General features: G+C 37.8%; 58 protein-coding genes (2 of these 58 only partly in view). 27 read left to right on the forward strand and 31 right to left on the reverse strand.

Annotation, left to right across the window (positions count from 1 at the left end):
• Positions 1-1,154: the 3' portion of a translational GTPase TypA gene (gene typA / locus MTT29_RS07285; RefSeq protein ID WP_004317297.1), read on the forward strand. Its footprint begins 649 nt before the window's first position; the window shows 1,154 of its 1,803 coding nt (coding positions 650-1,803); its start codon lies beyond the left edge, outside the window; its stop codon occupies positions 1,152-1,154.
• 895 nt (positions 1,155-2,049) lie between these two features.
• Here typA and MTT29_RS07290 read toward each other — a convergent pair.
• The 6 genes from MTT29_RS07290 to MTT29_RS07315 are packed head-to-tail and all read right to left on the reverse strand — an operon-like array spanning position 2,050 to position 6,479.
• On the reverse strand, positions 2,050-2,472 hold the full coding sequence (locus MTT29_RS07290) for a Sua5 YciO YrdC YwlC family protein (protein ID WP_103636940.1): 423 nt from the start codon (positions 2,470-2,472) through the stop codon (positions 2,050-2,052).
• Positions 2,450-3,352, reverse strand: coding sequence for a DMT family transporter (locus tag MTT29_RS07295; RefSeq protein WP_012001041.1), 903 nt, complete (start codon positions 3,350-3,352; stop codon positions 2,450-2,452). The genes MTT29_RS07290 and MTT29_RS07295 overlap by 23 nt, the downstream gene beginning before the upstream one ends.
• A gap of 5 nt (positions 3,353-3,357) precedes the next feature.
• Positions 3,358-4,035, reverse strand: coding sequence for a DUF799 domain-containing protein (locus MTT29_RS07300; RefSeq protein WP_012001042.1), 678 nt, complete (start codon positions 4,033-4,035; stop codon positions 3,358-3,360).
• A complete protein-coding gene (locus MTT29_RS07305) occupies positions 4,025-4,429 on the reverse strand; it encodes a DUF4810 domain-containing protein (protein WP_429800200.1) in 405 nt (134 codons plus the stop codon). Before MTT29_RS07305 ends, MTT29_RS07300 begins: the two co-directional genes overlap by 11 nt.
• Positions 4,414-5,082, reverse strand: a complete 669-nt coding sequence (locus MTT29_RS07310; protein ID WP_103574801.1) for a CsgG/HfaB family protein — start codon at positions 5,080-5,082, stop codon at positions 4,414-4,416. Before MTT29_RS07310 ends, MTT29_RS07305 begins: the two co-directional genes overlap by 16 nt.
• Before the next feature lie 44 nt (positions 5,083-5,126).
• Entirely contained in the window at positions 5,127-6,479 is a 1,353-nt protein-coding gene (locus MTT29_RS07315) for an MATE family efflux transporter (protein WP_429800201.1), read from the reverse strand.
• A gap of 151 nt (positions 6,480-6,630) precedes the next feature.
• Between MTT29_RS07315 and MTT29_RS07320 the strand changes: the two genes are divergently transcribed.
• Both MTT29_RS07320 and MTT29_RS07325 read left to right on the forward strand, forming a co-directional pair.
• Entirely contained in the window at positions 6,631-7,410 is a 780-nt protein-coding gene (locus tag MTT29_RS07320) for an acyl-CoA dehydratase activase (protein WP_429800202.1), read from the forward strand.
• Positions 7,397-8,554, forward strand: a complete 1,158-nt coding sequence (locus MTT29_RS07325) for a double-cubane-cluster-containing anaerobic reductase (protein ID WP_429800203.1) — start codon at positions 7,397-7,399, stop codon at positions 8,552-8,554. The genes MTT29_RS07320 and MTT29_RS07325 overlap by 14 nt, the downstream gene beginning before the upstream one ends.
• Positions 8,555-8,919: 365 nt before the next feature.
• Here the strand turns inward: MTT29_RS07325 and MTT29_RS07330 are convergent, their stop codons facing one another.
• The 23 genes from MTT29_RS07330 to mqnP all read right to left on the reverse strand — a co-directional run bounded on the left by MTT29_RS07330 (position 8,920) and on the right by mqnP (position 26,022).
• On the reverse strand, positions 8,920-9,582 hold the full coding sequence (locus MTT29_RS07330; RefSeq protein WP_429800204.1) for a hypothetical protein: 663 nt from the start codon (positions 9,580-9,582) through the stop codon (positions 8,920-8,922).
• Positions 9,579-10,916, reverse strand: coding sequence for an amidophosphoribosyltransferase (purF, locus tag MTT29_RS07335; protein WP_149708118.1), 1,338 nt, complete (start codon positions 10,914-10,916; stop codon positions 9,579-9,581). Before purF ends, MTT29_RS07330 begins: the two co-directional genes overlap by 4 nt.
• Before the next feature lie 274 nt (positions 10,917-11,190).
• The gene (gene dapB / locus MTT29_RS07340; protein ID WP_429800205.1) at positions 11,191-11,961 is read right to left on the reverse strand and encodes a 4-hydroxy-tetrahydrodipicolinate reductase; all 771 of its coding nucleotides are present in this window, start codon (positions 11,959-11,961) and stop codon (positions 11,191-11,193) included.
• Between the two features lie 276 nt (positions 11,962-12,237).
• Positions 12,238-13,176, reverse strand: a complete 939-nt coding sequence (locus MTT29_RS07345; RefSeq protein ID WP_429800206.1) for an NAD(P)/FAD-dependent oxidoreductase — start codon at positions 13,174-13,176, stop codon at positions 12,238-12,240.
• A 9-nt stretch (positions 13,177-13,185) separates the two neighbouring features.
• Positions 13,186-13,632, reverse strand: a complete 447-nt coding sequence (locus MTT29_RS07350) for a hypothetical protein (protein WP_004318021.1) — start codon at positions 13,630-13,632, stop codon at positions 13,186-13,188.
• Positions 13,632-13,946, reverse strand: coding sequence for a thioredoxin (gene trxA, locus MTT29_RS07355; RefSeq protein ID WP_021092602.1), 315 nt, complete (start codon positions 13,944-13,946; stop codon positions 13,632-13,634). The genes MTT29_RS07350 and trxA overlap by 1 nt, the downstream gene beginning before the upstream one ends.
• 73 nt (positions 13,947-14,019) lie before the next feature.
• Complete coding sequence (locus MTT29_RS07360; RefSeq protein WP_004317970.1) at positions 14,020-14,361, reverse strand: YraN family protein; 342 nt, start codon at positions 14,359-14,361, stop codon at positions 14,020-14,022.
• A 1-nt stretch (position 14,362) separates the two neighbouring features.
• Entirely contained in the window at positions 14,363-15,625 is a 1,263-nt protein-coding gene (locus MTT29_RS07365; protein ID WP_429800207.1) for a homoserine dehydrogenase, read from the reverse strand.
• Positions 15,622-16,830 carry an LL-diaminopimelate aminotransferase gene (locus MTT29_RS07370; protein WP_103583400.1) on the reverse strand — a complete coding sequence of 403 codons (1,209 nt, stop codon included), beginning with the start codon at positions 16,828-16,830 and terminating at the stop codon, positions 15,622-15,624. Before MTT29_RS07370 ends, MTT29_RS07365 begins: the two co-directional genes overlap by 4 nt.
• 9 nt (positions 16,831-16,839) lie before the next feature.
• Positions 16,840-17,622, reverse strand: a complete 783-nt coding sequence (locus tag MTT29_RS07375; protein ID WP_429800208.1) for a hypothetical protein — start codon at positions 17,620-17,622, stop codon at positions 16,840-16,842.
• Entirely contained in the window at positions 17,616-18,557 is a 942-nt protein-coding gene (locus tag MTT29_RS07380; RefSeq protein ID WP_429800209.1) for a phosphatidylglycerophosphate synthase, read from the reverse strand. Before MTT29_RS07380 ends, MTT29_RS07375 begins: the two co-directional genes overlap by 7 nt.
• On the reverse strand, positions 18,550-19,230 hold the full coding sequence (gene rlmB / locus MTT29_RS07385) for a 23S rRNA (guanosine(2251)-2'-O)-methyltransferase RlmB (protein ID WP_429800210.1): 681 nt from the start codon (positions 19,228-19,230) through the stop codon (positions 18,550-18,552). Before rlmB ends, MTT29_RS07380 begins: the two co-directional genes overlap by 8 nt.
• 100 nt (positions 19,231-19,330) lie before the next feature.
• A complete protein-coding gene (gene rsmI / locus MTT29_RS07390) occupies positions 19,331-20,146 on the reverse strand; it encodes a 16S rRNA (cytidine(1402)-2'-O)-methyltransferase (RefSeq protein ID WP_429800211.1) in 816 nt (271 codons plus the stop codon).
• 3 nt (positions 20,147-20,149) lie between these two features.
• The gene (gene rpmE / locus MTT29_RS07395; protein WP_009295018.1) at positions 20,150-20,350 is read right to left on the reverse strand and encodes a 50S ribosomal protein L31; all 201 of its coding nucleotides are present in this window, start codon (positions 20,348-20,350) and stop codon (positions 20,150-20,152) included.
• Positions 20,351-20,431: 81 nt separating this feature from the next.
• Positions 20,432-21,088 carry a 16S rRNA (uracil(1498)-N(3))-methyltransferase gene (locus MTT29_RS07400; protein WP_429800212.1) on the reverse strand — a complete coding sequence of 219 codons (657 nt, stop codon included), beginning with the start codon at positions 21,086-21,088 and terminating at the stop codon, positions 20,432-20,434.
• The gene (locus MTT29_RS07405; RefSeq protein WP_429800213.1) at positions 21,089-21,490 is read right to left on the reverse strand and encodes a hypothetical protein; all 402 of its coding nucleotides are present in this window, start codon (positions 21,488-21,490) and stop codon (positions 21,089-21,091) included.
• A complete protein-coding gene (locus MTT29_RS07410) occupies positions 21,487-21,690 on the reverse strand; it encodes a hypothetical protein (RefSeq protein ID WP_009295012.1) in 204 nt (67 codons plus the stop codon). Before MTT29_RS07410 ends, MTT29_RS07405 begins: the two co-directional genes overlap by 4 nt.
• Positions 21,690-22,271, reverse strand: a complete 582-nt coding sequence (locus tag MTT29_RS07415) for a 6-pyruvoyl trahydropterin synthase family protein (protein WP_429800468.1) — start codon at positions 22,269-22,271, stop codon at positions 21,690-21,692. The genes MTT29_RS07410 and MTT29_RS07415 overlap by 1 nt, the downstream gene beginning before the upstream one ends.
• Complete coding sequence (locus tag MTT29_RS07420) at positions 22,271-23,026, reverse strand: 7-carboxy-7-deazaguanine synthase QueE (protein ID WP_429800214.1); 756 nt, start codon at positions 23,024-23,026, stop codon at positions 22,271-22,273. The genes MTT29_RS07415 and MTT29_RS07420 overlap by 1 nt, the downstream gene beginning before the upstream one ends.
• Positions 23,026-23,994, reverse strand: a complete 969-nt coding sequence (moaA, locus tag MTT29_RS07425; protein WP_103590343.1) for a GTP 3',8-cyclase MoaA — start codon at positions 23,992-23,994, stop codon at positions 23,026-23,028. The genes MTT29_RS07420 and moaA overlap by 1 nt, the downstream gene beginning before the upstream one ends.
• Positions 23,995-24,127: 133 nt before the next feature.
• On the reverse strand, positions 24,128-24,634 hold the full coding sequence (locus MTT29_RS07430; RefSeq protein ID WP_103590342.1) for a DUF6115 domain-containing protein: 507 nt from the start codon (positions 24,632-24,634) through the stop codon (positions 24,128-24,130).
• Between the two features lie 9 nt (positions 24,635-24,643).
• Positions 24,644-25,165: a hypothetical protein gene (locus MTT29_RS07435; RefSeq protein ID WP_103590341.1), complete on the reverse strand. Its 522-nt coding sequence runs from the start codon at positions 25,163-25,165 to the stop codon at positions 24,644-24,646.
• Positions 25,162-26,022: a menaquinone biosynthesis prenyltransferase MqnP gene (gene mqnP, locus MTT29_RS07440; RefSeq protein WP_429800215.1), complete on the reverse strand. Its 861-nt coding sequence runs from the start codon at positions 26,020-26,022 to the stop codon at positions 25,162-25,164. The genes MTT29_RS07435 and mqnP overlap by 4 nt, the downstream gene beginning before the upstream one ends.
• 103 nt (positions 26,023-26,125) lie before the next feature.
• Here mqnP and MTT29_RS07445 point away from each other — a divergent pair, with 103 nt between their 5' ends.
• Together MTT29_RS07445 and miaA are read left to right on the forward strand one after the other, a co-directional pair.
• Positions 26,126-27,340: an NAD(P)/FAD-dependent oxidoreductase gene (locus tag MTT29_RS07445; protein ID WP_429800216.1), complete on the forward strand. Its 1,215-nt coding sequence runs from the start codon at positions 26,126-26,128 to the stop codon at positions 27,338-27,340.
• A gap of 2 nt (positions 27,341-27,342) precedes the next feature.
• Complete coding sequence (miaA, locus tag MTT29_RS07450) at positions 27,343-28,218, forward strand: tRNA (adenosine(37)-N6)-dimethylallyltransferase MiaA (protein ID WP_429800217.1); 876 nt, start codon at positions 27,343-27,345, stop codon at positions 28,216-28,218.
• 75 nt (positions 28,219-28,293) lie between these two features.
• Here miaA and MTT29_RS07455 read toward each other — a convergent pair whose 3' ends face one another.
• Together MTT29_RS07455 and MTT29_RS07460 are read right to left on the reverse strand one after the other, a co-directional pair.
• The gene (locus tag MTT29_RS07455; protein ID WP_004318029.1) at positions 28,294-29,286 is read right to left on the reverse strand and encodes an iron-sulfur cluster assembly scaffold protein NifU; all 993 of its coding nucleotides are present in this window, start codon (positions 29,284-29,286) and stop codon (positions 28,294-28,296) included.
• A gap of 16 nt (positions 29,287-29,302) precedes the next feature.
• Positions 29,303-30,493: a NifS family cysteine desulfurase gene (locus MTT29_RS07460; RefSeq protein WP_429800218.1), complete on the reverse strand. Its 1,191-nt coding sequence runs from the start codon at positions 30,491-30,493 to the stop codon at positions 29,303-29,305.
• Positions 30,494-30,810: 317 nt separating this feature from the next.
• Between MTT29_RS07460 and MTT29_RS07465 the strand changes: the two genes are divergently transcribed.
• The 22 genes from MTT29_RS07465 to tssM form a co-directional block, all read left to right on the forward strand.
• Positions 30,811-31,446: a tRNA 2-selenouridine synthase gene (locus MTT29_RS07465; protein WP_429800219.1), complete on the forward strand. Its 636-nt coding sequence runs from the start codon at positions 30,811-30,813 to the stop codon at positions 31,444-31,446.
• A gap of 14 nt (positions 31,447-31,460) precedes the next feature.
• Entirely contained in the window at positions 31,461-31,616 is a 156-nt protein-coding gene (locus tag MTT29_RS07470) for a hypothetical protein (protein WP_429800220.1), read from the forward strand.
• Entirely contained in the window at positions 31,613-32,215 is a 603-nt protein-coding gene (locus MTT29_RS07475) for a tRNA 2-selenouridine synthase (protein ID WP_429800221.1), read from the forward strand. The genes MTT29_RS07470 and MTT29_RS07475 overlap by 4 nt, the downstream gene beginning before the upstream one ends.
• Complete coding sequence (locus MTT29_RS07480) at positions 32,215-33,651, forward strand: hypothetical protein (RefSeq protein ID WP_429800222.1); 1,437 nt, start codon at positions 32,215-32,217, stop codon at positions 33,649-33,651. The genes MTT29_RS07475 and MTT29_RS07480 overlap by 1 nt, the downstream gene beginning before the upstream one ends.
• 99 nt (positions 33,652-33,750) lie before the next feature.
• Positions 33,751-34,365, forward strand: coding sequence for a tRNA 2-selenouridine synthase (locus tag MTT29_RS07485; protein WP_429800223.1), 615 nt, complete (start codon positions 33,751-33,753; stop codon positions 34,363-34,365).
• The gene (locus MTT29_RS07490) at positions 34,365-34,517 is read left to right on the forward strand and encodes a hypothetical protein (protein WP_429800224.1); all 153 of its coding nucleotides are present in this window, start codon (positions 34,365-34,367) and stop codon (positions 34,515-34,517) included. Before MTT29_RS07485 ends, MTT29_RS07490 begins: the two co-directional genes overlap by 1 nt.
• 101 nt (positions 34,518-34,618) lie before the next feature.
• Positions 34,619-35,254, forward strand: a complete 636-nt coding sequence (locus tag MTT29_RS07495; protein WP_429800225.1) for a tRNA 2-selenouridine synthase — start codon at positions 34,619-34,621, stop codon at positions 35,252-35,254.
• Positions 35,254-38,838, forward strand: coding sequence for a hypothetical protein (locus MTT29_RS07500; protein WP_429800226.1), 3,585 nt, complete (start codon positions 35,254-35,256; stop codon positions 38,836-38,838). Before MTT29_RS07495 ends, MTT29_RS07500 begins: the two co-directional genes overlap by 1 nt.
• 24 nt (positions 38,839-38,862) lie before the next feature.
• Entirely contained in the window at positions 38,863-42,576 is a 3,714-nt protein-coding gene (locus MTT29_RS07505; protein WP_429800227.1) for a hypothetical protein, read from the forward strand.
• A gap of 3 nt (positions 42,577-42,579) precedes the next feature.
• Complete coding sequence (locus tag MTT29_RS07510; RefSeq protein ID WP_429800228.1) at positions 42,580-43,938, forward strand: thioredoxin reductase; 1,359 nt, start codon at positions 42,580-42,582, stop codon at positions 43,936-43,938.
• Between the two features lie 18 nt (positions 43,939-43,956).
• Positions 43,957-44,772 carry a hypothetical protein gene (locus MTT29_RS07515; protein ID WP_429800229.1) on the forward strand — a complete coding sequence of 272 codons (816 nt, stop codon included), beginning with the start codon at positions 43,957-43,959 and terminating at the stop codon, positions 44,770-44,772.
• A gap of 3 nt (positions 44,773-44,775) precedes the next feature.
• Positions 44,776-46,146, forward strand: a complete 1,371-nt coding sequence (locus MTT29_RS07520) for a thioredoxin reductase (protein ID WP_429800230.1) — start codon at positions 44,776-44,778, stop codon at positions 46,144-46,146.
• A gap of 115 nt (positions 46,147-46,261) precedes the next feature.
• Positions 46,262-46,729: a type VI secretion system lipoprotein TssJ gene (gene tssJ, locus MTT29_RS07525; RefSeq protein ID WP_103565622.1), complete on the forward strand. Its 468-nt coding sequence runs from the start codon at positions 46,262-46,264 to the stop codon at positions 46,727-46,729.
• 1 nt (position 46,730) lies between these two features.
• A complete protein-coding gene (tssK, locus tag MTT29_RS07530) occupies positions 46,731-48,125 on the forward strand; it encodes a type VI secretion system baseplate subunit TssK (protein WP_021086322.1) in 1,395 nt (464 codons plus the stop codon).
• A 9-nt stretch (positions 48,126-48,134) separates the two neighbouring features.
• Positions 48,135-48,899: a type IVB secretion system protein IcmH/DotU gene (gene icmH / locus MTT29_RS07535; protein ID WP_012001087.1), complete on the forward strand. Its 765-nt coding sequence runs from the start codon at positions 48,135-48,137 to the stop codon at positions 48,897-48,899.
• On the forward strand, positions 48,900-50,180 hold the full coding sequence (locus tag MTT29_RS07540; protein ID WP_429800231.1) for a type VI secretion system domain-containing protein: 1,281 nt from the start codon (positions 48,900-48,902) through the stop codon (positions 50,178-50,180). It abuts the gene before it with no gap.
• A gap of 80 nt (positions 50,181-50,260) precedes the next feature.
• Positions 50,261-50,746, forward strand: coding sequence for a type VI secretion system contractile sheath small subunit (gene tssB, locus MTT29_RS07545; RefSeq protein WP_012001089.1), 486 nt, complete (start codon positions 50,261-50,263; stop codon positions 50,744-50,746).
• A 2-nt stretch (positions 50,747-50,748) separates the two neighbouring features.
• On the forward strand, positions 50,749-52,197 hold the full coding sequence (gene tssC / locus MTT29_RS07550; protein WP_103565630.1) for a type VI secretion system contractile sheath large subunit: 1,449 nt from the start codon (positions 50,749-50,751) through the stop codon (positions 52,195-52,197).
• Positions 52,198-52,205: 8 nt separating this feature from the next.
• Positions 52,206-52,595, forward strand: coding sequence for a hypothetical protein (locus MTT29_RS07555; protein WP_012001091.1), 390 nt, complete (start codon positions 52,206-52,208; stop codon positions 52,593-52,595).
• On the forward strand, positions 52,595-54,313 hold the full coding sequence (tssF, locus tag MTT29_RS07560) for a type VI secretion system baseplate subunit TssF (RefSeq protein ID WP_429800232.1): 1,719 nt from the start codon (positions 52,595-52,597) through the stop codon (positions 54,311-54,313). Before MTT29_RS07555 ends, tssF begins: the two co-directional genes overlap by 1 nt.
• A complete protein-coding gene (locus MTT29_RS07565) occupies positions 54,310-55,206 on the forward strand; it encodes a type VI secretion system baseplate subunit TssG (protein ID WP_103558246.1) in 897 nt (298 codons plus the stop codon). Before tssF ends, MTT29_RS07565 begins: the two co-directional genes overlap by 4 nt.
• A gap of 77 nt (positions 55,207-55,283) precedes the next feature.
• Positions 55,284-57,671, forward strand: partial view of a type VI secretion system membrane subunit TssM gene (gene tssM / locus MTT29_RS07570; RefSeq protein ID WP_429800233.1) — the 5' portion only. The gene runs 1,101 nt beyond the window's last position; only the first 2,388 of its 3,489 coding nucleotides appear in the window; it begins with the start codon at positions 55,284-55,286; its stop codon lies off the right edge, out of view.

The raw sequence follows: 57,671 nt of genomic DNA on the forward strand, positions 1-57,671 counted from the left end.
TCGGCAAGATCGGCATCGCGAGGATTTTTAACGGCAAGATAGCTAAAAACCAAAACGTCATGCTTGCAAAGGCTGATGGCACAAAGACAACTGGTAGAATTTCAAAACTCATCGGCTTTATGGGACTTGACAGGATCGATATAAATGAGGCTGGCACTGGCGACATCGTAGCGATCGCTGGCTTTGACGCGCTTGACGTTGGCGACAGCGTCGTTGATCCAAACAACCCACATCCACTTGATCCTCTTCACATCGAAGAGCCAACCCTTAGCGTTGTATTTTCTGTAAATGACGGCCCACTAGCAGGCACTGAGGGCAAACACGTCACATCAAACAAGATCGATGAGCGCCTTGCAAATGAGATGAAGACAAATATCGCGATGAAGTATGAAAACATCGGCGAGGGCAAATTTAAAGTAAGCGGCCGTGGCGAGCTTCAGATCACTATCTTGGCTGAAAATATGCGCCGCGAGGGCTATGAGTTTTTACTTGGCAGACCTGAGGTCATCGTAAAAGAGATAAACGGCGTAAAATGCGAGCCATACGAGCTTTTAGTGATCGACGCGCCTGATGATACGACAGGCACAGTCATCGAAAAACTAGGCAAAAGAAAGGCTGAAATGGTCTCTATGAACCCAACAGGCGACGGCCAAACAAGGATCGAATTTGAGATCCCAGCGCGCGGCCTTATCGGCTTTAGAAGCCAGTTTTTGACTGATACAAAAGGCGAGGGCGTTATGAACCACAGCTTTTTGGAGTTTAGACCACTAAGCGGCACCGTCGAGCACAGAACAAATGGCGCGCTAGTTTCTATGGAAAACGGCGTAACGCTTGCTTATTCGCTATTTAACTTGCAAGATCGTGGCGTGTTATTTCTTGATCCGCAAGCAAAAGTCTATGTGGGCATGATCATCGGCGAGCACAGCCGTCCAAACGACCTTGATGTAAATCCTATCAAGGGCAAAAACCTAACAAACGTGCGTGCAAGCGGCAGTGACGATGCGATCAAGCTTGTGCCACCTAGAAAGCTAAGCCTTGAGCGCGCGCTAGAGTGGATAGAAGATGACGAGCTAGTCGAGGTTACACCTATAAATATCCGCGTTCGCAAGCGCTATCTAGACCCAACAGAGCGCAAAAGAAAAGCAAAACTATAATCCAAATTTGCTAGCAAAATCCCTTTGGTGCCAGCCAAAGGGGCTAGCAAGTGAAATTTAATCCCAAAAGCAAATTTAATAATCTAGTTTGTAAATTTATCTGCTCGTGCCAAATAGTGCTGGCTAAATTTAGTCAAATTTGGGTTTTAACTGCCCTAAATTTATAAAGGCTACTTTTTGTTTTTTGAGTTCTGGCGCTTCAAATTTGTAAATTTATGCTTGATAAGTAAATTTATATGATCTGATACCGTCACGAGAAATTTATAGAGTAGTTTGCGTTTTACAAAGACTATTTTGCCCGTGAAAACGCAACTAGTTGTGGTTAGTGAATTTGCTTATTTGAATTTGCAAAAGGGTTAAATTTAGGTTTTGAGAGCTGTTAAATTTGCTTATTTGACTATCTCTGCATCCAAATTTTAGTAGTGGCTTAAATTTTAAATTTGTGGCTTGACTGAATTTACTTGCGTGGTTGTAGTGGCGTTGCGATGAATAGCTACTTTATCCGCACAAACAGACTAAATTTAATGAAATTTAGTCCTTTCTCGCTCTAAATTTGTAAATTTATGCGAGTTGATAGGATTTGAGCGATATAAATTTTGATTTTAGTGGGCAACTTTATATATTGGTGCAAATTTATATCAGCCAGTGCTTGGCTAAAGCATCTGGCAGACTTTAAATTTTAAAATATAGTCTGAAGCGAGGTCTATAGCAAGTGAAAGGCTAAATTTGGTTTGACTATTTGTAAATTTATCTAATTAGTAGATTAAATTTAGACCTTGTCTAAAAAACTATCTTTTAAAATCACTCTTGTTAGTGATGAAATTTAGCAAATTTATCACCTCAAACCACAATAAAAGCTACCTAAATTTATAAAAAGTGCAGGGAGTAAATTTAACTAGCGGATCTTTTTTAGTCTGCTCTTTGAAATTTTATAAATTTTTGATGGCGTATCTTCAAAAAATAGTTCATCAACAACTTCATCAGCCACGCTTCTAGCCCAAACTTCGTCAAATTTCATACCATTTTTGTTCGCGCTGCTTGAGTAAAGCCAGTCAAATTTGCTTAAAAATTTCTCATGTTTGCACTCTTTTACGACCCTGATCGCCTTTAAATTTGGATATAAAAATGTCGTCTTTCTTGAGCGGCGGATGAAATTTTTATACTTTTTTGGCGCTCTAGCAAGCTCATGTAAAACGCTAAATTTAGCCGTCGTGATGAGGCAAGGTTTGCCCTCGCTTCGCATTTTGACGTGATTTATCTCCTTGTAGTCCTTGCTTAAAAAGCCAGCCGTCGTGTCAGTTTGCGCTAGATATATCATCTCTCTTCTTTGAAAGTAAAAATATGCACGATATGATGAGAACAAAGCCTAAAAAGTCCCAAAAGACAAATTTTGTCCCAAGCCAAAAGTAGCCAAAAAATGCCGCGCTTAGTGGCTCTATGCAGGCTATCATGCTGGCTTTTGAGGCGCCTATGAGCTTAACACCAGTCATATAAAAGCTAAATGCAAATATCGTGCCAAGCGTGATAACGGCGAGAAATGCCAGCCACTGCGCCGTGCCACTAAGCCCCGCAAACTCCCACACTCTCATATAAAGGCAAAGCACCACGCCACCTATCACCATGCCCCAGCCAAGCGTGAGCGTGACTGAGTATTTGGCATTTAGCCTTGCGGGAGCTAGGTTATAAACGCAGACGCAAACAGCACTTACCAAGCACCAAAATAGCGCTTCTGGCGAGATGACAAGGGCTGAAATTTGCGCATGAGTAGCCAAGAAAAAGACGCCAAGCATCGCGCAAAGTAGGGCTAAAATTTCAAGCGGTCTTGGTGCTCGCCTCTCTTTTAGGCAGATGATGGCTAGGATGAGAACTGGAGCGGTGTATTGGATAACTGTCGCAACTGCGGCGTTTGAGAGCTCGATAGAGTAAAAGTAAGCATACTGCGTCATCATTAGCCCAAGCAGGGCGTATATAAAAAGCTCAGCCATCAGTTTTACGTCAGTAACTGGCGCAAAAACGGCCTTTTTAGCCTTAAAAGCGTAGTAGAGCACGATAAGAGCACCAGCTAGCAAGAGCCTATAAGGCACTAGAAAATCAGCGCTAATGCCTTGCAAGAAGAGATACTGCCCGCAAACTCCGCTAAATCCCCAAAGAACGCCACCAACTAGCGTAAGAAGCACTCCAAGTTGATGGCTGGACATAAAATTTATCTATCTTTATGTAGCTGGGCGTCTTTGCCGTAGTGAGGCGAATAAGGCCCATAAAGTATGCAGTCGTGGCAGTTTCTAGAAAAGAGATAGGCATCGGCTCTTACTGCTAGATCGTATGATCTATCTGAGATGGTGTTTGCTACCTGCGTGATGACGGCTGAGACTAGCATGCCAAGTAGGCTGTTTTGCCCGCTGCCACTATCCTCTGCGGCTTCTGCCTCGCCCTGCCAGAGCGTCGCACCGCTTTTTATATCGACTAGCTTTGCTTCAAGCACTACCTTTGTAGAACTTGAGACCACGACGTAGCTCGTGCCGTAGTCTTTGATGTTTATGTAAAGCACGCTATCGGCGTGGAAAATTTTATCAAGCTTATTTAGTGGCACGGCTGCGATCTCGCTTGGCTCGGTTATGCCATTTTGCTTAAATGTATCATTTACAAGAGCCACTGGAAATACATAGTATCCAGCCTCGCTAAGTGGGGCTACTGAGTTAGCTAGAACCGCTGCCGAGCCGCTTACCTCGGTGCTATCGTTTGTTGGCATGAGCACTAGGATGGAGCGTGGCTTTTTTTGTAAAAAGGCTGAGTAGTCGTATGGCTCAGGCTCTTTAAAAGAACAACCCGCAAAAAATATCGCAAGAAGCGTCACAGCTATAAATTTCAGGCTATTTTTCATCTTTCGCTCCCTCTTTTTTGCTCTGCTTTTTTGGGGTTAAATTTTTAGAGCCCTTGATGAAATTTATAAATTCTTTTGACTCTGGGAAATTTTGCACCTCTTTGTCAAAATTTGCATTTGCAGCGCCTAAATTTCCATTATTTAAGTATAAAAGTCCAAGGTGTGCATAAAGCCCTGGCGCAACCTTGTAGCCCCTTTGGGTTGAGTTTTGCACTAAATTTTCTAAGCGTGAAATTTGCTCAGTTGCGTCGCCATCTTCGCTTAGATAGCTATATAGCGAGCTACTATATGTGCCATCCCAGTAGTAAAGCGACCTTGGGCCACTTGCGTTGCTGCACCCTGCTAGCACGAGCGCAAGAGCGCCAAGGCTGGCAAGCCCTATTTTACTTGCCATGCTCCGCTTTCTATGCCATTTACTAGGTTATTTACCGCTTCAACTATCGCTAGGCTTAGCACCTTGCCATTTAGCGTAGAGTCGTATCCTGCGGTACCGCCAAAGCCGATGATCTCTCTATTTGAAAGGGTGTATTCGCCAGCGCCGCTAACTGAATAGACGACCTCAGCCGTTTTGGTATCGACAACGTTTAAATTTACCTTTGAGTAGGCGGTTTGTTGCTTACCTTTGCCAAGTATGCCAAATAGCTGGTGATCGCCTGTTGTCTTGCGTCCAAACTCAGTCACATCGCCAGTTATGACGTATCTTGAGCCTTTTAAATTTTGAGCCTCTTTGCTTAGCTCGCTCTCTTGTTTAAGGACTGACATATTTGATCTCTCAAGCACCAAAAATCTACCGCTTTGCTGTAAATTTGTAATTAGGATGCTTTGAGCTTGGTTGCCAAGTCTATCCTCGTTATCACTAAAAACGCCATTACCGTAGTTTGATTGATTATTAAAGCGACCAATAGAAACTGAGACCTTTTTGCCGTTATAAACTGAGCCGTAGCTTGCTACTTTTGGAGTTTCAACCACTCTTGAGCTCTCGCTTGCACACCCTGCAAAAAGCGATGCGATCACTAGAGCTGCACTAAATTTTAAAACATTTTTCATCTTTATCCTTTGTGACAAAATCGTGTGTATATTACTACTTTTTTTTAAATGGCTCGAAATTTCATCCACGTGCCATTTGCGTATCTGCGCACAAAGAGCACCGCCTTTACCGCCCAGTCGGCAAACATCGCAAACCAAGTGCCTATCATGCCAAGATCAAAGGTGAGTGCAAAGATATAAGCTAGCACGATCCTGCAGGCAAACATGCAGGCTAAATTTACTATCATCGGGTATTTTGCGTCCCCAGCAGCACGAAAAACGGTCGGATAGGTGTAGGCAAGCGGCCAGATGAGGCACATAGCGATGCCGTGATACCAGACGATCTGCCTTGTTAAATTTATGGCCTCGCTAGAGAGATTATAAATGCGAAGTAGCGGCTCAAGAAGCAGTAACACGACAGCCGTGCTAAAAAGCTGTACGATGTAGATGCTTAGCATTGATTTTCTTACGTAAAATTTAGCCTGATTAAAGTCATTTGCGCCGATGCATCTAGCCACTACTACGCTTAGGCCTGTGCCTATCGCCATGCCAGGGAGCACCTGAAACATCACGATAGTCCCGCCCACGGCATTTGCAGCGATGCTTGCCGTGCCAAAGAGCGAAACAAGGCTCAAAACGATGATGCGACCCACGTAAAACATCGAATTTTCAAAGCCATAAGGCACGCCGATATTTAAAATTTTCTTGATGATCTCGTAGTCAAATTTATAGAAAAGGCTCTTTCTTATGTGAAGTTTTAGCTTTATATCAAGTAGCAGATAGACTATGACAAAGCAAGCGATCGCTCTAGCTATGAGCGTGCTAATGGCGATGCCAAGCACCCCTGTGTGAAATGTGTAGATGCTAATGGCAGTTAGCAGCACATTTAGTAAATTTGCAGCCGCCATGATATACATAGGTAGCTTTGCGTTTGACATCGTGCGAAAGATCGCCGCAGCTGCTGCATAGAGGGCTAGAAAGGGCGCTGAAATGGCTGAGAAAACTAGGTAGTGGCTAGCATCGCTCCTCACTTGCTCGCCGATATCGCCAAAGACTTTATCTAAGATGATATCTTTTAAAACTATGATGGCAAGGGCTATAAAGATGGCGAAAATCAGGCTAAACCAAACTAGCTGATCGGCGGTATTTCTGGCGTTGCCACTTTGTTTGCTACCTAGATACTGGCTAGCGACCACCGAGCCACCAGTGGCTATGGCGGTAAATATGCTAATAAATAGCGCCATGACAAACTCCACAAGGCTTACCGCGCTCACCGCACTTTCGCTAACGCTTGCTGCCATTAGCGAGTTTGCAAGGCCCAGGCTATACTCTAAAAACTGCTCTACGGCGATAGGGAAAAAGAGCCTTGCAAGGTCGGCATTTGAGAAAAATCTCTGCTCGGTTGTCAAATTTTTCAAATTTCATCCCCTTTGTAAAGTGTGGGTAAATTATAAATTTTAAAAGGTGAAAGGGCTATAAATTTTGGGTCTTATTTATTGACAAATTTGTCTTAAAGTGAGTAAAATCACGCCAGTTCTAAGTTTTAGAAAGACCTTTTTTGGATACAAAATGCACTCAATCGGTATTGATATAGGCTCAACATCTGCAAAAGTCGCGATCATAGAGGCAAGTAGCGGCGAGATAAAGGAGCTCTTTTTACTCCCAACTGGCTGGAGCAGCGCAGATACGGCTATGCTTATAAAAGAGCGAATTTTAGGCTTAAACCTTGGCGAGCTATATTTTACTGCGACAGGTTACGGCAGAGTTTCGGTGCCATACGCTGATAAAACTTTTACAGAGATCACCTGTCACGCGCTTGGGGCGCACTACTTTTGCAAAAGCAACTGCACAGTTATAGACGTGGGCGGACAAGATACGAAGGCTATCAAGCTTGAAAATGGCTCGGTGATGGACTTTACGATGAATGATAAATGTTCAGCTGGTACTGGTAAATTTTTAGAAGTGATGTCAAACCGCCTTGGAGTTAGGTTTGATGAGCTGACACGTCTTGCTAAAAATAGCGATAAAGATATATCCATAAGCTCGATGTGCACGGTCTTTGCGGAGTCTGAGATCATAAGCCTTATCGCTCAAAACGTCTCACGAGAAAATATCGCAAAAGCGGTGATCATCTCAGCTATAAATAAAATTTCAAATTTGGTCAAAAAACAGGCAAATACGAGCTATTTTCTAAGCGGTGGCTTTAGTAAGAGCGAGTATGTGAGAGAAAATTTAGAAGCGTGCTTGCAAGCTAGAGTCACCACGCACAAAGATGCGATCTACTGCGGTGCGATCGGCGCTGGCCTTGCAGGGATAAGAAATTTAAGGAGAGAATATGGCAATAAATGAGAACATGAATTTAAGCGAAATTTTCGCTACCTATGACAGCGCTAAGAAAAATTTAGCCCAAAACGTCGAAGCGGTCAAAAATAGTGGCCAAAAGATCGCAGCGATATTTTGCACCTACACGCCAAGAGAGCTCATCCACGCAGCAAATGCCCACAGCGTGAGCGTCTGCGCTACTGGCGATAACGCCGTGGTCGAGGGTGAAAAGTACCTGCCTAAAAACCTCTGCCCGCTCATAAAGGCAAGCTATGGCTTTGCCAAGGCAAACAAGTGCCCATTTGTGCGAAATTCTGATATTGTCATCGGCGAAACGACGTGCGACGGCAAGAAGAAGATGTATGAGCTAATGGGCGAATTTAAAGATGTGCACGTCATGCATTTGCCACATTTCAAGAGCCAAAAGAGCCTGGAGCTTTGGCAAGATGAGGTTAGGGAGCTAAAGGAGCGGCTGGAGGCTAAATTTGATGTAAAAGTGAGCGATGAGGAGCTTAGAAACTCTATCAGGCTATTTAACAAAGAGCGCGAGCTGATGGGCGAAATTCAAAATTTCATGAAGCTAACGCCACCACCGATGAATGGCAAAGAGCTGCACGCACTGCTATATGGAAATGGCTTTATATTTGATAAAAAGGAGCAGATAAGCGACCTTGAGATCATCGTAAATAAGCTAAAAGAGTGCGTGAGGGACAAAATTTCACCCGTGCATAAGGACGCCAAACGCATCATCATCACAGGCTGTCCAAGTGGCGGGGTTTATGACAAGATCGTACCAGCCATAGAAGAGGCAGGCGGCGTCGTGGTGGCTTACGAAAACTGCACTGGAACTAAAAACTTTAGCAACCTTGTCGATGAAAATGACGATCCAATTAGCGCCATCGCCAAGCGCTACATGGCGATACCTTGCTCGATCATGTCGCCAAATAAAGATAGAGAAAATGTGCTACAAGAGATGATAAAAGAGTATAAGGCGGACGGCGTGATCGACGTTGTGCTGCAAGCCTGTCACACCTACAACGTAGAAACTACCAATATAAAAAGGGCGTGCAATGACGTAGATACGCCTTATATGGCGCTCGAGACGGACTTTTCTACAAGCGATGCTGGGCAGATCAAGACAAGGCTCGAGGCATTTATAGAGATGCTTTAGTCTAAATTTAAAAGAGCAGGGGGCTAAATTTAGCTTTAAATTTAAAATAGCTGACTTTAAATGCAGTGAAATTTACTAAATTTACAAGTCAGCTAAAGCGAATAAAATTTATTATTTGGCTTGCTTAATAGAGCAAAAGCCACCATGCAGAAGCATCTTTATAGATATATCTCATGTGTTGATAATCATAAAGAACTGAATTCCACTTTTCATCTTATCGTTATATTCTTTAGTCTTTTCTCTATAGCCGTCAAACAAACTCCATGTAGGAGTACTACTTGCAGCAAGCGCACCAACTAGAACAGGAGCTAAAATTTGCTTTTTTATCTTGATGAAAAAGTTTAAATTTAATGTCTGAGTGCTAGCTAAAAGGTGCAGAGTATGTCAAGCAGTCTGCCAAGCTTTTGCATATCATTTAAGAAAAGCTGGTTTGATTTTTGTGTAAATTCTTTGGCTTCTTCTAGGATTTTGGGCTCTAAGATGCTATAAGCAAACTCCTTTTTTAGTATCTTTGCACCCTTTTTATAGACAAATTTTGCATCAATTAAACTTGCAAAAAAGCTATCATCTCTTAAGTAGTAGTTGGTGGCCGCATTTACAAAAACTGGCTTTTGAGCCAAGAACTCGCCACAAACGCCGTTTGGTGATCTAAATTTAACACTCTCAACCACATCAGGCCTTATCTCATAAAACCTTATCTCGCTAGCTTTTTTAAGAGCTAAAACGTCACTAGCTTTGTTTAAATTTATAGAGGCGCTATCTGCTTCAATGACGTTTATAACGCCTTTTACTAGAGAGTAGGCACTTGTAGTTTTATTTTGATCAAGAAAATTTACCATGCCAAAAAATGGCACACTGGCATTTTTATCAGCCAAATTTGGCATGCTTTTTATGAGTAGCTGCTGCTTTTTGCCATTTAGCTCAAAGTAGCTCACTATGATAGAAATTTCATCCTTTTTGCTAGGCGTCTTTTGCGAGCAGCCAGCAAAAAAGAGTATTGCTAGCAGCAAAACTACTAAATTTCTCATTTTATGAAGTAATCGCCATCAAAGCTAACAAGCGAGTATTTTCTCTCGTTGCCGATGCTCTCTTTAAGCTCATCGATGCTTAAAAACTCTAGGCTATCGGCTCCGATGTACTCTCTGACCTCTTCGACGCTTTTTTTGGCGCTTATTAGCTCCTCAAAGCTTGGTGTGTCGATGCCGTATCGCTCAGGATACTTTAGCTCAGGGCACGCAACTCTGAAGTGAATTTCTTTCGCCCCTGCGTGTCTTAAGAGATCGACCACCTTTTTAGAAGTGGTGCCACGAACGATGCTATCATCGATCACGACGATACTTTTACCAGCTAGCACGCTTGACATTGGGTTGAGCTTTAGTTTGACCTTTAAATTTCTCATCTCCTGGCTTGGCTCGATAAAAGTCCTGCCCACATAGTGGTTTCTGGTGATGGCAAGCTCAAATGGAATTTTGCTCTCATTTGCATATCCAAGCGCTGCTGGCACGCCACTATCTGGCACAGGCACGACAAAGTCAGCCTTTACCTTGCTCTTTCTAGCTAGCACCTCGCCCATCTTTTTTCTCACTTCATAGACGCTTTTGCCCTCTATCACGCTATCTGGGCGCGCAAAATAGATGTACTCAAAGGCGCAAATTCTAGGATCTGGCTCGAAAATTTGCAAGCTTTGAAACTCGCTCTTGCCATGCTCAAAAACTATCATCTCGCCAGGTCTAACATCTCTCATAAATGTCGCTCCCACAAGGTCAAATGCGCAAGTCTCGCTAGCTACGATATATCCGCCATCTTTTAGCCTACCAAGGCTTAGCGGCCTAACACCCCAGCGGTCTCTTATGGCAAAGGTCTTGTGGCGTGACTGCACGAGCAAGCAGTAAGCGCCTTTTATCTTATCAAGTGCTGCGATGATGCGATCTTGCAGGTGTTCGTCGTGGTTTCTTGCGATGAGGTGGATGATGTTTTCGGTGTCCATATTTGTCTGAAATATCGCGCCATCTTTGATAAGCTCGTCTCTAACCTCATCTTTATTGACCAAATTTCCGTTATGGACGATTGAGATTTGACCTAGGGCGTAGTTGGCGGCTATTGGCTGGGCGTCACGGCCTGAGTTTTTGCCAGCTGTTGCGTAGCGGTTGTGACCGATCGCCATGTCGCCTTTTAGTGAGCTTAAGATCTCTTCGTTAAAGACCTCAGTGACTAGGCCGTTGCCCTTGTGAGTGGAGATCTCGCCGTCGTTACAGACGCTTATGCCACTTGCCTCTTGACCGCGGTGTTGCATAGAAAATAGCGCATAATACGCCGTTTTCGCCGCATCCTTAGAATTTATGATACCAACTATCGCACACATCTTTTATCCTCTTTTCATCTTTTTAAATTTCATCTTTGCAGTTAAATTTCATAGCCAACGCCTAAGCAGCATTTTGAAAGTGGCTTGTTGCCCAAAGTGCTGGCACATTTGCCGTTATTTGCACCATTTATAACAATCCACATACGCTAAAACTAAATTTTATCATCTCAAACCAAATTCATTAGCTCTTAAATTTTGACGCTTTTTATACTCTGGCAGGTAGAATTTATCGCCAAATTCTAACTCGTATCTCTTTATATCATCAAGCTTAAATTTAATCATCAAGCCCCAAACTATCATCTATTGAGTATAGGCCGCTGCTTTGATCTTTTAGCCAGATGGCAGCCTTAATGGCACCTTTTGAAAAGGTCGCTCTGCTAGTTGCCGTGTGGTTAAGCTCGATAAATTCGCCGTCATTATAAAAACCAACCGTGTGACGACCGACTACGTCGCCTCCACGAAGTGCCATAACTGCGATCTCGTCTTTACTTCTTGCGCCCACCATGCCAGCTCTGCCTGTTACTAAAACATCTTTTAAATTTAGATCCCTTGCCTCTGCCACGCAGCCTGCTAAAGTCATCGCAGTGCCGCTTGGAGCGTCCTTTTTGTGTCTGTGGTGTTGCTCGACGATCTCGATATCAAATTCTCTTAAAACTTTTGAAGCTATCCTTGCTATGCGGTTTAACACTGCTACGCCTAGACTCATGTTTGTTGCATAAAGTATTGGCATAGTGCCTGATGCTAGCTGAAGCAAGTTTTTCTCGTCGTCACTTAGTCCAGTCGTGCCGATGACTAGTGGTTTTGGGTTGGTCCTAGCGTAGTTTAGCAGTGCTACGGTCGCCTCTTTTTGGCTAAAGTCGATGATGACATCGCACGCTTCAAAAAATTTAGCAAGGTCGTTTGTTAAAAGCTCGCTACTTAAATTTTCAACCTCATTTTTTTGGCTAAACGCAACACTTAAAATGGCATTTTTCTCATCTTTTAAACAAGAGATGATGCTCTGAGCCATCTTACCGCTAGCGCCGTAAAGTCCTATTTTTACCAAAATTTATCCTTTGATTTTTGGTTGAAATTTAACATAAAATTTATTATAGAGAGATTACGAAATGGCTTTTGAAAAGGGCTACTTGTAGCTAGAATTTAATTAAAAATTATCATTTTGCTAATTATTAGACGCGCCTACTTTTGCCTATTTTGTGCAAAAAAGATGACTCGCTATGTTTAGAGTTATTTTATTAATACAATTTTTGAAAATAAATTTTGCTAAAAGCGGTTTATTTTAAAAGAGAAATTTAGCCAAAAATTTGGCTAAATTTGAGTATTAATGCAAGCTTTCTATGTAGCTCATAGCGCTAAGTGCAGCCACTGCGCCGTCACCTGCTGCTACGATGACTTGCTTTGGAGCGTCCTCTCTGATGTCGCCTGCTACAAATAGCCCTTTTAGGCTAGTTTGCATCTTAAGGTTAGTCTTTACCTGTCCGCCATCAGTCATTTCGCAAATAAATTTGCCGTTTTCGTCTTTTAAAATTTCGTTATTTACATTTAGTCCGACAAAAGTGAAAATGCCCGGCACATCAAGCACGCGTTCGCCATTTTTAGTATCAAGCACGATCTTTGTTAGGCCCATTTTATCGCCAAGCGCCTCTTTTACAGTCGCACTTGTTATAAACTCGATCTTCTCATTTTTTCTAGCTTTTTCAACGGTTGTTGGTGCCGCTCTAAACTCGTCACGTCTATGCACTAGATAAACTTTTGAGCAGATATTTGCTAGGTAAAGTGCCTCTTCAACAGCTGTGTCGCCACCGCCAAGGACTACTACCTCTTTGTTTTTGTAAAAGAAGCCATCGCATGTTGCGCATGTGCTAACGCCTTTGCCAAAGAACTCGTCCTCGCCTTTAAAGCCAGCACGTCTTGGGGTTGAGCCAGTCGCTACGATGACAGCCTTTGCCTGCTCGCTCTTGCCACCTTCAAGCAAAATTTCAAAGCTACCGTCGTTATTTTTTCTAACACCAACGACATTTGCCCACTTATGAACTAGTCCAAATGCGCTACACTGCTTCCACCAAGTGCTCATAAAGTCAAAGCCACTCTCGCCAGGGGCTTTTTGGCCTGGGTAGTTTTCTATCTCTGAGCTAGAGGTGATCTGACCGCCAGGCTCGCCTTTTTCAAACATTACAACATTTTTTAATCCGCCTCTAGTGGCGTAAAGTCCGGCGCTTAGTCCTGCTGGACCGCCTCCGATGATCGCTAAATCAAGCATAAATTTCCTTTATTCTAAAACATTTATGGACGAATTTTGTTTATAAATTTCGCCTCTTTGATGAACTATCTCAACACTGCTGGGTAGCTTTGTGATGCTTAAATTTCGCATCAGCTCCAAAACTGTATTTATATCCGAGCTTATGTATTTTAGTGTTGAGTTTGACTCATATCTTTTTTGAAAGATATCGATCGCCACAACTGTTTCATTTTTGGTTGGTAAAATTTCGTCTAATTTTGATTGATTTGAACTGAAGATTAAAAGCGTGTATTTTGGCTCTTTTGGAGTGAAAATTTCGCTTTTTTCGTAAAAAACCAGCTTCGCAAAATCAACAAATTTATATTGTGAAAAACGATAGTTGCTATACGCAAATGCAGCCGCTATCATAGCTGCACCAAAAAATGAACCAAATATATAGGTAAGAGGAAGCAGACTTCCTCTTCTTTTTTCGCTCATTAAAGAAGCGAATTTAGTTTGTCAGTTAGGGCTTGTTTTGACTGTGCACCGACCATTTGCTCAACTAGCTCGCCATTTTTGAAAAATAGCAATGTTGGGATCGATCTGATGCCAAACTCAACTGCAAGATCTTGCACTTCATCAGTATTTACCTTGCAAATTTTCGCTTTGCCCTCGAAGTCTTCAGCAAGCTCTTCAATCACTGGAGCTAGCATACGGCAAGGTCCGCACCATGGAGCCCAGAAATCTACTAGAGCAACGCCTTCTTTTGTTACATCAAAATTTTCTTTTGTGAGTTCGATGTATTTTCCCATTTGTTCTCCTTATTTTTAAGATGTGGCAATTATACAAAATCAAATTTAAATTTTAGCTAAATAATAAATTTTATTATAAACTAATATTTTCTATCAGCTCAAAATTTTCATTTTTTACAACAAGCAGATCGAGCTGATAGTCCCTGTTTGGCTCATTTTTCATCATATAAAAATTTATTGTTTTTAAAATTTTCATATATTTTGCCTTGTTTAGTCTATACTCCGCTTCGTATCCTCCGCTAGTTGCTTTTACCTCTATAAAATGTAAAATTTTATCACTACTTAGCGCGATGATGTCGATCTCGCCAAATTTAGAGTGAAAATTTCTCTCTAAAATGACAAAACCAAGCTTACGCAAAAACTCGCAAGCCCTATCTTCGGAGCTCTTGCCAAAGAGATACTCTTTTAGCCCCAAGCTACTCCTCGATCCTCATCATAAATGGCTCTTCTTTTATATACTCTTGCTCTTTTAAAAGCTCCATCGTTCGCTTCGCATCAGCCTCTAAGCTCGTGTGCGTCGTGAAAAATAGCACGGCATACTCGCTCTCATCTTTTGGCTTTTGCAGCAAGCTGTCGATCGAGAGGTTGTTTTCACTCATTAAATTTGTGATCTTTGCTAGCACGCCCATTTTGTCTTCAACTTTTAGCCTAAAGTAGTACTTCGTCTTTATCCTGTCGCGATCAAGTAGCTCTAAGGTGTTTAGCTCAAATGGCGCTTTGTATCCAAGCATCGGCGACTTGCTATCTCTTGCGATATCGATGAGATCGCTAATTACCGCACTTGCTGTCGCGTCGCCGCCAGCTCCTGGGCCATAGTACATAGTCTCGCCAACAACCTCGCCAACGACGCTGATCGCATTTGTTACGCCACTTGCCTTTGCTATCATTTTATTTTGTGGTACAAGCGCTGGATGCACGCGTAGTTCGACCTTGCCCTCGCTTTTTTTGGCGATAGCTAGAAGCTTGATAGAGTATTCAAAGTCTTTTGCGAAAAATATATCTTCTGGCGTGATGCCTTGTATCCCTTCGATCAAGATATCCTCTGGATCGCCGTGCACGCCGTATGCGATGCTTGCAAGGATGAGAAGCTTGTGAGCCGTATCAAAGCCGCCCACGTCAAAGGTAGGATCAGCCTCGGCATATCCGAACTCCTGCGCCTTTTTAAGCGCATCTTTGAAATTTGAGCCCTCATTCATCATCGAGGTTAGGATGTAGTTGCTGGTGCCATTTAGTATGCCATTTATGCTTAGGATGTGGTTGGCACTAAGCCCCTCTCTTAGAGCCCTGATGATCGGCACGCCACCAGCCACGCTCGCTTCAAAGCCAAATGGCATATTTTTAGCTAAATTTTGCAAAGCGTATCTGTGATAGGCAAGAAGCGCCTTGTTTGCAGTGACGACCGCTTTTTTGCGCTTTAAAATTTCACTCACCACTCTAAAAGGCTCTTCAACACCGCCCATAAGCTCGACAAAAACGTCGATATCATCGCGGTTTATGACGCTATTTATATCATCAGTTAGCGGTATGCCTACATCTCTTTTTTTGTTTAAATTTCTAACCACACCGATTACTGGCACTATCTCCTCGCCACATCTTGCTGCGATTAGCTTTTTGTTTTTTAGTAAAATTTTTGCGACCGACTCGCCAACGGTTCCAACGCCCAATATCGCTACATTCATTCAAATTCTTTCAAATATTTTTTTATATTTCTTGCTGCTTGCCTTATCCTATTTTCGTTTTCGATAAGAGCTAGACGCACATAGTCGTTTCCTCCCTCGCCAAAACCAATGCCCGGGCTAACGGCGACTGATGCCTTTGTAAGAAGCTGCTTTGAAAACTCAAGACTGCCTAAGTGGCTAACCTTTGGTGGAAGTTTCGCCCAGATAAACATGCTGGCATTTGGCTTTTTAAGCTCCCAACCAGCCTGAGCAAAGGCCTCTATCATCACATCTCTTCTTTTTTCATAAATTTGGCGTATCTCTTCAACACAGCTTTGATCGCCGTCAAGCGCGACTGTGGCTGATACTTGTATCGGCGTAAACATGCCGTAATCAACCCATGATTTTATCTTTTTAAGTGCGGCGCAAAGTCTCTTGTTTCCGCACATAAAGCCGACTCTCCAGCCAGCCATGTTGTAGCTTTTTGAAAGGGTGTAGCATTCGACTGCGACGTCTTTTGCGCCTTCTACTTCAAAGATGCTTGGCGTTTTGTAGCCATCAAAGGTAAGATCAGCGTAGGCGATATCCGAGATGATGTAAAATCTCTCTTGCTTTGCAACGCTTACAAGGCGCTCGTAAAAGCTCTTTTGCACGGTCACGGTCGTTGGATTGTGAGGGAAATTTACGACTACATATTTTGGTTTTGGTGAGCTTGCATGTATCGTCTGGATTAAGTTTTCAAAAAATTTATTCTCATCTAGTTCAAATTTATCATTGTAGTGAAGTGGCATCTTTGCGACACTTCCGCCAGCAAACAAAAAGGCCTGCGTGTGTATCGGATATGCAGGGTCAGGCACGATAGCCACGTCACCTGGGTTTATTATGGCTTGAGCAAGATGCACAAAGCCCTCTTTGCTACCCATGGTGGCAACTGCTTCAGTTTCTGGGTCTAAATTTACGCCGTATTTGCGCTTATACCAGTTGCAAATGGCAAGGCGGAGCTTATAAATTCCAGCGCTGGCTGAGTAGCCGTGAGTCTTGTCTTTTTGTGCGCTTTCGCATAGTTTATCGACGATGTGCTGCGGCGTTCTGCCCTCTGGGTTGCCCATAGAGAAGTCGATGATGTCCTCGCCAGCTCTGCGTGCTGCCATTTTTATAGCATTTACTTCGGCAAAAACGTAGTTTGGCAAACGCTCAATTGTATTAAATCTTATCTCATCAAACACTGTTTGCTCCTATTTTATAAGCTTGATAATTATCTCGTTTTTAATGTTAGTTATGTCGTTATTGTCGCTAATTAACGCATATTTTGCGTCACTAGCTAAATTTATGGTGTAGTTAGTTTTTATCTCGTTTTCTCTTTTTAGATCGATTTGGTTTAAATTTTTATCATAAATTCTAACAAGTGGCACCCATTTGTTTGGCTCGTTTGAGATGATATTTAGGCTACTTGCACCTGCTACATCTACGATATAGACGCCGCCACTTTTGATAAGTGGGGTCTCTTCGTTAAAATTTACTTTTGACGCATCAAGGCTCATATTTTTAGCATCCAAATAAAGCGCTAAATTTCCATCAAGCCTATCAAATCCCATGATCTTAAAGCCACTTTTACTAAGTGTGAAATTTAGTAAATTTGGATCTATGCCGCCACTTTTTAGAGCTAAAATCCCATAAGAAATTTCATTGCCATTTTTTAGAGAATTTACCCTTGCCACGCTTATATTTGCATCTTCAAGAGCTAAATTTATCGATTTTACAAATAGAGCTGAGGGGACTTTTTGCGTGCTTATAAATTTTAAATTTAAGCTATTTGAGCTAAAAGAGAGAGCATCGTAGTTCGAGCTTTGTTTTAGCCTTGAGACCAGCTCGCCAACGTTTAGCGAGCCGTTAGTGTCTAAATTTTCTAAAGAAATTTGTAGATCTTTCCCACTGCTTAGTGCGTTTGCACTGCTATTTAGATCAAAAGCGTATGAAAAAACGCTAAAAAGAAGAAATATGGCTAGTTTTTTTACCAAGATTTGCCCTTATTCATCTCGACAAACTCGTCATAAGTTAAAAATTTCATATCGCCATTTTCTACTAAAAATCTAGCTGGACGGCTTGGGTTATACTTTGTTACTTTATCGCCGATCTTAAGCTCGATGTTGCCATTTCCGCAAACGACTAGCTGTCTTTGGTCTAAATTTATATTGACACTTTTGCTTGTATCGCTTGATGTTTTTTGGCCATTTTCAAGGTTGATGATGCCTATCCAAACGCGTTGTTTTGGTGTGATGACTGCCTCATTTAGCGGCTTTGTCACGTTTTGCTCTATTTTTGGAGCTGGTTGGGCTGCCATGCTAGGTTTTACAGCATTTTGCTCTATACTAGCAGGACTTACAGTCACGTTTTGCTCAGCTGGAGCTGAAATTTTCACGCTTGAAGCGTTTGCATCGGTCTTTGTAGTGTTTTGAGAGATCGTTACGTTTGTGTCGATTATATTTTTCTTCACTTCATTGACGATGCTTGATTGCGAGTAGCTCACGCTTGTGTTGTCTTCATTTAAGCTTGCGATAAAATTTTGGACGTATTTGTAAGCGTCAAAGTAGTAAGCGCTGCCAGCGATGATAGCTAAAATGATGATCCAGAAGAAAAATCCAGCCCCGCCGCCGCTACTTTGTCTTTGGATCGAGACATCCTCAGGTGTGTAAGAAGAAATTTTTGGGCTAACTTTTGTTTTTTTGCTCTCATCAGGCATGTTTTCTTGCATGAAAACGTCGTATTCAGTGAGAAGTTCGCTAAGATCGACGCCGTACTCACGCTGTAAAATTTTGGCGTAGCCTCTCATGTTTAAGCGTGATAATTTTTCAAAATTTTTGTCAAAAATGTATTGTAAAAAAGTGGGTTCAATGTGCGTTTTACGCGAAATTTCCTTTATACCTATCTCTTTTAAATTTTCTAATTCATTCATCTATCATCCTATCACAAATTATCGCAAAAGCTGCACTTACATTTAGGGAATCCCAGCCGTCTTTTAGCTTGATACCGACGCACTCATCGCACTTTGCTAGAGCTTTTTGCGGTATGCCCTCGCCCTCTGAGCCCATCACCAAAGCCCTTTTGCCAGCAAATTTCATCTCTTTTATATTTTTGCCATCACTTGCCGTCGCGTAGAGCTTAAAGCCACACTGTTTTAGCTCGTTTAGAAGGCTAAGTCCGTCTTCAAAAATGGCTATTGGTATCTCGTAAGCAGCACCGCTACTTGACCTTAAAACGCCTTGCATATTTACACTTTTTGTAACGATGACAAGTCCTTCGCAACCTAGAGCATAGGCACTTCTAGCGATAGCACCGATGTTTCCAACGTCGCTTATGCCATAAAGCACGGCGATGAAATTTAGTTTTTTTAGCTCGCTAAAGTCTGAAAACTCAAACTCACTAACGCTTGCTAAGAAGCCTTGATGGTTACCGCCATGCGCCATCGACTGAGCTTTTTGATTATCCACGCGGATGATCTTCTTGCCTGTGCCACAAATTTTTGAGAAGAGTTTTTTATCACACTCTTTTGAGAGATAGATCTCTTCTAGGATCTGTGGGCGCTTGTTCAAAATATGTAAAAATAGCTGTTTTCCGTATATTATCATGGTTGCTTATGGTAGCTAAAGTCAAGTAAAATTTAACTTATTTTGCTTCTAAATTTGAGTGAATTTTTGAAACTTTTTGAGAGAATTTGAGCTTTTAAATTTATGCTTTTATGAGCTCGTCGTATATCTTTTTGACATCTTCGCCAGTTATTTTGCTAAGCAGTTTTGCCTTTGCTTTTGGGGCGATGTCAAGCGAGATGATCTCATCTTTTGTAATGTTTTGAGTGGATGCATTTGCGCTTTTTGAGATGACAACAGCCCACTCGCCGTTTAAATTTGCTTTTTCTAAAATTTGGGCTAAATTTTTGGCTCTATCCTTAAATTTAGTCTCAAATTTTTTGGTGGCCTCTTTTATGGCAAAAATTTCTCTTTCTGGCTCTAAATTTGCAACGCTTTGCACTAAGCTTAATATGCGTTTTGGGCTTTCATAGATCACGGCTGGATAGGCTAAATTTAAAGCATTTTGTATAGCTAAAGCCCTCTCTCTACCGGTATTTGGTAAAAAGCCTAAAAAAACAAACTCTTTATCGCAAAGTCCGCTTGCAACCACGCTTAAAAGTGCGGCGTTTGCTCCGCTTAAAATTTCGTATTTGATATCATTTTTTTGAGCGTATCTTACTAGGCTAACGCCTGGATCGCTTATGCCTGGCATGCCAGCGTCGCTCATATAAGCTACATTTTTGCTCCAAATTTCATCACTTAAATTTGCAAAAAATCCATCTTCGTTGTGAGTGTGAAGTGGGATAAAATTTGAGATGTTTATGTTTGCGTCAAAGCGTTCGTTTAGTAGATTTACAAGGCTTTTGCAAACTCTTGTATCTTCGCAGATAGCTATCTCGCATTCACGCAAAATTTTGATCGCACGAAGCGAGATATCTTCTAAATTTCCTATTGGAGTAGGAACAAAGTAGAGCAAGGCTTATTTTTGAGCGTATTTTTTCTTAAATTTCTCAACACGGCCAGCGCTATCAACTATCTTTTCGCTGCCTGTGAAAAATGGGTGGCACTTGTCACAAATGTCAATTCTGATTTCACTTTTGTTTGACTTTGTCTTAAAAGTGTTGCCACACGCGCAAGTTACGGTGCAATCTACATACTCTGGATGGATCTCTTTTTTCATCATCTTTCCTTTATTATTTTGGGCTATTTGTTACCTTAAAAGTTGCTGATTATATAAAAACTAATCTAAAAATCAAATAAATCAAGCAAGAAATTTTGCCGCAACTGATATGACTGCGGTCTGTGATCTTAGGATATTTTTTGTATTTAGACCGTAGATATTTTTAAATTTAGCCGTCTCATCCTCGCTAAATCCGCCCTCTGGACCAATTATCAAAATTTCATCATCTCTTTTTTCATTTAAATTTTTGCCACCAAAATTTATGGCCGAGACATTTTTATAAACGTTCATTAGCTCGTCTAAATTTTTGTAAATTTCAAACTCCATTAGCGACGTTCGTCCGCACTGCTCGCATGAAAGTGCGGTTATGTAGTTTAGCTTTTCAAGGTCGATCTTGAAATTTGCCTGAGAAAATTTAGTATAGACAAAGGCAATCTTGCCAATGCCAAGCTCATTTAAAAATGGCAGCGCCTTTTCGATCGTCTTTGGATCGACAACCGCCCAAGCGATGATAAAGTCAAATTTATGCTCGCAGTTTAGGCTGGCAAAGACAAGGCTTAAATTCGCACTTCTGCGCTCTATCTCATCGATCTCGTAGATATACTCTTTGCCATCGTGTAAATTTCTAACACTTATGCGCTCACCTGCTTCAACCCTTCTTGCTTTTAGGTGTAAAAATGCCTCATTTACTATTTTTAAGCGCTCTTCACCAGCGTTTTTGTCATACAAAAATTTCATCTAAATCCCTGCTATGATGATCAAAATAATGTCACAAATGCCTTTAATAAGGGCAAATTTTTTAAATTTCTCTAGCTCGCCAGCAAACGCAAATTTTTTTAGCCTTTTATACCCAACTGCGCTAAGTGCGATTAAGGCTATTAAGATAAGAAGCATTTTTATGGCGTTAAATTTTGGCTCGTAACTATAATATGCCCACAAAATAAGCCCAGTTAGCACCAAAAAGCTAAGCAGCATATGATAAATAGGCAAGAAATACCTTATGCGAAGCACGTAGTTTTTGCTTCTCACTCCAAACTGAGTAAGCGCTAGATAAAGCACCGCTAAGGCAAGTAGCACATAAAAAAATGTCACATGAAATGGCAAAGCATAAGCATAAAGTGAGCTTAAATGTTCGTTCATTTCTTCTCTTTAGGGGGCTCGTTTTCTTCGACGACTGGCTCAGGTGGCAGCTGCTCGTCGATAGTTACATTCGCATCAGGCTGAGCTATCGTAACATCACTAGGGACTGGCTCACTAACGTCACTTTTGGCCTCTTCTTTATCTCCACATCCCAAAAATACGCCAGCTATAAGCAAAAAAGAGGTTATAAATTTTTTCATTAAACGTCCTTTGGATTTTCTATTTTTATCTTATTTATCATCTTTTCAAGCAAATTTTTATCTTCCCACTCGTCTATAATCGCCTTGGAAAATTTGATATCGCTAAGCCTTATCTCGCCCATTTGTGGGTTTATCGCGTCTTCTTTGAAGCACTGCGCATAGCCAGTGTCGGTTTCATGGACGATGACGCTATGAAGCTTCACTTCTCGCTCGCCGTTGTTCATCACGCTAAGCTCAAGTATCCGCTCGATCATGACAAAAAATATACGGCAAAACTGCTCTGCGCTGGGATTTAGCGGGATCTCGATCCACCTTGCAGAGTGCTTTTTAAGGTCGTTTTTGTATTCGTCACTATCGCCTGAAAATATGGTCGTAGCGTGATCAAAGCTATCGATGATCGTTTTTATGTTTTGCTTCATCAGCCCAAAGTCATAGACCATGCCAGCGTTATCAAGAAAATTTGAGCTAAGTAAAATTTCTGCTATGTAGCTGTGACCGTGGATGCTCGTTCTGCAGCGCTTTGAGCTACAAAACCTCACGATATGCGCATTTTCAAATCTAAAAAGTTTTCTAATAATCATCAAACACCCTCTTTGTCGCCCCAAAGCCTGATGTGGATACGCTCTGAGTAGTTAAATCCATGCTTTATGGCAAATTGCGCTGTTTTTAGGGCATTTTTGCTTAGCTCGTCCTCATTTGCACCCATCGCCATGCACCAAACTGGCAAATTTGCTCTATCTTTTATATATAAAATTTCCTCCAGCTCGCTTTTGTCAAAGCGCGAGAGGACAAATTTTAAAAAGCTGCTTTTTGCGTTATTTTTGATAGCCAAAATGGCATCTAAATTTATGCGTTTTTGCTCGCTAACTCCGCTATTTGCTAGCTTGATGCCAAGTGCAAAATGGCAGTTTTTATAAATTTCAAATTTATCAAAATCAACCAAGATCGTGCCATTTGTCTCAAAATGCACCTCGTAATTTATAAGCAAATTTCTTACCAAATTTATGAAATTTTCATTTTGATGCCAGATGAGTGGCTCGCCGCCTGTTAAAACGATGATCGGCTTTTGCTCTAAGCCTTTACAAAGCCCATCAACTAGGCTTAAAATTTCATCTGCGCTATATGTTTTGTGGTGAAAATGTCCCTTAAAAACGGCTCTTATGCTATCGCATCCTAAAAGCTCTTCGCCTGTTTTTAAAGACCTTGTCTTTACACCAAAGCCAGAGCAGTTTAGGTTGCAGCCCAAAAAGCGTAAAAACACAGCGAGCCTGCCCTGATAAGCGCCCTCGCCTTGGATGCTTAAAAATGCCTCAACTAATTCTAGCTCTTTGCTCATCAACCACCAGTTTGGTAAAAGGCCCTTGAAGAGGTTTCATTTTCAGCTCCTAGAGCCCATTTGTTCTCTTTTGGCTTGTTAGCTAGCACTTGCCTTAAGATCTCGCTTGCTGCGACGATGTCGCCATTTGCAACTGCTTTTTTGATACTTAGCGCATCTTCAAAGTAAAGGCAAGGTATCAAAAGCCCTTCAGCGCTTAGTCTGATGCGGTTGCAACTCTCGCAAAAGTCGTGTTTGTGAGGGTCAATGATGCCAAATTTATAGCCGTCATCGAGCCTGTAAATAGACGCAGGTGCGTTTGGTAACTTTTCATCTTTTGTGACATTATATTTTTGCAAGATGATATTTAAAATTTCATCGCTTTTTAGCCCTTTTAGATCCTCTTTGGCGTGCGAATTTTCCATATATTCGATAAATCTGATCTGAGAATTTCTAAATTTAGCAAACTCAAGCAAATTTACGAGCTCATCGTCGTTAAAGCCTTTTAGCGCGACGGTGTTTATCTTTACCTTTAATCCAGCATCAAGTGCCGCCTCAAAGCCAGCTAAAACCTCGTGCAAGACGCTCTTTTGAGCGATAAATTTAGCTTTTTGCTCATTTAGCGTATCAAGCGACATATTTATGCGCTTTAGACCAGCGTCTTTTAGCCTTTTGGCAAAGTGTGGCAGCATAAAGCCATTTGTCGTAAGCGCTAGATCGATGTCTGGCTTATAATCGCTTATCATCTTTATAAAGACGTCCAGATCCTTGCGCACGAGTGGCTCGCCGCCTGTAATCCTGATCTTTTTCACACCCTCGTCGATAGCTACTTTGACAAATAAAAATAGCTCTTCAAATGTCAGTAAATTCTCTTTTGGCGTCCAACTAAATGGCGTCGTAGGCATGCAATATCTACATCTAAAATTGCAACGCTGCGTCACAGAAATTCTTAAATAATCAACAACCCGACCATATTTATCTATTAGCATAAAGCACCTTTTTTAAGCTTGGTTAGAGCTTTTTTAATTTTCAATTATATGTTAAAAGATTTAAATTTAAATAAAAATTTAAGCTAATTTTTGTAGTTTAAGAGTAGTTTTGTCTTTTAAAATTAGCCCAAATTTAGGCTAATTTATGAAATTTAAGCACAAATTCAACTCGCCCCATACCCACGTGAAGATCTTTAGCGATCATGGCTGCACTTTTGCCATCTTTAAACATCTTTAGGATCTGCTCTTCTTCATTTATAACGCTTGGGGCGATTTTATTGATATCTCTTGTTCGCTCTTCAAGGTTAAACATCCTATCTTTTTGCTCGTTTGCAAAGTCATCGATCACTCGCTCGATGCTCTTTATAGCGCGGATTATCGGCACGATTTTTTCATTGATCTGCTCGTTTATCTGCTCTTTTAGCTCATCTTTTACATCTTTTAGCTGCTCGTCGTCATCAGGCTTAAAGCTTGCCAGTGCGGCTAGCTGTTTTTTGAGATTATAGTTTTCTTGCATGGCGCTCTCTATGGCACGCTCATACCTTGTAAATTTCTTATTTGTTTCGCTATCTTTTATAAATATCAAAGCTATTATTATCGCTAAAACGATGCCAAAACCTAAAAAAATGTAAATTTCCATATTTTTCCTTTACGAATTCGCTCTAAGCTCTCTTATCATCACACGCTCTCTAGCCGTCACGTAAGCGTTCCAGTCGGCCTCGTCCTCTTCGTGCATGTTCTCTATCTTTGCTAGCCTCTCATCCTGCGCCCTTAGATAAAGGCTCAAATTTCTCTTTGGAAAGATAGGCATCGCGATCCTTGCGTAGTAAATTTCACCTTTTTTAAATTTATCTTCGCTTATTTTTATATGCGTAAAGCCGATCTCATCGATATCTGCGCTCTCTTTTAGCGGCAAGTATTGCTTGTGCTCGTTTTTTATATAATCACTAAGCGCGTCGATCTTTCTATGAAGCTCGATGACAAGCGTTAGCAAGACTTGGTCGCTCTCTTTGGTCTCGCCGCGTGATTTAGCTCGCTTTAGCCACGCTCCAAGCGCATCTTCGTCGCCTGGCAAGATAGAGTTAAATTCTCTTAAAAATTTCTCATCCCCACTTCTGTCGCACTCATAAACCATGCTAAGAGGCGCTTTAAAAAGCCTTACTTCGCTCATAATACACTGATCCAAACAAAGATGAAAAATAAAATTCCCAAGTAGCCATTTAGCGTGAAAAATGCCCGATCTATCTTGCTAAAGTCGCGCATTACGATCCTGTGCTCGAAAAATAATATCACGCCGCTTACCACAATGCCAAAAAATGCCATCGCTCCAAGTCCAGCCGCCCAAGCAAAAAGTAGCCAAAGTATAAAGGCTAGAGCGTGAAAAATGGCTGATAAAAATAGTGTCGCCTTGTCGCCGTAAATGGCTGGTATGCTAAAGAGCTTGTTTTCTTGGTCAAATTTAATATCTTGTAGCGAGTAGAGCAGGTCAAATCCAGCCACCCAAAATGTCACACCAAGGCAAAGTAGCACGCTCCAAAGCGGTATGGCAGCGCTCACTGCGACCACGCCAGCGATCGGAGCAAGTCCAAGACTAAGGCCTAGCACCAAGTGCGCTAGCTCGCTAAAACGCTTAAATAGCGAGTATCCGCCAAGCACGGCAAGTATGGGGAAGCTTAACCAAAATGCGAGCGAATTTACAAAATAAGCGCAGATGATAAAGATAAGCGCGTTTGCCGCGATAAAAAGCTGCATATTGCCCTTGCCGATGCGCCCATCGACGCTTGGACGGCTTGCGGTGCGTGGGTTTAGCTTGTCGATGTCCTCGTCTTGGTATCTGTTAAACGCCATGGCGAAATTTCTAGCACTGACCGCGCAAATAGTGCCTAAGATAAGCAGTTTAAAGCCAAACCAAGCCGAGCCATTTTCTATCTTGCTCGCAACTATCATCGCCACAAAGATAAAGGGCAGGGCAAAAACTGAGTGCTTAAAAACGATGAGTTCTGCGATATCTTTTAGCTTTTTGATCATATAAATTTCCATCTTTTTTAAAAAGTGTCTGATTTTACATCATTTTGCTTTAAATCTAAATTTATATTATCATTGCCACATTATTTTAAAATGAAGGGTTATGATGAGTAAAATAGCGATTATCGGAGATAGTTTTAGTGCGTTATTTACGGCGCTTGAGCTAGCTAAAAAGGGCGAGGAAATTTTAGTTATTAGTAGCCAAAAAGATGAGTTTGAGAGCGGAATTTTAACCCCATTTAACACCCCAGCGCTCGCAAGAGATGGAGCGATATCTAGCTCATTTATGGGGCTGGTTAGTAAAAAAAGCGAGCTTGATATATCGCTTTGCCTAAATGAAAATTTTAGAGCTTGGATGGCGAATTTCACGCTTAAATCAACAAAGGCTCACGATAAAAAGATGAGAATTTTGTTTAAGAAATTTGGACAAAAGAGCTTTGAAATTTTAAAAGAGCTAAACGAAAAATATCCGCAGATAAATTTTGATGAGAGTGGCGTTTATCTCGTTTTTAGCGAGGATGAGAGCTTTAAAAAGAGACTTGATGAGATGAAAGTCGCTGATAGCGAGCAAGAAATTTTAAGCGTGGATAGTGAGCTAGCAAATTTTGGTCTGATAAATAAAAATGTAAAAGGGGCACTAAATTTAGCTAAAAACGCAAGCATTGACGCGGTTGAGCTAAAAAAGGCGCTTGTTAGCGAGCTAAACGAACTTGGAGCGCAGTTTATAAATGATGAAATTTATGAGCTAAAAACGCAGGGACAAGCCGTACAAAAGGCTGTTGGCAGGGCTGGCGAATACGAGGCTGATAACTTTGTAGTGGCTAGTAGAAGCTTGGAGCTTTCAAGCAAGCTTGGGACAAATTTAAGTGCCATTTTGGCTAAATTTTACACGATAGATCTCGCGCTAAGCGAGGGCCAGATCCCTAAAAAACCGATCATTTTAAATGATATGTTTGCCAAAATTTATCCAACCAAAAATGGCGTCACGATCATCACAAATTTACAAGTGGGCGCGATCGATACGCTTGTAAAAACAGAAAAGATCAACGCATTTTTAAACGAGCTAAAAAGACACCTTGGCATAAGCGAGTTAAAAGAGCCTAGTTTTAGGGCAAATTTCGTGCTTCTTAGCTCAAACGACAAGCCAGCGATCGGACGCGACGAGACATATCAAAATTTACTCTACAACCAAGCGTACGGGCTAAACGAACTAAGCTTTGCACCGCACTTTGCAGGCGTTTTAGCTGATCTTATAAAAGAGGGCAAAAGTAACGAGCAGAGTGATGAAATTTTGCTATTTAGCTCATTTTACGAGGGCTAAGCTTGTTTGGCGAGCTAGCACTAATTGGCACCACGGCAAGCGGCAAGAGCGATCTAGCCTTTGAGCTAGCAAAGGAATTTGGCGGCGTCATTTTAAGCCTTGATTCGCTTGCGCTTTACAAAGAGATAGATATCGCCAGCGCAAAGCCAAAGCCTTGGCAGCTGGGGGCTGTGAGGCACTTTGGGGTGGATGAAATTTACCCTGATGAGGAGTTTAGCGTTGGGGCGTTTTTTGAAATTTACAAAAATGCAAAGAAATTTGCGCGCTCGCAAGAGTGCTTGCTCATCATCACGGGAGGCAGTGGCTTTTATCTAAAGGCGATGCTAAGCGGTCTTGCGCCAGACGTGCCAAAATGCGAGCTAAATTTAAGCAACGAAGAAATTTACGAGCTAGCTTTACAAAATGACCCTGAGTTTGCAGGCAAATTTAGCCAAAACGACTCTTATCGCCTTGAAAAATGGTATCAAATTTATAAATTTAGCGGCCAAATTCCAAGCATTTGGCTAAAGCAAAACACTAAGCCAAGCGTCATAAAAGAGCTTGCGATATTTGAAATTTTGTGGGATAAAGAGGAGCTTAGAGCTCGCATAGCAAAGCGAACGAAAAATATGCTAGATGAGGGCTTGATAGATGAGGCGAAGTTTTTATTTGAGAAGTATAAGAGCGAGCCAAAACCCTTAAAGTCGATAGGGCTAAAAGAGTGCAAGCAGTTTTTGGAGGGTGAAATTTCAAAAAGCGAACTAGAAATGCTCATCGCCACGCACACAGCCCAGCTTGCTAAGCGTCAGCGAACCTTTAATCGATCGCAGTTTGAGAAGAAATTTGTGGGTGACTTGGCACAGACTAGAGGTGAAATTTTGAAATTTTTAAAAGGGTAAATTTAAATTGTCTAGGTGGTAAATTTAATTTAGCAGGGGGGGGCGAACAGCTCCAAAAGAAGCCGTTCGATAAATTTATATAGGCATAACCCTGATTTTTGGGCTTAGGCTCTCTTGCAATACATTTTCTATCGCATAAAGCGTGCCAGTCGAGCCGCTTGAACAGCCTGAGCAAGCGCCAAGATAGCGGATATAAACGTCGATATTTTCGCCGTTGTCGTTTCTGATGTCTATGATCTCTAAATTTCCGCCATCCATCATAAGCATCGGGCGGATCTCTTTATCGATGATCGACTCGATCGCTTTTAGCTGGCCAACCATCGTCATGCTCTCAAAGCTAACGTCGCTAAGCGTGTTGTTTGCTTGAGCATTTGCCTGAGCTTCGAGCCTCTCTTGCTCCATCTCAGCCCTAGTATCGCGTAAGATATCAACCAAATAGTAGTCTTTTTTCTCGTGTCCGCCAGGTCTAACGCATGATTTACAAAATGCGCCTGCTTTTGTGTATTGCGTGATCTCCTCAACCGTATGAAGGTCGTTTAGTCTTATCACCTCTTTGATAGTGCCAAGGCTCACTCTAGCGCACTCGCAAACGATGATCTCATCTTCAAAGTGCTCTGGGTCTATGCCCTTGTAGCTTGCAGCAGCTGCCTTGATAACGTCATATGCCATGACCGAGCAGTGCATCTTTTGAGGTGGCACAGCTGGAGTATCTGGGTTGTCGCGCATAGCTCTTTCGACATCAAGGTTTGTGATCTTAACCGCCTCATCGACTGTTTTGCCGATGCAAAGCTCAGCCATCGTATCAGAGCTAGCTATAGCCGTACCACAGCCAAAGCTTTTAAATTTAGCGTCTATTATCTTGTCAGTTTTCTCATCAACGAGCCAGTAAAGCCTTACCGCATCGCCGCAGCTTTCCGCGCCAAAGTCAGCGATGATGAGCTTTGCGTTTGCTTTTTTGGCGTCTTCTTCGGTTAGCTCGCCCATGAATTTAGGATTGTTCATCCTATCTTGCACTACCTTTGAGTATTCATCCCAGATAGAGCCGCCGATTAAGTTATTTTTTGCCATATTTTTCCTTTAAATTTTATAATCCACTCTTATGCCACTCTGGGGCGTACGCGAAGGTGCTTGATATGCCTCTTAGCCTATTTACCGCTTTTGTTATATGTTCGATCGCGTAGTCGATCTCCTCTTCGGTGTTAAACCTAGAAAGTGAGAGTCTAAGTGCGGTGTGGGCTAGCTCTTTGTCAGCGCCGATAGCCTCCATGATAGGGTTGCTCTCTAGCGTCTCGCTCGCACAGGCAGAGCCGGTAGATGCTGCTATGCCAGCTCTATTTAGGTCCCAAAGCATAGCCTCACCCTCGACGCCTTTGATAGAAGCTAGGATGGTGTTTGGCACGCGCTGCTCTTTTTTACCAACGACGCTAACGTCAGGAATTTGCAGTAGTGCGTCTTCAAGTTTGTCACGCAAACGACGAACGTGTGAGTGCTCGTAATCCATAAATTTATTTGCCAGCTCAAGCGCCTTACCCATGCCAACGATGCCAGGTACATCAAGTGTGCCGCTTCTGCGTCCGCCCATGTGCTCGCCGCCGTGAAGCAAGCTGCTTAGTGGCATGCTATTTTTTATAAATAACGCGCCAACGCCCTTTGGTCCGTGAAATTTATGCGCCGAAAAGCTTAGAAAATCAACGTCTAGGTCTTGAACATCTATCTTTATCTTGCCAACTGCTTGTACGGCATCGGTGTGAAATAATGCGCCGTATTCGTGAGCGACTTTGGCAAGCTCTTTTATAGGAAAGATCATACCAGTTTCGTTGTTTGCGCTCATTATGGCGACAAGTGCGACGTTTTCGTCCATGACAGTCCTTAGCTGATCTGGAGTAACGAAACCATCGCTATTTACGTCTAAAACCGTAAGCTCCACGCCATATTTTTCTAGAAATTTACAAGTTGCTAAAATGGCTGGATGCTCGACCGCGGTTGTAACGATGCGTTTTTTCTCGCCAGTTGCTATTTTGTCAAAGTAGATGCCTTTTACAACCCAGTTGTTGCTCTCGGTCGCACATGAGGTAACGACGATGTCATCGCTATCTTTTGCGTTTATGCCAGCGTAGAGCTGATCTAGCGCTGTTCTTAGCGCTGGGTGGGTTTCTGAGCCAAATTTGTGAAGTGAGTTTGGATTGCCGTATTTTTCGCAAAAAAACGGCTTCATAAGCTCAAAAGCCTCTGGATCAACCATCGTTGTAGCGTTATTGTCTAAATATACTCTCAAATTTAAAACCTTAATTCGGATAAAAAATATCCCTTTTATTTTTGATGGGATATTATAACAAAAAAGTTAAAAGCAAGTTTAAAAAAATGCTTTAGTTTTTTCAATATTTAGCTCATTTTGATAGTAAAAAATATTGAAATTCTTTATCAATATTTGGCGGATACGCTATTTGCAAAATTTCGTCTAAAAGAGCCTATTTTACTCTTAATATTAATTCTTTTTCTTAAGGATTAAAAATTTAAAAGCGAGGTAATTAATCGTAACGTAAATATTGCGACAATAAAATAAGCAAAATAAAATTTCTAAAAGGATATAGGATGAAATTTATAGGCATTATACTTCTACTACTAACAAGCATATTTTTAATAGCCTGCTCTGCAAATCAAGCAAGCAATAATACAAGTAACTCTGAAATAAAAGAGCTTGGTAAAAAATATGGAGGGGTTTATATATTTAATAAGAAATTCTATGATGAGATAGAAAAGCAAGAGCAAATAAGAGATGGCAAAAGAAAAGAAATTTTAGAAAGAATAAAGACGATACCTAATAAAAATGAGAGAAATAAAAAAATGAGAGAAATTTTAAAGCTAGAATTTTATGACAATCCTAAAATGCAACAAATTCTTTCAAATGGAAAGCAATATTATACCAGCTGGATAGACTACGAAAGACAAACTAAAAAAACACTACCAAACATAGATGTTTTTTATGAAAACAAGATAAAGCACATAACTGGACAAAGGGGATATGAATATGCCACTGTGTTGCCACTGTACCTATATATAGATGACAATGAGCAACCTAAATATATAAGCATATCGGTTGGCTATGATTTTGAAGTAACTAAATATGGTCTTTATGGAGATGAAGGTAGAGGTTTTTCTTTATCGAGAAAAGAGACTAGATATGTAAAAGGTGGAAATAAATTTTATATAGAAGATTTAGAAAAATAAATAAAGAGTAGAAAATGAGCCAAATTTCAACAAAAGAACAGATAATAAAATTTAAAAACTATGCAGATATAGCAGATGCAAGCTACGCAATGCTTCACTGGGTAAGTGAGAATGAAAAAAATGGACTTGATGATCTAAATGATAAACCAAACAAAAAGGATATAGGATGAAATTTATAGGTATTATACTTCTACTACTAACAAGCATATTTTTAATAGCTTGCTCTGCAAATCAAGCAAGCAACAACACGAGTAACTCTGAACTAGAAAGCTTAGCTAGTAAATATGGTGGGGTTTATATATTTAATCAAAAATTTGTTGATGAGATAGAGAAAAGAGAGGCTGAGAGAAAAGAGCTAAGTAAAAAAATGAAAGGTAGAGATTTGGGCGATGGTCTTTACGCTATTGATCCAAAGCCTATTAACGAGAAACTTCCGCGAATTCTCTCAAACGGCAAGCCATATTACCAAAGAAGAAACTACTCTAAAAAAGTAGTAATACCTGATGACGTAGTTATCAAGTTAAAAAATTTTATGGGTGAAGCTGCTTATAATCGTTCATCTATCATGATTAGTGATTTTTATATAGATGATGAAAAACTTAAAGTTATCTCACTAGATGTAAACTTTTACCAAAGCTATACCAAATATGGCTTATTTGGAGATGAAGGTAGAGGCTTTTCTTTATCTAGAAAAGATATAAAAGATATAGGCGGAAATAGTGAATTTTATTTTGATGGCCATAAAAATACTTTTGTTAGGGAAAAATAATGAGTGAAATCTCAACCAAAGAACAAATACTTAAATTTAAAGACTATGCTGATATTGCGGATGCAAGCTATGCAATGCTTCACTGGGTAAGTGAGAATGAAAAAAATGGCTTAGATGATCTTTATAGTAAGCGTGGCAAAGAAAACGTCCCTGAAAACATTGTAAATTCATACAAAGAACAAGAGATAAAAAAGCCCGTTTGGAGATATAAAGACAATATCAGAAAGGGTGATATTTTAAACGATAGCATTCAGGATAAAGATGGAAATATTGTAAGAAAAGCAGGTGACCCAACCGCATACGCCCTAACCATAGAAGCACGTTTTAATCAAGATATGGTGATAACTAAACCTATATCTAGCGAAGGTGAAAAGCCTGAAGTAAAACCTATAAATAACGAAATTCAAAGTTTTATCTATACTGACAAGAAAACAAAAGAGTCTTACATTTTTGTCAATAAACCAACCTTCCACCAAATTTCCCTCCGCACAAAAGCCTTTGTCAATCGCTATGAACTAGTCCATCACATCAAAAATACATCTATCACTGGTTTTAGCTCGACACTCTTTTATGATAGTAAATTTAAAAACTATATCATAGGCTTTAGGGGAACTGAAACTGAGCTTAATGACTTAGTTTTGGCTGATGGCATGATAACCTTTTTAGGTGCAGGACTAAGCCAAATAGCCTCTATGGCTATGCTAAAAGGTGATATGTATGATGCTATAAGAGAGCATAAGCTAAATTTAAATCCAAATGATAAAAGCGAAGTCTCTAATCTTGTCTTATCAGGCCACAGCTTAGGTGGCCATCTAGCTCAATCCTTTGCCTTTTTATACACTAAAGATGTAAAAGAGCTATATACTTTTAACGCTCCTGGATTTGGTGGTATATATGCTAGTTTGCTCACTATAGCTTTAAGATTTGTTAGCTTTATAGCTAAGGCAATACTAAAAGGTGTAAGGTGGATAGCAAGAGTGCTTGATCCAAATGGCTTTGTAGGAAAGATAGCTAGCTCTATCTTTAACAAGATAAAGGGTATGTTTGGCTTTAAAGATGACAATAGCACACTAAAAGAGTGTGTAGATACTATCAAAGATAATGAGAAAGCTTGCAAGGAAGTAGGAGATAAAAAGGTAAGCTCTAATATCAATAAATCTAGCAAAGGAAGCTCTGAAGTAGAGATACACCACTGCGATAGCGTCAGACATAAAATTTATGACAAAAATGATGAAGGGCTATTTGATGCTAGTGATGATAGTGGTGAGGATAGCTTTAAAAGAGAGTGGAACCAACTCTATGAGCCAAGCACATCGGTGATATCTGACCTTGGATTTAGATATGGACTAGAACCACTTACTAGAGTAGGTGATGAGGCAGAATTTGACTATAAAAATACAGACAAGCTACATCTTATAAATATATTAGTTGCCTAATAAAATTTAACAATCTACAAATAAGGCATAATAAATTAATAATATTATAAATATAATGACAATAAAATAAGCAAAATAAAATTTCTAAAAGGATATAGGATGAAATTTATAGGCATTATACTTCTACTACTAACAAGCATATTTTTAATAGCCTGCTCTGCAAATCAAGAAAGCAACAACACGAGTAACTCTGAACTAGAAAGCTTAGCTAGTAAATATGGTGGGGTTTATATATTTAATCAAAAATTTGTTGATGAGATAGAGAAAAGAGAGGCTGAGAGGAAAGAGCTAAGAAAAAATACCAAAGGAAAATATTTAGGTGACGGTCTTTATGTTGTTAATACAAAATTGGTTGATGAAAAACTCCCCCAAACCCTCTCAAACGGCAAACAATACTACACACCATCAAGGTCTTATGAGAAAAAGCCTGAATTATCAAATCAAGATAGACAAAAGATAATAAACTACATAGGCACTGAAAACTATAATAAATTTAAACCTACAATGCTCCCATCTTATTTTTATGTAGATGAAAATAATAATGTAGTAGCCATAGCAGTATCTGTTTACTATGCAGTTGGTTATACTAAATATGGTCTTTTTGGTGACGAGGGTAGAGGATTTTCACTATCTAGAAAAGGCATAAAAGATATAAGTGGAAATAACAGATTTTATTTCGATAGTCATAAAAATACTTTTGTTAGGGAAAAATAATGGGAAGTAATAATATTTCAACCAAAGAACAAATAATAAAATTTAAAGACTACGCTGATATAGCTGATGTAAGTTACGCAATGCTTCACCGGATAAATGAAGTCGAAAGAAATGGATTAGATAACAATATAGATAAAAATAACCTCAATTAATAAAAAATTTAACAATCTACAAATAAAACATAATAAATTAATAATATTATAATTTCAAAGACAATAAAATAAGCAAAATAAAATTTCTAAAAGGATATAGGATGAAATTTATAGGCATTATACTTCTACTACTAACAAGCATATTTTTAGTAGCCTGCTCCGCAAATCAAGCAAGCAACAACGCGAGTAACTCTGAAATAAAAGAGCTTGGTAAAAAATATGGAGGGGTTTATATATTTGATAAGAAATTCTATGAGGAAATAGAAAAAAGAGAGGCAGAAAGAAAAGAGCTAAGCAAAACACTTGGCGATAAGATAAGGTCAAACCCTAGAAAAATAAAACAAGGGGATAAATTTATAACAATATATGATGTTGATACGACTTTAATCAATAAAAAACTCCCGCAAATTCTTTCAAATAGTAAGTCATATTACGAAAGAAGAAACTACTCTAAAAAAGTAGTAATACCTGATGATGTAGTTGTCAAGTTAAAAAACTTTATGGGCGAAACAGCCTACAATCTTTCATCTATAATAATTGATGAGTTTTATTTTGATAACGAAAATTTAAAGGTTATTTCTCTAGATGTAAGCTTTTATGAGGGCTATACCAAATACGGCTTATTTGGTGATGAAGGCAGAGGTTTTTCACTATCTAGAAAAGGCATAAAAGATATAAGTGGAAATAACAGATTTTATTTCGATAGTCATAAAAATACTTTTGTTAGGGAAAAATAATGGGAAGTAATAATATTTCAACCAAAGAACAAATAATAAAATTTAAAGACTACGCTGATATAGCTGATGCAAGCTATGCAATGCTTCACTGGGTAAGTGAGAATGAGAAAAACGGCTTAGATGATCTTTATAGCAAGGTCGGAAAAGAAAACGCCCCTGAAAACATTGTAAATTCATATAAAACACAAGAAGTAGAAAAACCTGTTTGGAGATATGCAGATGGTATTACTAAAGGTGATACACTAAAAACAGATCAAAAAGATGAAAATGATAACACAATTAAAAAGTCTGGCGACCCAACCGCTTACGCTCTAGCTATCGAAGCTCGCTTTAATCAAGATATGATAATAACTAAGCCAACAGACAAAGAAGACGACAAACCTGAAATAAAACCTATAAATAATGAAATTCAAAGTTTTATATATCAACCAAAAGATATAAATAAACCACCATATATCTTTGTAAATAAAGAAAACTTCCACCAAATTTCCCTTCGCACAAAAGCTTTTGTCAATCGCTATGAGCTAGTTCATCACATCAAAAACACATCTATCACCGGCTTTAGCTCGACTGTCTTTTATGATAGTAAATTTAATAACTACATCATAGGCTTTAGAGGTACAGAGCTAGGGTTTAAAGACCTAGTATTTACCGATGGTATGATAGCCCTTTTAGGTGCAGGACTAAACCAGATAGCCTCTATGGCTATGCTAAAGAGCGATATGTATGATGCTATAAAAGAGCACAAGGCAAATTCAGGTGATACAAGTGAAATTTCTAACCTAGTCTTATCAGGCCACTCACTAGGCGGCCACCTAGCTCAGTCATTTGCCTTTTTATACACTAAAGATGTAAAAGAGCTATATACTTTTAACGCCCCTGGCTTTGGTGGTGCATTTGCTAGCTTAGTCACTATATCTTTAAGATTTGTAAGCTTTATAGCTAAGGCAATAATGAAAGGCATAAGGTGGGTGGCAAGAGTGCTTGACCCAAATGGCTTTATAGGAAAGATAGTAGGCTCAGTCTTTAACAAGATAAAAAATATGTTTGGCTTTAAAGACGACAAGAGCACAGTAGAAGATTGTGTAAATGTAGTTAAAAATAACGAAAAGGCTTGCAAGGAAGTAGGAGATAAAAAGGTAAGCTCTAATATCAACAAATCTAGCAAAGGAAGCTCTGAAGTAGAGGTACATCACTGCGATAGCGTCAGACATAAAATTTATGATAAAAATGATGAGGGGCTATTTGATGCTAGTGATGATAGTGACGGAGATAGCCTTAAAAGAGAGTGGAACCAACTCTATGAGCCAAGCACTTCTGTGATATCTGACCTTGGATTTAGATATGGGCTAGGGGCTGAAAGTTTAGATGGGCATTTGGCAGAATATGACTATAAAAATACAAAAAAACTTCATCTTATAAATATATTAGTCGCCTCACACTTTATGAAGCAGATAGTTGAGAGCCTATACTTGATGGAGTACCTGCTAAGTAATGAAAAAAATGAGGCAAAGATAAAAGACAAAGATGTGCCAGCCGCTCTGGACTATCTAAATGACTATATACAAAGCCTAAGCTTTAACGTCTATTTTTATAAAATTTCTCTAGGCTATCTACCAAAACTAGGCAGCGAGGATAAAAAAAGGCTTAGCATACTTGAGAGTGTGATATATCCTGTGGCTTTATATGTAAATTCTCTTGGCTTTGAAGATGAAAAAGATGCGCCAAATTTAGAAGACCCTGTAAGCTCACTCTTGTACTACAAAGAGAAAGATAAATTTGTAGATATGATAGATAGGGAGGAGATAAAGGCACTCGAGGCTAAAGATATAGCTAGTAAGGTAAAAAGTGGCGATCTAAATCTTTTCTTTGCTATCTACTCGGTCAGATACTTTATGCTAAGTAAAAAGGCTGATCTGAAGGCGTTTAAAGAGCGCATGAGCTATATATCTGACTTCTTTAAGATAGCAAGCTCGCATGCAAATTCTAACTCAAACGAAAAAGAGCTAGAGCAGTATATAAACACAAGGCTAGAAATTTACAGAAGTGCGTATGAGCTAAAATTTGAGAGCTTTAAATATGCGGACGATAACAAACACTATGTGGTAATAGCTAAGACAAATACTGATAAAAAGATAACAAGAGGCATAGTGCTAACGCATAACTTTAAGCTAATAGACAATGTGGCAAAAGACGCTAAAAATGACATGGCAAAAGAGTACTTAAATGTGATAAGGCTCGAGCCAAACGAGCTAATGCATATCAGTGAGGGCAAGGTGGATATACTTTTAAGAGATAAGAGTATATTTGATATCAATCAAGTTAGCTCTGATCTGGATATAGACTTTACAAAGCTAAAAACGCAGGTTTATATCATAGATAAGCCACTAAACACCGCCACTGAGCAATCAGACTATCCACTATACTTTAAAAATGAAGAGAGCGGAGAGGAGGAAAATTCTAACCTACTAAGCTTTACTCATCAGCCAAGAGATGAGGATAAAGACAAGGGAAGACTAACTATCGATTATAAAAACCAACGAGCTTGTGTGCTAAACTACTCTTTACTAAACAAAAGCCTAAATATAGACCTAAAGCCAACAAACAAAGAGACCAAAGAGTCGCTTGAAAAGGCAAATGAGAGACTAAATTTAGAAAAGAAAAGTAGTGCGCTAAGTGCTGGCGGCACTGCATTTGCTAACCCAATAATAGAAGATGACGTGGTGGTTTGCCCACATGGCGGCCATGTGATATTAAAAAGTAGAGCGGGCAAAAGCATAAGATCAGATGATCAAGGTGTGATACTTGATGTTGATTTTATAAACTCACCGATAGTTGGCTGCTCAGCACATAATCCTTGCACAAAGGTGGCATACGTGCCAAGAGCGGCTCTTAGTCTAAAAAGTATGAATAACCACTATGCTGTCATGCAAGACCTAGTGCCAGCGTGCCTAAGCAACACCAGCTCACCGCTAAGATGTATCAAAAAAGAAAATAGGATAAAGCTAGCTCATAGCATAGGTAGTCCAACATCTGAAAACGATAATCCAGCGGTGCTAAATCCAAATTTAAACAAGCCAGTGATAAGACTGCATGTAAAGGCTTTTGCTTCTCAGAGTGATAATCTTTTAGTGGCTACGTACTATCTATTTGATAAAAAATTTGAAGATAAAAATGGCTTTAGTAAGATCAAGCTCAATTTAGACGAGGGAAGAGACATAGACGATAAGAATTTAAAGGCTCTTTTGGTGGATAATTACGACGATAAGCGCTATGATATCAAAGAATTTAAACTAAGATACGGGGCGGATAAGCTAAATTTGGTATTTGTTGCTCCAAAGAATTTTAGCGCACTTGATAAAGAGAACTATAAAAAAGCAAATAGCCCTGAAAGCGGTGTGGGATTTTATGCTAGTTTGGATGAGTTTAATAGCTCTAGTACAGATAAAAACAAGCAAACTTATACAAATGTATTTTTAACCCCAACCGGCGCTAAAAGCATAGAGCTTGAGATAGCTAAAGGGCTAGATAGTGGTTATGAAAATGACATAAACACCACTAGCTTTGTAATGCTTGTTAGTTGATAAATTTAAAGTGAAGGATCATCCTTGAGATTAGATAATACAAAAATTATTAGAAGCATAGAGGAATTGCTTTTCGAGTTTGGTGTTAATGGTGAGACATACAAAAATATAACCTTTTATTGTCGTGATTTAAATCGCTTTTACGAACCAAATGTGTTTAGTGGAGAGGCATTATATAATAAAATAATTACAAGGTTATTTTCTCTAAAACAATACAGCAATAAATCTTTGTCTGTAAAAACATATAAATACTTGGATAAGCCTAGTTTGTTCAATAAAAATATTACGAAAAAAAATAACAAGATAACACTTCTTAATTCTAGTATATATGCAGAAATCCTTAGTGAAGAGCAAGATCCAGTAGAAGAATTTGTTGATGGATTAATTTATCTTGCTAATAGAGTTAAAAGCGATGACAGTGAGGTTAAAAATTTCGAGGAGGCATCTAGTATACTAGTTAGTGAATATAATACAATAGAAAAAAGACTTTGGACTTTGATGGACAAACTAAAAGTTGCGTTAATAGATAGGGCAAATATTATATTAATTCGTGAAAATTTTAGCAAAAGAGATGAAGTAATAAAAATAATAGAAGAGAGTTTTGATGAGATCAAAAAAAATCTTAAGAAAGCTTCAGAGGATGGCAACACTTATATCAAAAAAGAGATATTTAAATTTTTTATGAGTTTTTTTGATATCACTGATTTTAAAAAATCGTTCAGCTTATTAAATATTGTGCTATCTGCGCCAGACGCATTGAAAACTACAGAAAATATCTTTAGCTCTCTAAACAAAAGAGGTTCTTATGCTTTTTCTAGTCCCGTTATGAGTTTGCTAGCTACTAAGTTTGGTTTTATATTAGGACTATTAAATACAGTGTCGTTTAATAATATCTTAGTTTTTACAAACGACGATCAAAAGCGTGGAGCATTTATAGACTTTTCAGGGTTTGATATAACAGCCACTAATACAAAAAGTAATTATGATGAGTACATCGGAATTTGTTCTGATTTTTCATTAGAAGGCGATGAAAAAAGCCTATTTGATGCAAAGATAAGTAAATATGAAAATATAGACAAAAAGAATAATATATCAATATGTAAAAACGATAAGGATAATACTGAAGAGAGCTTGCTTAAAAGGATAGAAGAGTGTGTGATTGCAAATAGAGCAAATTTTGTCTATATGCAATATCCATTTTTTAACTCTTTGAAATTTGCAAATCTTTTAAGAGACAAATCCTTAACCACAAAAGACAATACTCACAATACAAATAACAGTAGCGGTATCTCTAAAAACTATCTTGTTATTTCAAATGCTCCTTCGATACTAAACGCAAAGCTAAACGAGCATCTTTTACAAAACGTATTAAACTATAAAATAGTAGATAGCCTAAATAGAGCAGATGATAAGAAGGTGACCGATCCTAAACAACTAAAAGGTATAAAAGACTATAGTCAGTACTCTATACAAATAGACGCCAAAAACGATGAAGATCTATATCTATTAAGCTTAAGTCCATTTACAAGGGTTGACAACGATAGAATTAAAAAATTTCAAAAAGATATAGATACTTTTAATGATTTTATGCAAGATAAGCAAAATCAAATAAATACGATTATGCACTTTGATACACTAAGTGAGAATGAAAAGCAGGTGGCATATAGATTTTTAAAAGCTAATTCTTATCTTGGACACATAAATAAGTATTTTAAAAATGCTAAAGATATGGAAGAGATAGTTAAGAATGAAAAGGATTTTTTAGATGCAAGCATAAAAGAATTTGAAACTTTCTTTTCAAGTATAAATTCTTGTTTAGAGCACAGTGAATCACATGTTGTTGAAATACCTTCTTTTCAAAATTTAAATTCTATGATGAAAAAAAATGATGCTGTAATTAAAGTACCAGATATAATAGTATTATCTGATTATTATTATCCAGCTACTAGAGTATTTCTTTTAGTTATGGGCTACTATGTCATAAGACAAACATTTGATAATTCTATGATTAGTCAAAATTTTACTGTACCTGCTTATGAGTCTATAAAAATATCCGATAAGTCATTTATGGTTTGTTCTGAACACTCTTATTACTTGAAAGAAGACGAAGTCAAAGTGCCGATTTGTTTTTTTAAAAAAACAAAAGAGGACAAATTGGCAAAACTAAAAACAAACAAGGAAGAAAATAAAGAGATACAAAATAATATAATTTGTATAGAAGAGATAGTGGAAAGTATAGAAAAAAGCCATGTAAGGGACATTGATCATATATTAGATGATCATTCATATGAGGAGCTAAAGGAGCTTCTTAAAAATTATACAGGTTTAGATGGAGAGAGCATCGAGGATGAGAATTTTACAAAAAATATCAAGCAATTAGATGATGACGAGTATAAATATACGATAGATTTTGCAATGATATCTACGCTAGATGATATTTTATATGACATATTTCCGTTCTATGGATTTTTTATAGGTAAATCATACGAAACTATACTAAAAAGCATAACAAAGGCTTTCTTTTCGACCAGTAAAGATAACCTTGTAAAAAATATTTTTATCGAACTAGTAGGAGAGCTTAAAACATTTAGTACATTAAATGAGTTGCCAGTTGTAAAAATAGTCAATAAGGATCATGGCAAAATAATAAAAGAAAAAAAGAAAAAAGGATTTATTGAAATAACTAAGGAAAAAAGCAACAAGATTCTACTTATAAACATGGAACGCACTAATAAAACTAAACGGAGTTTAAAAAATGCAAAAAACTGGATAGATGAATTTGAAGTAGGTGAAGAAATAAAACGGCGGATAGCCATAAAGGCAGGTAAAGAATTTGTAAAAAATAGTTCGATAACATTTGCAAAAGATTTGGTGAAGGCTGGATTTGGCTTTTTAGTAGATAGTTTTTTTATCAACACCTACGAACAACAAAAAAGATCTTATGAACTAATACTTCATAAGTATTTCACAAATAAATTTAATGATACCTATGCTGTTAAGAATACATCTTATGAACCAAATTCAAATAAAACAAGTGAATATACTTACTACCCTATAGAGATATACTCATCTTTTATAAATATAGACCTGAAAAGAACTATCATAGGAGGAAGACTATCTAGTGGAGGACTAGACTATCATAACTTCTTCTACTATGATATAAACACCACTACAAACAAACTAGACTCTAACCTATCTAAAGATATAAGCCTAGATACTATGATATCTTATCTATGTCTGGATGAGCTAAGAACAGATAATAAAACTGATGAAGAGTTCTTTAACAACCTTAACAAAAGAAATAAAAAACTAGCATATTCACCAAAAGAGCTTATGCTACAAGGAGTTAAAACATTGCTTACAATAAGTCCATCAAATCCAATAGGTATAAAACAAAGAGGTGAAATTTATGAGATGTATAAAAGATCTGTAGCTGAAAACAAAAGTGCCAATGCAACTTTTGATATTCCAATAGACAAATACAATGAAGCTATGGAGATACTAGAAGACTTTAAAAATGGAAATTTAAACACCTTTGGCTCAGAGGTAGATAATAAATCAAGAAGACTACTAAAAGCACTAGATGTTATAGGCAATAACAATGTCAAGGGTATGTATGTGGGGTGTAAGGAAAGCTGGAAAGAAAATGAAAATTTAGAGGAAAAAAATATCCCTCCTCGCCTAATAGGTCGTCTAGCTACCACCATAATAATGGAAGATGGTCTATATATAGGATAAGAGATGAAGAAGATCATATTTATCATCATAGCTATTTTAGCAGTCACAGTAGTAGCAGTAATAAGCAAAGGAAAATTACAAGATAAAGGAAATTTAATGGATAATAGTAATACATATACGGTTATAGCTCCAAATGGAATGGAAATACCATTTGATAAAAAGACAAATTTGATAGTTGCTAAAAAAAATCCCAACATGCAACTAGCTCCAGATCTTGCAGCTAAACTAGTCCTCGACTCCCGCTCCATCCTAGACTCATCTCCATATAAAAACTATAAACCTCTATACTATAACCCTAAACCAAATTCTCTAGGTCAAACAGATTATTTAGCATTTAAACCATGGCTAGATATTAGCTATAAACCAAGCTCAAATAAAATTTCACCTTGGACTAAATCAGAAAAAGCTTACTATGAAAGTTTAAAAGATAAGAGAGATAGATATATCTATCTAGTAAAAAGAAGTAATCTAAAATGCACCATGATAGATATACCAGATGATGCCATAGGTAGAGTAGATAGTAATGGCAAACTAACAAAGCCAGAGTATGCTGAAATTTATGATGAAGTAGATAGAAATAAAAATACACTTAAATCAGAGCTTTTTATAGGAGAGTGGAATTTATGTGCTGGAGTGTTGGGTAATCCATCAGCATTTGGTACTGGCGGTTCAGCAGGATTTAAAGCAAGAGATTTTCAAAAAGCATTTCTGGCAGCACAGCTGGGAGTAGTAGAAGCATTAAACTATCTGGCAGACTCTTTTAAATACTACACTTATGGTATGGGAGTAAATAAAAATTTAGATACCTACGAAAAAATTCGTAAACTATATAAAAATCCCCCACTAGATGAATATGGAATGATACCTTATCTTGATGAGATAGTGGGGAACTATTTCGTGATGGATTTTAATAGGGGTGGCGTCATTAATAATGCGGACGGCTCTTTTCATAAGCGCTTAAGAAAATTAGTAGAAGACGAAGGTAAATTACTAGACCCTAGAGACCTAGATGCAAACGAGGCTACAAGGGAAGAATTTGTAAATTATATTAAAAGTCATATGAGCGAATTTCAAGAAGAATACGGGAAAGGTGCTTTTCCTAATAGATGGAGTGAAAAAGATCTTTCTCTTTATATTGATTCTGCTCTTCTAGAAGCTAAAATAATGTCCCTAACCCCACCAGAGGGATATCCAAATGCACCATACTACAACACACCAGAAGAGCTAACAAGACTATATGAGGCTGGTAAATTAGATAAAAAGCTAAACCCTTTAACACCAGTGATGTATAGAGATAGCTTTCCTGAAGATCTTAGGCAAAAGATATTAAGCTATGCCAAAGAGCATAATATAAAGGATTAAAGAATAAATTTAATATCTATGGCTCCAAACGGAGCCACCTACGAACAACAAAAAAGATCTTATGAACTAATACTTCATAAGTATTTCACAAATAAATTTAATGATACCTATGCTGTTAAGAATACATCTTATGAACCAAATTCAAATAAAACAAGTGAATATACTTACTACCCTATAGAGATATACTCATCTTTTATAAATATAGACCTGAAAAGAACTATCATAGGAGGAAGACTATCTAGTGGAGGACTAGACTATCATAACTTCTTCTACTATGATATAAACACCACTACAAACAAACTAGACTCTAACCTATCTAAAGATATAAGCCTAGATACTATGATATCTTATCTATGTCTGGATGAGCTAAGAACAGATAATAAAACTGATGAAGAGTTCTTTAACAACCTTAACAAAAGAAATAAAAAACTAGCATATTCACCAAAAGAGCTTATGCTACAAGGAGTTAAAACATTGCTTACAATAAGTCCATCAAATCCAATAGGTATAAAACAAAGAGAGGAAATTTATGATTTATATAGTCAGGGTGTTGAAGAGGGTACTGAACTGCCAATAGACAAATACAACGAAGCTATGGAGATACTAGAAGACTTTAAAAATGGAAATTTAAACACCTTTGGTTCAGAAGTAGATAATAAATCAAGAAGACTACTAAAGGCACTAGACGTTATAGGCAATAACAATGTAAAGGGTATGTATGTGGGATGTAAAACTCCTAAAAATAAAACAAGAGAGAGTACAGAAATTCCCCCTCGCCTAGTAGGTCGTCTAGCTACTACCATAGTAATGGAAGATGGTCTATACATAGGATAAGATATGAAGAAGATTATATTTATCATCATAGCTATTTTAGCAGTAGGATCACTGCTAATAATAAATAAAGAAAAATTACAAGATAAAGGAAATTTAATGGATAATACTAATACATATACGGTTATAGCTCCGAACGGAAAAGAAGTTTGGCTTGATAAAAATACAAATTTAATAGTAGCAAAGCCAGATAGTAAAATAGATGCTAAAAACAGGATTGCAAATAAAGAAGCCTCCGAGTTAGTTATTCAAGCCCGTGCAATCCTCGACTCATCTCCATATAAAAACTATAAACCACTATACTATAACCCTAAACCAAACTCTCTAGGTCAAACAGACTATCTATCATTTAAACCATGGCTAGACATTAGCTATAAACCAAACTCAAATAAACTATCTCCTTGGACTAAATCAGAAAAAGCTTACTATGAAAGCTTAAAAGATAAGAGAGATAGATATATCTATCTAGTAAAAAGAAGTAATCTAAAATGCACTATGATAGATATACCAGATGATGCCATAGGTAGAGTAGATAGTAGTGGCAAACTAACTAAACCAGAATATGCTGAAATTTATGATGAAGTAAATGCTCACAAAGGCACATTAAAATCAATGCTCTTTTCGGCAGAGTGGGGAATGTGTGCAGGAATACTTGGAGATCCTATGGGATTTTCATATGGAAATGAAGCTGGGTTTAAAGCAAGGGATTATCAAAGAATTTTCTTAGCTGCCCAGCTAGGAGTAACAAAGGCTTTAAAATTTTTAGGAGATTTATTCGAATACACTACTTATGACATAGGGCTAAATAAAAATTTACAAATGGCTGAAGAATTTAGAAGACTAGCTAAAAATCCCCCATTAGATGAATATGGAATGATGCCTTATCTTGATGAGATAGTGGGAAATTACTTTGTTATGGATTTTAATAGAAATGGTGTCGTTAATAATCCAGATGGCTCAATCCATAGGCATTTAAGAAAGCTTGTAGAAGACGAAGGCAAACTACTAGACCCTAGAGACCTAGATGCAAACGAGACTACTAGAGAAGAATTTGTAAAATATTCAAAAAAAGTATTAGAAGATTATAAGGAAAAGTTTGATGAAGTTGGCTATCCAAACACATGGGACGATCGCGACTTAAGTCTCTACATCGACTCCACCCTCCTAGAAGCCAAAATAATGTCCCTAACCCCACCAGAGGGATATCCTAATGCACCATACTACAACACACCAGAAGAGCTAACAAGACTATATGAGGCTGGTAAATTAGATAAAAAGCTAAACCCTCTAACACCAGTGATGTATAGAGACAGCTTCCCAGAAGATCTTAGGCAAAAGATATTAAGCTATGCCAAAGAGCATAATATAAAGGATTGATTAACGCTCATTAAAGTTTTATTTAAGAATATTGATTTTAAAATAAGTTTCTTCTAAAATAACTTTAGATAGAATTACATAAAAATAATATTATTAACGTGAGGTAAAGGAAACCATGAAGAAAACGTTTAAATTTCTTTGTTCTTTAATTTTTATGCTATTTATCGCAGGATGTGCAAAAGATCTTATCATAAGCAACACTCCAAATTCAAATTTAAACTACCACGGTGACAACGTTCCAGTGACCATCATCGCTTATAAACTAAGAGATGTGGCAAAATTTCAGCAAGCTAGCATAGTTGATCTAGCTGAGAAAAATGGTGACATACTTGGTCAAGACAAGATAGACTCGATAAAAACGCAAATTCAGCCAAATACAAACAGATACGCTTTTACAAATGTCGATCCAGACGAAGTGCCATACGTGGGCATTTTGGTGCTTTATGCTGATCAAAGCAAGACAAATATCAAAGCTTATAAATCAACAAAAGAAGCAAAAGAGAAAAATATAGTTTTTGAGATAACTAAAAATGGCGTAAATACCATAGACGCTAGCGGCTCTAAGATCCAAGCAAGCAAATAAAATGTCTGATAAATTAAAAGTTGTCTGGTACAACGGGATGAACGTTGACAAGGTTCATTTCGAGCAACAAGAGAGGTATTTTGAGAGAAATTTAAATCTAAAAACCGTCTCGTCTTTATCAAATTTATATGGAGTTTTGGAGCTTGAGATCTCAAGCGAGCTTTTACTTCAAGGCAAGATAGGGCTAAATAAAATTTCTTGTATCTCGCAAGATGGTACGATATTTAACGCCCCAGATCAAGACGACCTACCAGAGCCTCTTGAGATAAGTCCTAGCGAGCTAAATTCTGCTGTCATAGTGCTAAAGCTACCAGTTAGCTCAGGGCTTGTTGATGTTAGCTTGCAAAACAACCTGCCAAATCTAAAATTTACAGCTAAACAAGCGCTCATTAGCTCAAGAGTGCATGATGAAGCTAGCAACGATATCTTGAACGAGTTAGATGACAAAGATGACTTTGAGCTTTCGTCTGCTTTTACGCAGGATAAAGAAAATTTGATCCTGGCAAGCCAAAGATCGGCTCTAGGAGTGCTTGGCTCAAAGACACCTTATGAGCTTAGCGTGCCTATTTGCAGGATAAAAAACATTGACCTAAACAAGCAAATAACGCTTGATGAGAAATTTATCCCAACCTGCATCGATATAAGTAAAAATTCTTTCATCACTAGCTTTATAGATGAGTTTAGCTTTGCTACAAAGCAGCATCAAGAGAGCTATACTGGGCTTTTAGGCGGTATAGATCAGGCTAAAAATAGGCTTGATATCTCAACATATTTGACGCTAAATATGCTTAAAAAATGGCACTTGATATTCTCATATCTTTTCAAAAGAGACAAAATTCATCCAGAGTATCTATATGAAAAGCTAGTTGATTTTCAAGCTGATCTGCTAGCCCTAAGTCACGATGATAGTTTTAGCGAATTTATAGCTTATGATCACAACAACTTAAGTCAAACTTTTGTACCGCTAATAAACAATCTTAGACTTTTGTTCTCTCATATCTTGTCGCCAAAATACGTCATGGCACAGATCGTTAAAAACAATCACGGCTTTTTTGACTGCGTCTTTGATAATCCAAGCATCATAGAAAACTCAGAAATTTACTTTGCTATCCATAGCGATACAAAAAATGAGTACCTGCTCAAAAATTTCAAAGAACAGTGCAAAATTCACACCCAATCAAACATCAAAAGTATCGTCTCATCGCAGCTTCGCGGCATAAATGTAGAGCAAATTTCAGCTATACCTAGTACATTGCCAAAGCTAAATGACTATATCTACTACAAGATCGATAAAAAAGATGAAATTTTTAAAAGCTTCGCAAATCAAAGCGTTATTAGCGTCTATATAACAGCAAATTTATCAAATGCTGACATTAAGATGTGGGCTTTATTATAAGGATAAAAAATGAGTGAGAATCAAAATGAAATTTCGGCTTTAAGCCAGACAAAGCTTCTAGGACTTGGTGCAAATCCTGCCCTAGATCACGTACTACCACTGCTTCTTTTAGCAAACAGAGTGTCAAAACTACAAAATTTTTCACAAAGTGAGATGCAAAATTTACGTGAAAAGCTGATAAATGATATATTAAGCACCACTTCAAAGATCTCAAATTTAGGCATTTATGAAGAGGATGACATCATTAGGCTTAGATATTGCCTTTGTGTTTTCATCGATGAGAGCTTGCTTAAAAACGAAATTTTTATGAACAGTTTTTGGGCGAACAACACCTTAACAACAAGATTTTTCAATGAAAATTTAGGTGGCAACAAATTCTTTGGCATCATGGATAAATGGTTTGAAAACGTTGGCAAAAACAAGGACTTTTTAGAGTTCATCTATGCTTGTTTGGTGCTTGGCTACAAGGGTAAATACGAAGCACAGGAAGATTGCAACGAGAAAATTTCATACCTTTGTGAAAATATAGCCTCAGCCGTTTCACCACTTATAAAGGCTGATGAAAATGTATTTGAAAAGAGCTATTTAAAAACTAAAAAGAGAAGCTTTTTTGAGATATTTTCATTAAGACATTTGAAATTTTATTTTATCCTTATAGCGCTTGCAGCTATTGCGGCTGCGTTTTTATATAGCACCTACTCGATGGATCAAAACAACGTTAAAAACGATAGCGTCCTAAACAATAAGATAGAAAATTTTATGGACAAAAAGTAAGTGCAAGATAAGTTTTTCAACAAATTTAACGAAAACTTTTCAGAAAACGAACTCTACATCAGCCTTATAGACGAGATGTCAAAGTATAAGACTTTGACGCATGATACCATTAAGTGGGACTTTGTTTTTAGCTCGTCTTTAAAGACATTAAGCGAATTTAGCCTCGATGTAAAGCTTTTAAATTTCTTAGCGATCTCTGCTATAAATTTAAACCAAAAAGATAGTTTTAAAACCCTGATCGAGGCCTTTTCATTTTTTCTAACTACTCTAAAACAAGAGCCAAATTTATTAGCAAAAAATGAAAAGCAAGTGCCTGCTAAAAAAAAGATATTTGCTCAAACGATAGAGCTTTTTACACAAGCTCATAGGGATGGTATAAATTTAGACGAAGCGGACGCAAGAGCTTTTAATGAGCTTGTGCCTGAGCTCTCACGTGAGCTTAGCACGCACTTTGATACGCTTTATATAGAAGAGAAAAGCGAGCAAGCTCAAAAAGTAGAGGAGCCAAAGCAGCCAGCAAAAGCCGAGCCGAGCTACTCACAAAGCATCTCTTTTGGTAGTAGCGACATTAGCTCATTTAGCGATAGAGAGTTTAGGGAGTACTTTGTAAATTTATCCGTCTCTCTTTTAAAAAATGACATAAAAAATTTGACCGCTTACTCGCTTGTTTTTGAGGCGATGTGGGGCAGGATCAAGGCTTTGCCAGTTAGCAGCGAGCAAATGACGCAGATACGCTATCCTGATGAAAATTTGATCTTACTTTTTAAAAATATGAAAGAAGCAAGTCAAGAAAATTTGGAGAAATTTATAAGAAATTTAGCCCTTAATCCATTTTGGATAGATGGCGTTAGGATATTTTGCGAGTTTTTAAGATCATCTGGGCTAAGCGAGCAAAGCGAACTAGTTTCTAATACGACTTTAAATTTTATAGAAAAATTCCCAGATATGAAAAAGCTCAAATTTCAAAGTGAAGAGGCATTTTTCAGCGAAGAGAGTGCTAAATTTTTTAGTAAAAAAGAGACTGCAAATTTTATCTCTAGTGACGAAATGAAAAAAGATATGAGCTTTGAGGAGCTGATAAAAGCCCTTGATAGAAGCAAATATACAACAAATTCGCAAAGCGAGCTTAGCTTTTTGTTAGAGCTTTCCAAAATTTTTACAAGCCAAGGCATGGACAACAATGCAAAAGTTGTATATTCGCAAATAGTTAAATTTATAGAAAACACTGAGCTTAAGGATTATTTGTCAGATATTTATATAAAGGCAAAAACATTTTTGTGATAAAATATGTTTTTTTAAAACTTCTTTAATTTTATTTAATTATAATTCTTAAATCATTTACTCAAAAAAAGGATGTTATTATGGCAGAGAATTCAATCCCACCAAAAGAACGTATAAACATTGTTTATAGAACAAAAACAAACAACCAAGAAGCAGATGTTGAGCTTCCGTTAAAGCTGATGGTAGTTTCAAATTTAACTGGTGAAAACCAAACTCCACTTGAAGATCGCGAAGTTGTCTCTATAAATAAGATAAATTTCGATCAGGTTATGAAAAGTTTGGACATTCATACTGAATTTTCAGTGAAAAATAGACTAAATTCTGGTAGCGAAGATCTAAATATCGATCTTAACTTTGAAAGCATTCAAGATTTCAATCCAGACAATATCATCAACCAAGTACCTGAGCTAAAAAAGCTATTGCAGCTTAGAAAAGCTTTAGTTGCGTTAAAAGGACCTATGGGCAATATGCCTGATTTTAGAAAAGCAGTTTTAGAGGCTATTAAGGATGAAGATAGTAGAAAACAGCTTCTTTTAGAACTTAAAGACGAAAAAGATAAGGAATAAAAATGTCTGAAACTAAAGTAAAAACTCCTATCATTGAAAGCATAATGCAAAGGAGCAAATATACAAAAGATGATGAAAGTTATAGCGTAGTAAAGCAAGGAGTTGCCGAGTTTATCTCAAATGTCATCACAACAAATAATGCTGAAGAGAAGATAAATAAGCTTGCACTTGATGAGATGATAGCTCATATAGACACGCTTTTATCAGCTCAGATGGATGAAATTTTGCACAATAAATCTTTCCAAGAGCTAGAATCTACTTGGCGTGGCATTAGATTTTTAGTCGAGAGAACAAATTTCAACGAAAACGTAAAGATCGATCTTTTAGACGCTACAAAAGAAGAAATTTTAGATGACTTTGAAAACAATCTAGATATAACTCAAAGCACACTTTATAAGCAAATTTACTCAGCTGAGTATGGTCAATTTGGTGGTGAGCCAGTTGGCGCGATAGTTGCTGACTATGAGCTAGATAAGTCAAACCAAGATATGACTTTCTTAAACAAAATGTCGTCAATTGCGGCAATGAGCCACTCTCCGCTTCTAACTTCGCTATCTTCTAAATTTTTCGGACTTGATAACTTTGGCGAGCTTGAAAACATAAAAGATCTAAAGAGCCTACTTGAAGGCCCACAATACACAAGATGGAGAACTTTTAGAGAGAACGAAGACGCAAAATATACAGGTTGTATGGTAAATAGATTTCTTACTAGATCTCCATATATCCCAGAAGACAATCCTATAAAAAGCTTTAATTACCGCGAAAGCGTTGATAAGCACGATGATATGCTTTGGGGCAACGGCGCTTATGCGTTCGCTACAAGACTTACAGAGAGTTTTGCGGACTATAGATGGTGCGGAAACATCATCGGACCAAAAGGTGGCGGCGCTGTAAAAGACCTACCAACTTATACTTATGAAAACTACGGAAGCGTTCAGACAAAAATTCCAACCGAAGTTTTGATCACAGATAGAAGAGAATTTGAGCTTGCAGAAAACGGCTTTATCACACTTACACTAAGACGTGATAGCAATAACGCAGCGTTTTTCTCTGCAAACTCAGTGCTAAAACCTAAAGTTTTCCCAAATACTCCAGAAGGCAAAGCTGCTGAGACAAATTTCAGACTTGGCACACAGCTTCCATATGTATTTTTGATCTCTCGTTTGGCTCACTATCTAAAAGTACTTCAAAGAGAAGAGATCGGTACTTGGAAAGAGCGCAGTGATGTTGAGCGTGGCTTAAATGAGTGGCTAAGACAGTACATCTCAGATCAGGAAAATCCACCAGCTGATGTAAGAAGCAGAAGACCATTTAGAAGCGCAAAAGTCATCGTTAGCGATATAGCTGGCGAGCCAGGCTGGTATAAGATAGAGCTTCTAGCTAGACCTCACTTTAAATTTATGGGGGCAAATTTCGAGCTTTCTTTGGTTGGTAAGCTAGATAAAGAGTAAATTTAAGCATGTCGCTGATAGATAAAATTTTATATGAATTTAGTGATGAGTCAAAATTTCGTCCCTACTTCAAAGACCTAGACAGCGACATCAAAGATCACATTGATACTATCTTAAACTCAAGGCTTGGAAACTACGGCCGTTTAAACGATAGTATCATTGATCTTTGGTCAGTTGGGGTCGAGATAAACGAACTTGGCCATAGGCTTGGCATGGCGATATATGAACTAATCACCTCAAACGAAAATAGAATAGAGATAACCTCTATCGGCTATGATGACTCGCTAAAGCCTTGGCGCATCATCTTTAACATAAACTATAAGCATAAAAACGACAATTTCAAAGAGTATTTGCTAAAGGTTATTTTTAAAAACAATAGATATTGTGAGATTTTATAATGGATTATAATGAAAATAATTTAGCTTATTTTCAAAAAGAGATGGCGTATCTTGATGAAACAAGAGCTCTTTTTATAAAGAATTTCCCAAAAGTTGCACCATTTTTAGATACTAAGAGCAAAGATCCCGATGTTGAGAGTATCATAGAAAATATGGCTATTTTGACATCAAGGATTAGACAAGAGCTAGATGAAAATATCCCCTTAATAGCTGAGTCTTTGATAAATATCTTAATGCCAAGCTACACAAACCCTTTTCCGTCAGTTTGCATGCAAGAATTTGCTCTAAGAGATGACTTTTCAGAAAAAAAAGAATTTATACCAAAGGGCAGCATCATAGAGTCAAAGCCTATAAATGGTGTAGCTTGTAAATTTCAGACGATATATGACGTAAATTTGCTTCCATTAAAGATATCAAAAGCTTTTATGTCAAACAACAAAAGCGATTATCTTTTAAATTTAAACATATCTATCACCAAAGATGAGCTTAGCACCAAAGAGCTTGATATTGATTTTTTAAATTTATATCTTGGCGATAACATATACTTCTCTTCAACCCTTTTGATGTGGCTAAAAAACTACTTGAAATTTATAGTTATAAGCTTTGAAGATAGCGATGAGGAGATAAAACTTGGAGCTGATAAGCTTGGCTTGGATGAATTTGATGAAGCTTTGATAAAGAGCGATGAGTTTGGTTTTGAGGCATTTGAGCTTATAAAAGAGCTTTCGTATTTTTCAGCTAAACTAAATTTCATACGTATAAACGGACTTGGTTTTTTAAAGAGATTTGACGCAAAAAGCTTTAACATCAAATTTGTCTTTTCAAAAGATATGCCAAATGGTTACGTGCCAAGGCTAGAGTATTTCTCTCTTTTTGCCACTCCTGCGATAAATTTGTTTGCAAAAGGTGCTGAGCCTATACAAAATAACAACAAACGAAGCGAGTATAGAATTTTCATAGACCGCTCAAACATAAATGCTTACGAGATAGTCTCTATCACAAAGGTCGTCGCTCACAGCAGCAATAATGAAAAAAGGATACTTAAAAACTACAAAAGCTTTGAGAGATTTGAGTTTTTAAATAGTCAAAGATCAAAGGATTATTACTTTGTGAGCAACAAAATAGATATGAAACTAAACTCTTACAAAGAAATTTCATTTTTTAAAAATGACGCTAAAGAGCAGACCGTGAGCATCGAGACACTTTGCTGTAACGGCGATCTACCAACTAATCTAAAACTAGGCGAGATAAACAAAATCCAAAATCACCAAGGCGTAGTAACCAAAAATTTAACCATCCCAACTAGCGTAAAACGTGTAAATGTAGATGGAAATTTACTCTGGAGGCTAGTTAGTATCTTGTCATTTAGCTATCAAAGCATACTAAACAAGGGCTCTTTTCTAGCACTGCTTAATGCTTTTATGCTACCTGATGATGAGTTTTTGAAGAAATTTTCTAGCTCACTTCATGAGATAAAAACAAAACAGATCCACAGGGTCGATGGAGGCTTTGCAAAAAGAGGAGTGCTTTGCATATTTTATATAGATGAGAGCGAGTTTGAAAGCCTTGGAAATGTCTATGTCCTAGGTATAAATTTGGCTAAGTTTTTATCAAAATTTGCTTCTATCAACTCATTTTGCGAGCTTAAGATAAAGTGTGTAAAGAGCAAAATTTTATTTGATTATGGGTTTTTAAGCGGCATGAAAGAGCTAGTATGAGCGAAGAGATAAGCCAAGCTTCTTTTTTTAAATTGATAAAAAACATCCTAAAAGATAGGGATAGGAGCGAGATATTTTTAAAAAATAGCTCGAGTTTTGCCTACCCGATCAAAGAGCTCGAGAGCTTAGATGAGCAGGAGCTTACAAAGATAATTGTAAATTTTATGGGTCTTTTAGGAAGCGGCTCGCACCTAACAAGCTACATTTTAGAGAAAATTTCAAAGACTAATGACAATAGCTATGAGTTATTTTTTGATTTTTTTGACAACTACTTACTTTGGCTATTTTTTGACAGCATTAGTCTAAAAAACTACGCAAGATCTTTTGAAGATGAGCTTGATGATAAAATTTCAAAGATATTACTTGATATGCTTAATATAAAAGAAAAGCAGCTGGCAAAGAAGTTTCTGCCATTTTCGCCACTTGCAGTTAGCCAAAGAAGGCCAAAAAAAGAGGTTGAATTTGCGCTTCAGAGCCACTTTGGGCTAAAAGATAAGCTTTTTATACTTGAAAATTTACCAAATCAAATTTTCATAGCCCCCTCAAATTTAAACTCTTTAGGCCATAAAAATAGGACGCTTGGTAAAAATTTCATTCTTGGCAAAAAGCTTTTTGAAAAGCAAACCAAGATCGCAGTCTTTATAAACGGCATAGAGTACGAAGAGGCTGTGAATTTCTTCCCCAAAAAAGATAAATTTAAAGAGCTTCAAGAGACTCTTTCTTATTTTACTAATGATGAATTTGTTTCTGATTTATATTTGAAGATAAATTACTCTCACAAGATGCAGTTTAAGCTTGGGTCAAAATATACAAGTAGTCAAATTGGCTTTGGTTCAAGGCTTAAAAATGATAAAAAAATGTCAAATTTTATAAAATTTAGACTTTGTTCATAAAATTTAACTCCAAAATCAAAAAAATCTGATATAATTACATAAAAGAAATATATTTATTTGTAAAAGGATTTGCAGCTATGGCATTTATCGACTACTTACGCAGATTTTTCACATTTTTTAGGTTTAAACACAGTGTTGTTTTAGTAACCTCTATCGCTCTTAGTGTTTTGTTTTGGCTCTATGCCCCACTTGTAGCATTTAACGATATATATAGCTTTGCTAGTATTAGCTCACGAGTTAGTGTGCTAGTTGCTTTTTGGGCAGTTATATTGTTTTTTGTCTTGCTTAGACCGCTGATGAACTATTTTGCATCACGCAAAGATGAGAAAAATGACAAACTAAAAGAGATCAAAAAAGAGTCAATGGATAGTTTTGGCAAGGCAAAGAGAAATTTCTTACTTTCGCTAAAAGACGCCAAAATGACTTGGAAAAAAGATATAAATTTCAAAAAATTGCCATTAATAATGATAATAGGCAACGAGGGCGCTGGCAAAAGTGCTTTTATAAACTACTCAAATATCGAATTTCCTCTATCTGATAGCCTAGATACTTATAAAAAGATACACCAAAGTACGACAAATTTTAACCTTTATGTATCAAAATTTGGAGCACTATTAGATACTGAGGGCATTCACTTTGCGCAAGAGAGCCTCTATCAGCCAACTGCAACAGAGGAGCTTCCTGAAGATGATGTAGAGAAAAACAGAGACTATCTACTTAAAAAAGGCGTTTGGAACGAGTTTTTACACTTTTTAAAGAGAAATGACTTTAACTCAAGACTAAGCGGTGCCGTACTGATCATCGATACTAAAAAATTCCTAGAAGGCACTCAAGAGTATTTTGACGAGCTTATAAGATATATGGTAAAGAGGATAAATGACTGTGAGAAGCACCTTGGCATTAAATTTCCTATTTACGTAGTCTTTAGCAAGCTTGATCTTATAGATGGTATGGGTGATTATTTCAAATTATTTAATGAAGACGTGGCAAATAAAGCTCTTGGTATAAATTTAGACTCAAATTTCACCGCCCAAACACTTGAGACAGAGCTTAAAGGCTTAAGCGACTCACTATTTAAACACCTAATGAGCAAAAACTCGATCTCGCACATGCTAGAAGATAAAAAACGCTCATATTTGTTCTTAAAACAGCTAGAAAATTTCTTTGTGCTAGTAAAAGACTTTGTCACAAAGCTAAGCTCTCAAAATGCTCTTAAAAACACATCTGTTATAAATGGAGTTTATTTTGTAAGTGCATATCAAGAAAATATCCCTATAAACTACCTTACAAATACAATTTGTGATAAATACAGCATCAAAAAACCACTTCTTAGAGCGGTAAATAATTACAGCAAACAAAGCTACTTTGTAAAATCATTTTTAAAAGAGATCGCTTTTAAAGCAAATGTAACGAAATTTGGCGCTCAAAATAGATTTGTTAAATTTATAAATTTCGCCCTAGTGGCTGCACTTTGTGTGGGAGTTTATTTTGGCTCTAGCTATATTTTAAATATCAAAAATACAAAAGAGCAAATTGCGGCTAACAACGTAGATAAAATTTCTAACTATCTTGATAGCAAAAAGTATAAAGACCTTACCGCTACACAAAAGATCGAGCTTTTAAATCTGCTAAAACAAAGTCTAAACGACTATCCAAGGATCTTTAGCGGTGATACTAAATTTGAGTACATCACTCTTGATACCTCTTATAAAGGTTTTACGCCTGTTAAAGCGCTTTATTACGATCTTAGTGCTGACTTTTTCAAAAATACAGTTTTAACTGAGATGGAAAATATCCTAAAAACAGAGAGTGACCCAGATAAGCTTATAAAAGCCTTTTATATGTATGATTCACTTTTTGATAAAAACTATACAAACGTAGATCTATTTAAAATTTGGATAGCTGCAAACTGGGATAAATTTGAAAAATATGGCGTTGCTAAAGATGAGTTTTTAGCACACATTGAAGCCATTTTAAATGCTAAAAATTTAAGCATTTCAGCAGATCAGAGCGCCCAAAGTGCTGCAAATACCAAACTAACACCTGTTCAAAGAGCAAAAAGGCTCTACTCGATACTTGAGTTTATATCATTTAAAGATGAAAAATCATTCTACGACATCAAAAAAGAGGTTGAAAATTTAAACCAAGTAGTTCAAGAAAAAGAGGCGTTTAATCCATTTAATAAAATTTATACAAAAGAAAATTTAAGAGACTTCTTGGCAAAGCTTAGCTCAAACATCGATGAGACTGCAGGCATCGAGTCATGGCTGATGGATACCAACTCATCTTTAAAAGATATCAGCTCAAATGAGAAAAAAGAGCTAAGCATCGCAGTTGTAGAGCTTTACTTGCAAAACTATGCTGATAAATGGAACCAAATTTTAAGAGCGATCGAGCCAAATGAATTTGCTACTAAAAAAGAGGTCATAGATGAACTTGAAATTTTGTCAAAAAGAGAAAACCCA

Source organism: Campylobacter concisus (assembly GCF_050447485.1).
Lineage (GTDB): Bacteria > Campylobacterota > Campylobacteria > Campylobacterales > Campylobacteraceae > Campylobacter_A > Campylobacter_A concisus_BQ.

Coding starts and splice junctions, on each gene's coding strand:
- MTT29_RS07405 (WP_429800213.1), bottom strand. CDS start 21,490: ATGAACGAACATTTAAGCTCACTTTATGCTTATGCTTTGCCATTTCAT.
- purF (WP_149708118.1), bottom strand. CDS start 10,916: ATGTGTGCGATAGTTGGTATCATAAATTCTAAGGATGCGGCGAAAACG.
- MTT29_RS07365 (WP_429800207.1), bottom strand. CDS start 15,625: ATGAATGTAGCGATATTGGGCGTTGGAACCGTTGGCGAGTCGGTCGCA.
- icmH (WP_012001087.1), top strand. CDS start 48,135: ATGAGTGAGAATCAAAATGAAATTTCGGCTTTAAGCCAGACAAAGCTT.
- MTT29_RS07520 (WP_429800230.1), top strand. CDS start 44,776: ATGAAGAAGATTATATTTATCATCATAGCTATTTTAGCAGTAGGATCA.
- MTT29_RS07310 (WP_103574801.1), bottom strand. CDS start 5,082: ATGAAAAATGTTTTAAAATTTAGTGCAGCTCTAGTGATCGCATCGCTT.
- MTT29_RS07295 (WP_012001041.1), bottom strand. CDS start 3,352: ATGTCCAGCCATCAACTTGGAGTGCTTCTTACGCTAGTTGGTGGCGTT.
- moaA (WP_103590343.1), bottom strand. CDS start 23,994: ATGCTAATAGATAAATATGGTCGGGTTGTTGATTATTTAAGAATTTCT.
- mqnP (WP_429800215.1), bottom strand. CDS start 26,022: ATGATCAAAAAGCTAAAAGATATCGCAGAACTCATCGTTTTTAAGCAC.
- MTT29_RS07380 (WP_429800209.1), bottom strand. CDS start 18,557: ATGAATGAATTAGAAAATTTAAAAGAGATAGGTATAAAGGAAATTTCG.
- MTT29_RS07465 (WP_429800219.1), top strand. CDS start 30,811: ATGAAATTTATAGGCATTATACTTCTACTACTAACAAGCATATTTTTA.
- MTT29_RS07325 (WP_429800203.1), top strand. CDS start 7,397: ATGGCAATAAATGAGAACATGAATTTAAGCGAAATTTTCGCTACCTAT.
- MTT29_RS07445 (WP_429800216.1), top strand. CDS start 26,126: ATGAGTAAAATAGCGATTATCGGAGATAGTTTTAGTGCGTTATTTACG.
- MTT29_RS07515 (WP_429800229.1), top strand. CDS start 43,957: ATGGCTCCAAACGGAGCCACCTACGAACAACAAAAAAGATCTTATGAA.
- MTT29_RS07475 (WP_429800221.1), top strand. CDS start 31,613: ATGAAATTTATAGGTATTATACTTCTACTACTAACAAGCATATTTTTA.
- MTT29_RS07350 (WP_004318021.1), bottom strand. CDS start 13,632: ATGAGCGAAAAAAGAAGAGGAAGTCTGCTTCCTCTTACCTATATATTT.
- MTT29_RS07435 (WP_103590341.1), bottom strand. CDS start 25,165: ATGAGCGAAGTAAGGCTTTTTAAAGCGCCTCTTAGCATGGTTTATGAG.
- tssF (WP_429800232.1), top strand. CDS start 52,595: ATGGATTATAATGAAAATAATTTAGCTTATTTTCAAAAAGAGATGGCG.
- MTT29_RS07470 (WP_429800220.1), top strand. CDS start 31,461: ATGAGCCAAATTTCAACAAAAGAACAGATAATAAAATTTAAAAACTAT.
- MTT29_RS07510 (WP_429800228.1), top strand. CDS start 42,580: ATGAAGAAGATCATATTTATCATCATAGCTATTTTAGCAGTCACAGTA.
- MTT29_RS07415 (WP_429800468.1), bottom strand. CDS start 22,271: ATGATTATTAGAAAACTTTTTAGATTTGAAAATGCGCATATCGTGAGG.
- MTT29_RS07410 (WP_009295012.1), bottom strand. CDS start 21,690: ATGAAAAAATTTATAACCTCTTTTTTGCTTATAGCTGGCGTATTTTTG.
- MTT29_RS07480 (WP_429800222.1), top strand. CDS start 32,215: ATGAGTGAAATCTCAACCAAAGAACAAATACTTAAATTTAAAGACTAT.
- MTT29_RS07330 (WP_429800204.1), bottom strand. CDS start 9,582: ATGAGAAATTTAGTAGTTTTGCTGCTAGCAATACTCTTTTTTGCTGGC.
- MTT29_RS07345 (WP_429800206.1), bottom strand. CDS start 13,176: ATGCTTGATTTAGCGATCATCGGAGGCGGTCCAGCAGGACTAAGCGCC.
- rpmE (WP_009295018.1), bottom strand. CDS start 20,350: ATGAAAAAAGAGATCCATCCAGAGTATGTAGATTGCACCGTAACTTGC.
- MTT29_RS07400 (WP_429800212.1), bottom strand. CDS start 21,088: ATGAAATTTTTGTATGACAAAAACGCTGGTGAAGAGCGCTTAAAAATA.
- MTT29_RS07420 (WP_429800214.1), bottom strand. CDS start 23,026: ATGAGCAAAGAGCTAGAATTAGTTGAGGCATTTTTAAGCATCCAAGGC.
- trxA (WP_021092602.1), bottom strand. CDS start 13,946: ATGGGAAAATACATCGAACTCACAAAAGAAAATTTTGATGTAACAAAA.
- tssK (WP_021086322.1), top strand. CDS start 46,731: ATGTCTGATAAATTAAAAGTTGTCTGGTACAACGGGATGAACGTTGAC.
- tssJ (WP_103565622.1), top strand. CDS start 46,262: ATGAAGAAAACGTTTAAATTTCTTTGTTCTTTAATTTTTATGCTATTT.
- rlmB (WP_429800210.1), bottom strand. CDS start 19,230: ATGATAATATACGGAAAACAGCTATTTTTACATATTTTGAACAAGCGC.
- tssC (WP_103565630.1), top strand. CDS start 50,749: ATGTCTGAAACTAAAGTAAAAACTCCTATCATTGAAAGCATAATGCAA.
- MTT29_RS07430 (WP_103590342.1), bottom strand. CDS start 24,634: ATGGAAATTTACATTTTTTTAGGTTTTGGCATCGTTTTAGCGATAATA.
- MTT29_RS07565 (WP_103558246.1), top strand. CDS start 54,310: ATGAGCGAAGAGATAAGCCAAGCTTCTTTTTTTAAATTGATAAAAAAC.
- MTT29_RS07455 (WP_004318029.1), bottom strand. CDS start 29,286: ATGGCAAAAAATAACTTAATCGGCGGCTCTATCTGGGATGAATACTCA.
- MTT29_RS07495 (WP_429800225.1), top strand. CDS start 34,619: ATGAAATTTATAGGCATTATACTTCTACTACTAACAAGCATATTTTTA.
- MTT29_RS07320 (WP_429800202.1), top strand. CDS start 6,631: ATGCACTCAATCGGTATTGATATAGGCTCAACATCTGCAAAAGTCGCG.
- MTT29_RS07300 (WP_012001042.1), bottom strand. CDS start 4,035: ATGAAAAATAGCCTGAAATTTATAGCTGTGACGCTTCTTGCGATATTT.
- MTT29_RS07290 (WP_103636940.1), bottom strand. CDS start 2,472: ATGATATATCTAGCGCAAACTGACACGACGGCTGGCTTTTTAAGCAAG.
- MTT29_RS07555 (WP_012001091.1), top strand. CDS start 52,206: ATGTCGCTGATAGATAAAATTTTATATGAATTTAGTGATGAGTCAAAA.
- MTT29_RS07305 (WP_429800200.1), bottom strand. CDS start 4,429: ATGGCAAGTAAAATAGGGCTTGCCAGCCTTGGCGCTCTTGCGCTCGTG.
- tssB (WP_012001089.1), top strand. CDS start 50,261: ATGGCAGAGAATTCAATCCCACCAAAAGAACGTATAAACATTGTTTAT.
- MTT29_RS07490 (WP_429800224.1), top strand. CDS start 34,365: ATGGGAAGTAATAATATTTCAACCAAAGAACAAATAATAAAATTTAAA.
- MTT29_RS07485 (WP_429800223.1), top strand. CDS start 33,751: ATGAAATTTATAGGCATTATACTTCTACTACTAACAAGCATATTTTTA.
- MTT29_RS07500 (WP_429800226.1), top strand. CDS start 35,254: ATGGGAAGTAATAATATTTCAACCAAAGAACAAATAATAAAATTTAAA.